The sequence below is a fragment of the Pseudomonas shirazensis genome (assembly GCF_050496565.1).
GTDB lineage: Bacteria > Pseudomonadota > Gammaproteobacteria > Pseudomonadales > Pseudomonadaceae > Aquipseudomonas > Aquipseudomonas shirazensis_A.
On the sequence record NZ_JBNWAE010000018.1, the window covers coordinates 1 to 56,300 of the forward strand.

Here is a 56,300-nt window from a genome sequence, read left to right on the forward strand (position 1 = left end):
TAGGGCGTGTGGTCGTCGGTGGGGTGAATAATCTCGGGGGGGGGCGGGGCCCCCCCCCCCCCCCCCAGCACCTCGGCCTGGTCGATGGCCGGCAGCCGGCCATCGACGCGTTCATCGTAGAGAATGTTCATCACGCTCACTCACAACCGCAGGGTTTACTGCGCCAGCTGCCTGATCATCGCCACCGTCAGGTACAGGCGCGGCGCGACGCTGGCCAGCTCGATGTATTCATCATCGCCATGCAGACCGGCACCGACCACGCCCATGGTTTCCAGCACTGCAGGCTTCGCGCTGCCCGGCACGTAGGCATACCCGGCGTCGGTGCCAAAGCGCATGGCAATCGGCTCAAGCGTGCGGTCGATCTGGCGATACAGCTCGCCGGCGGTTTTGGCCAGGGCGCTGGAGCCTTCGTTGCGCGCCAGGGGTGGGCGGCCTTTTTCGAGGGTGACGCTGGTCTGGGTGTCGGCGATCAGCTGCTTCTGCGCGATGCGTTTGGCATCGGCCGCGACGCGATCGCTTTCGCTCAAGTCCGAATAGCGCATGTCGGCTTCGGCGGTCGCCAGGGCAGGAATGATGTTGGCCTTTTCGCCGGCTTTGGCCAGGGTCCAGTTGACCGTGGTGCCTTTGCTGGCATCGCCCAGATCCTTCAGCTGAAGGATCTGATGGGACAGTTCGGTCAGTGCGTTGCGGCCTTCTTCAGGTGCAGAACCGGCATGCGAGGAGCGGCCTTTGACTTCCAGCTTGAGGCGGTTGATGCCGTTGGTGGCGATCGTTACTGCGTCCTTGTCTGGCGGCTCGTAGGAGAATACGTAATCATGCTCGCGGGCCAGCTCGGCGATGATCGTCTTAGAGCCGGCCGAGCCCATTTCTTCGTCTGGATTGAACAGTACGGTGAGGGTCCGGTAGCCTTTGAATTGCTGGTCCTGCAGCAGCTTCAGCGCATGCAGGATCATCGCCACGCCGCCTTTGGCATCGGCAACGCCTGGGCCAAAGGCGCGTTCGCCCTCGACGCGGAACGGCCGCTTGGCCACGGTGCCTGGGCCGAACACGGTGTCGTAGTGGACCATCAGCATGAAGTCCTTGCTGCCGCTGCCCTTGAAGGTGCCGACGATGTTGTCGCCAACCGAAGGTGTGGCAGGATGGGTTTTAACATCGGCACCGAGCGCCTTGAGGCGCTTGACCAGTTCGGCGCTGACCTGGCTCAGGCCGGCTTCGGTGCCGGTACCGGTATCGACCGAGACCAGGCTTTTGAGGGTGTCGAGGTAGTGCGCTTGCTCGGCTTGGGCTTGCTTGAGCAGGTCCTGTGGGGTGGGTTCGGCGGCAATGGCCTGAGAGCAGGCCAGACACAGGGCGAGGGCGGCGGCAAAGGGTGGGCGGGGCATCGGCATTGGTGGTCTCTTTTTATTGGCTTGAACTGTCAGCCTAGACCCTCAGCGCTCTACGGCAAGGCTTTGGCTTGAATCAGTGAGGATTGGCGGTTGATCAAGAAACTGGTGCGCATGGACGATCTGCAGGTATTCGTCACCACCGTCGAGGCCGGCAGCTTCTCGGCGGCGGCGCGGCAACTGGACATTTCCCCGGCCTTGGCCAGTGGTGCGGTGCAGCGTTTGGAGCGCAGTTTGGGTATCCGTTTGTTCGTGCGCTCGACGCGCAAACTGCGCCTGTCCGACGATGGGCAGCGCTACCTGCCACATGCCCGTCAGGTGCTGGAAGCACTTAGCGAAGGTGAGCTGGCACTGGCTGATGGCCGCGAGGAAATCGCCGGGCCGTTGCGCCTGTCGATGCCTTCCGATCTGGGGCGCAACCTGCTGTTGCCGTGGCTGGATGAGTTTCAGGCGGCGCACCCACGGATTGAATTGCAGCTGAGGCTGAGCGACCAGGTCGCGGATTTTTTCAGTGACCGGCTGGATGCGGGGATTCGTTATGGGCAGTTAGCCGACTCCAGCCTGGTGGCGCTGCCGTTGGCGGCGGACAACCGGCGCATCCTCTGCGCAGCCCCTGCCTACATCGCCCGGTATGGTGCGCCGCGCACGCCGGAGGAACTCACCCAGCACAACTGTCTGCGCTACATGATGGGCGACCTGACCCATGAACGCTGGAGCTTTCATACCGAGCATGGCGTCAAGGCAGTGATGGTCGCCGGCGATCGCACCAGTGATGATGCCGATGTGGTGCGGCGCTGGGCGGTGGCGGGATTGGGTGTGGTGTTCAAGTCGCAGCTGGATGTGCGCGCCGACCTCGAGGCAGGGCGCCTGGTCGAGCTGTTCCCGCGGGCCTGGGGGCAGCCGACGCCGTTACATCTGGTGTGTGCCCACCGGCAGTCATTGACGCCGATGATGCAGCAATTGCGCTCATTCCTGGTACAGCGGCTGCAGGCCTTGGGCGATTGACCGAGGCGCAGCCGCTGGCTGAGCAAGCCTAGGCGTCGAATCCTTCCAGGACGATCTTGCCCTTGGCCTTGCCGCTCTCGATCAGGGCGTGGGCCCGACGCAGGTTCTGTGCATTGATCGCACCGAAGTGCTCACCCAACGTGGTGCGCAACACCCCTTCGTCAACCAGTGCCGCAACCCGATCCAGCAACTGGTGCTGCTTGATCATGTCGGCGGTCTGGTACAGCGAGCGGGTGAACATCAGCTCCCAGTGCAGCGACAACGATTTGCGCTTGAGCGGCACTACGTCAAGGGTAGCCGGGTCGTCGATCAACGCCAGCCGGCCTTGTGGACGCAGCACTTCGATCAACTGGGCGAAGTGGCGGTCGGTATGCGTCAGGCTGATGACCATGTCGACCTGACCATCGCCGATCTGGGCAATCTGTGCGGGCAGCGGCTGGCTGTGATCGACCACATGATGCGCGCCCAGGTCCTTGACCCATTGCTGGGTTTCAGCGCGTGAGGCCGTGCCGATCACGGTCAGGTCGGTCAGTTTGCGCGCCAGCTGGGTGAGGATCGAGCCCACACCACCGCCAGCGCCGACGATCAGCAGGGTCTGCCCCTGACCGCCACCTTCGGCAACGCCCAGGCGGTCGAACAACAACTCCCAGGCGGTAATTGACGTCAGCGGGAGCGCTGCGGCACTGGCGGCGTCGAGGCTGCGCGGCTTGTGCCCGACAATGCGCTCATCCACCAGGTGAAACTGGCTGTAGCTGCCGGGGCGGTCGATGGCGCCGGCGTAGAAGACCTCATCGCCTGGCTGGAACAGGCTCACGTCGCTGCCGACCTTGCGGACGATACCCACGGCGTCCCAACCGAGTACTTTCGGCTGCGCGGTGCTGCCGCTGCCGGCGCGGACCTTGGTATCGACCGGGTTGACCGAGATGGCCTGCACTTCGACCAGCAGATCGCGGGGCCCAGGGCTGGGCTGCTCAAGCTCGGTGTCGAACAATGCCGCAGGATCGCTGATCGGCAGGCCGTGCTGGGTAAAGACAATGGCTTTCATGGAGGCTGTTCCGCTGGGTTGTGAAGACGTGCAGCAACCATAGCGGCTGGCGGTGAGCGCACCAAGGCGTGGCGCGCCGAGACTGTTTCGTCGGTTTATTGAAAATGACCGCAGATTATCAAGTCTGCACAGCAAAAGACCACGCTACGCGGGGCGTAGACGTGGTCCAGTGTTCGTCGCGTACAGCAGCGATCAGTTGTCTTGCGACAGGATCGCCTGAGCCAGCTCTTCGTCACTGACCTGCAGGCCAGGATTGCTCTGACGCGCCTGTTCCAGCGCCGATTCAACGTAAGCACCACGGATGGCACCGCCGCTAGCCACGAACGCCGAAAGCTCGTCACGGGCCGGGATGATCCGTTTGTCATCCTTGAAGGTGGAGTACAGGGAAGCGGATACACCCGCCGAAGTAGCAATATCACGGCCATCGACACGGGCCATCGCCGAGCCAACAGGCAGCAGAACCAACAGCGAAGAAACAACAATCAAACGACGCATGGCGAAACCTCCAGAAGGGTGAAGCCTAGGGGAATGTCTGCATGATCATAAGAGCGCTATTCACTAAAACTAGTTCAATTGGCTGCGTACGTGCAGTGGCCGGCATGCGGCGAGCATGCTCTACTGCTGGGCGGTCTCCATCATTCAACACACGCTAAAGGTCGACCATGTCTGAATACACGCTGCACTGCTTTGGTGAATCCGGCAACGCCTACAAGGTTGCGCTCATGCTTGAGCTGACCGGTTGCGACTGGCAGGCGGTGCCGGTCGACTTCTTCAATGGCCAGACCCGGGATGAAGACTGGCGCAATCAGGTCAATCAGCAGGGCGAGGTCCCGGTGCTTGAACACGACGGCAAGACCCTCACCCAGTCGGCGCTAATTCTTGAGTACCTGGTCGAGCAGACGGGCAAGTTTGGTTGGCAGAGTGAAGACGAGCGTCGCGAAATCTGGCGCTGGATGTTGTTTGATAATCACAAATTCACCAGCTATTACGCGACCTTGCGCTTTCTCTACGGTTTGAAAAAGACCGGTGAAACCGAAGTCACGACGTTTTTCCGTGACCGAGCGAAGGCGGCCTATCGCGTGGTCGAACAGCACCTGAGTACCACGCCCTATATGGTCGGCGGGCGCTTGACCATCGCTGACCTGTCGCTGGCCGGCTACGTGTACATGCCGGAAGAGACCGGCATGCAGCTCAGTGATTTCCCCCATATCGAAGCCTGGAAACAGCGAATCAAGGCCATGCCCGGCTTCAAGTTGCCCTATGAACTGATGCCGCGCGCCTCAAATCTTTGAGCCGTCGGCGTTGCTCCGCTGGCGCGGGGCAACGCCGGTTTGCTGTCAGTAGCGCAGCTCGAGCCCAACGTAGGCGCCGATGCCGTCGCCCGGCCAGAACGCCGCCGAATCCTGACCGCGCGCGTTGTAGACCGGGGTGATGGCCGACACATAGGCTTTGTTGGCCAGGTTTTTCACGTCCAGCGAGACTTTCCAGTTGCCCTTCGGCGCCTCGTAACCCACTTTCGCGCCCCAGATCGTGTACGAAGGCGCATACAGCGTGTTGGCGTAGTCCACTGCCGTGCGCGACGCGGACTGCACGTTGACGCCGCTGTACCAGCCGCTGTGGTGCCGGTATTGCAGCTCACCTTGATAGACATGCTTGGGGATTCCAGGCAGCTGGTTGTCGCCGAAGGTGTCGTCGTTGCGATAGTAGAAATCGTTCAGGGTGTAAACCTGGCGCAGGCGCACCTGGTCGCCTTGCGTGTTTTCCCACAGGCGGGTGTTCAGGCCGGCTTCGATGCCCTGGTGAATGGTCGGCGTGGCATTGAACGCGCCGGTGACCGCCGCCGCGCCATTGCTGGCCGGAATGATCTGCACGTTGAGCAGTTCGTTGTGAATCCACGAGCGGTACAGCGCCAGGCTGCCGTCGAAGATCCCGTGCGAGCCTTTGATGCCGACCTCGAAGGTGTTGCCTTTCTGTTCCACCAGCGGGCGAATGTACGGCAGGGTCGGGCCGGAGCCTGAGTATTCCCAGGATGCCGGTGGGTCGATGCTGCGGCTGAGGTTGGTGAAGACTTGCAGGTTAGGGCTGAACTCGTAACGCAAGCCGACCCGCGGGGCAACGCTCCAGTTGTCGTAGTCGACGTGCTGCGGGAAGTCGGTGCGGTTGGGGTTCACCGCGTAGTCGATGTCGGCCTTGCGTCGCACGTTGACGAACGACACGCCGCTGGTCAGCCACAGGCCATCGACCAGATTGAGGTCATTGCCCAGGGCAATCACCCGGTCGAACGAATCCTGATAATCAACTTTCTTCAAGCTGACCTTGTCATCATTGGCCGAATTGACCCCGCCGCGCAGGTGCTGGGTCGAGGTGAAAGCAACGCTGCTGCGGCTTTCATGGCCGAACAAGGTGTCGATGCGGTCATAGCCGAGCAGCAGGCCAAGGTCGTGCCAGTCCCAGTAGCTGGGGTTGGTCGGGCTGCGTGGGTTATTGGTGTGGCGGTAGTCGTGGTAGGACAAACCCACGGTCAGCCGGGCGTCGTCGTCGAAAGTGTAGGTGGTCTTGCTGCCCAGCCAGATGCTGCCGGGGCGGCGCGCACCGGCACCGCTGCTTTCGGCGGTGGCACTGGCCCGGCGTGGGTTGTGCTTGGCCGCAGCCAGCGTGGTCGCGCTCGGGTCGTTGTGGAATTCGTCGCGGTAACGCAGCAATACCCGCGTTTCAAGTTTGGGGCTGAAGCGATAGCCGGCATTGGCAACGATGCCCGAACTGCGCGACAGGCTGTAGTCGCGGTAGCCGTCGTTGCGGTAATTGTCGGCTTGCAGGTAGTAATCAAGGTCGCCCTCGACGCCGCCATAACTGATGCTTTGCTTCTGATAGCCGTAGCTGCCGGCCTCACCCCGCAGGCGCAGGCCGGGCGCGGTATAGCCGCTATGGTTGACGAAATTGACCGCGCCGCCGAGGGTCAAGGCGCCGTACTGGAAGGCGTTGGCGCCGCGCAGGATCTCGGTGTAGTTAACCCCAGCGGCGTTTAGGAACTCATATGGCGTACCGCCCGGACCGGTCAACGGGAGGCCATCGAAGAGAAACTTGATGCCTTCGCGGAAATACCCAGGCGAGGTGTTGGCGCCCGAGCCACGGATGGAGATCTTTGCCGCATCGTTGCCGCCGGTGGACTGCACAAAGACCCCCGGCTGATAGCCCAGGGTGTCCTGCAGGTTGCCGGTGCGACCTTTGGCGACTTCTTCGCTGTCGACCACGCTGGTCCCGCCAGGGACTTCTGCCAGTTGGCTGCTGGCCGCTTGCGCAGCAGTCTGCTTAGCCCCTTGGACGGTGATGGTACCCAGCGTTCGTTCGGTCTCTGCGGCATACAGTGGGCTGGCCAGGGTGGCGCTAAGGGCTGTGGCCAGGGTGGCGTGGCGGACGGCCACACGCAGTTGATTGGGTTGCAGCACGGGCATTGGGGTAATCCTTGAAGTTCATGTTTTAGTTGCCTCGGCGTTCTATGGGCATAGTCAGGCCTGTCACAAGTTATAGAGCAGGTTTTATGCCAGCCTGGAAAAGACGCTGCGGGGCGGGGCGCGCCGTCATGCCGTTTATGATGCGTGAGTAAAAAGCAGCTTAATTGTTGCTCTGCTGTCGGCATTCAAACACTCAAGGTTATATGTTAATTACTCGAATCAAGGACTGGTGTGGTTTTGAAAACTGCTCTGATGGCCGTGCTTGAGCGCTTATTGGAAAGATGCCTGCAACTGTTTGCTGAGCAACAGAGGTGCAACAGTTTGTGCTGGAGCACAACTAGGGAAATCGCTTGAAGGCCAATAAACAGGTACTTTGATAGCTGGCACGACACCTGCAGTACTCACTTTACAAGCATTCAACGGTGGCCCTCGAAACAGCGAGGTGCGGCGGTGATACATATATAGGGAGTATCAGCAGTGCGTGCGAAAGTTCGACTTACCGGTCACCCACTGGGCAATGCCGCCAGTGTGGCAGTGCTGATGGCGCTGCTCACCCCCTCGGTATTTGCTGCCGAGGAATCCACCCTCGGCACAGTCACCGTTACCGGCGCCGCAGCCAGTGGCGCTCAGAAGGATCAGAAGCGCCTGCAGAAGGTTGCCGGCAATACCGCAGTGATCGACAACCGTCAGGTCGAGCAGGGCCGTGCTGCCAACGCCGAAGACGTCCTTGCCCTGCAGCCGGGAGTGTTCGCCCAAGGCACCAGCGGCACCGCCGCGAACAAGATCTCGATCCGCGGTTCCGGGCTCAATACCTTCTATCAAGGCTACGTGCTGGGCACCAAGTTCCTCTTCGACGGCCTGCCGATCACCGGCCCCGGCGGCACCCAGGAAGACTTCCTCGACATGCAGGGCATCGACCACACCGAGGTCCTGTACGGCGCCAACGCCTCTGAGTACGCAGCGCTGTCACTGGGCGGCGCGATCAATTTCGTCAGCAAGACCGGGCGCACCGACCCGGGCAATTACGCCCGCTTCGAGGTCGGTAGCTACGGCTACCGCAAGCAACAGCTGAGCACCGGTGGCGTAGTCGGCGACAGCGACTATTACATCAACGTGCTGCACAACGAGCGCGACGGCTATCAGGACCAGGCCAACAACGAAGGCCGCGGCCTGGCGGCCAACTTCGGTCATGTGTTCAGCCCCAAGCTGGAAACCCGGTTGTTCGTCAAATATCGCGAGGAACAACTCACCAACGGCAACACGCTGACCCGCCAACAGCTCAAGCACGACCCGCGCAGCAACACTGCCCCGACCGGGCGGCGCAAGGACGGCACCACCTTCATCGGCAACAAGACCACCTACACCTTCGACGATGGCAACAAACTCGAAGTCGGCGCTTCCTACAACAACTACCCCTTGCTCAACGGCTGGCGCTACTCACCCACGCCGCAGGACTGGCGCTCCAAGGACATCAACCTGACCCTGCGCTATTTCCGCACCGGCGACCGCCTGTTCGGTCTGCCCAGCAACAGCAGCATCATCTTCAGCAACACCCGGGCGTCGTTGGCTGACGTCAAGTCGCACAATCGCAGCACCGGCGCGAAAATCCAGGAGACCAACTACACCGGTTCGCGGGACACGGTGCTGACGTTCGGCAACGAGCTGCAATTGACCGATGCGCTGTGGCTGTCCTCCGGCTTGTCGTTCGTCAATATTCGCCGCAAGGCCGAGATCGAAGGCACCACGCTGACCACGGCCAACCCCAGCAACCTGCCGACCCGCGTTGAATATGTTGAAAATGACCTGGCGCCGCGGCTCGGCCTGCGCTATCAGATCAACCCCGAATTCCAGCTGTTCGGCAATGTCAGTCGCAGCATCGATCCGCCGGTGACCTGGCAGTTGGGCAGTACTGGCAACCCGTTTCTCTATGATGTACGGCCACAGAAAGCCACCACCTTCGAAGTCGGTGTGCGCGGCAGTCATGGCATCTTCGATGGCAGCCTGACCCTGTACCGTTCGTGGGTACAGGATGAGCTGCTGACCGTGGTGGTGCGTCAGGCCAGCGCAACCCAGGACCAGCTGACGGCGACCTCGAACGCCAGCCCGACGATTCACCAAGGCATCGAAGCCGGTCTCAATGCGCTGCTCTGGACCGGTGCCAGCGGCGACACCCTCGACCTGCGCCAGGCCTACACCCTCAACGACTTCAAGTACCGCGACGACGACACCTTCGGCGGCAACGAACTGCCAAGCCTGCCGCGCCAGGTGTACCAGGCTGAACTGGCCTACCGCCAGGCCAGTGGTTTCTACGCCTCGCTCAACCTGCGCGCAGCCTCCAGCTATTACATCGATTACGCCAACACCTGGCAGGCGCCTTCGTACCTGCTGTGGGGGGCCAAGGTCGGCTTCCAGGCGCCGAGCCGCAAGTGGGAAGTGTTTGCTGACCTGCGCAACCTCACCGACCAGCGCTACGCCAGTGCGGCCAACACCGCCTATAACGCGAACGGCCGCGACTCTGCCAATTTCTATCCGGGTGATGCGTTCTCAGTCACCACCGGCGTAGCGGTGCGCTTCTGATGGCGGCTGCGCAAAGGCACGTGCTGACGCCGATGCTGCTGGCCAGTGCGCTGCTGTTCGGCGGCTGCTCGCCACCTGCGCCGCCGCACACGGCCAGCAGCCTCAAAGGCGAGGCGGTGACGGCCGTCAACGGCATCATGCGCTACCCAGCGAGTGATTTTGTCGAGCAGCGTGAGGGCCTGCGCGGTGGCACCTTGCGCGTGTCTGCCGCCACCGATTCGGGCAGCTTCGACATCCACGGTTTGTCCCACGGCAACATGCAGTGGCTGGGGCGGATCCTGTTCGATTGCCTGGTCTATCAGGCCGAAGACGGCACGCTGACGCCCTGGCTGGCGAGAAGCTGGGAAATCAGCGCCGATGGCCTGACCTATACCTTTCACCTGCGCGATGACGTCACTTTCAGCGACGGCGCCCGCTTCAATGCCGAGACGGTGCGGCTGAATCTTGAGCACATGCGTGACCCGGCGACCAAATCGCCGCTGGCGGCCGCTTACATCGCGCCCTACCTCAAAGGCCGGGTGATCGACGAGTTCACCTTCGAGGCGACCCTGCGCGAGCCTTACGCGCCGTTCCTCGACGTGCTCTCGCAGGCATGGCTGGGCATGATTTCGCCGAAGCAGATCCTCGAGGCGCCTCGTAGCATCGCGACCCGGCCGATCGGCAGCGGGCCGTTCGTGCTCGACAGCTACGTGCGCGACCAAGGCGCGGTATTCAGCCGTCGCCCTGGCTATGACTGGTCGCCGGCGGCCATCAACCATCAGGGCGAGGCTTATCTGGATCGACTCGAACTGAGCTACGTACCCGAGGCGATGATCCGCTACACCGCACTGGAAGCCGGCGACATCGACATGGCCCTCGACGCACCGCCGCAGAACGCCGCTGCTATCCGCGCCAACCCCGAATTGACCCTGCGCAGCCGGATCCGCAAAGGCAACCCTGCGCGCAGCATCACCTTCAATGTCGAGCGGGTGCCGTTTGACGATGTGCGGGTGCGCCAGGCCATGGCCAAAGCCATCGACCGCGACGGCCTGGCGTGGATATCGGGCTTTGGTGAGTTTCTCGCCAAGGGCGACTATCTCGCCGTGAATACCCCAAGCTACGACCCGATAGCGCAAGACGCGCTGGCATTCGACCCGGCCGCAGCCAACCGCCTGCTCGATGCTGCCGGCTGGACCGAGCGCGCTGCCGATGGCGTGCGCATGCGCAATGGTCAGCGCCTGCAAGCGACCCTGCTCACCTATGACAACCCGGCGTTTCCGGCCAACGTTTCGGTGGCGGTACAGGCCGATTTGCGCAAGATCGGCTTTGCCATGGCAATCGACGTGCTGCCGCTGACGCGGGTGATGCAACTGCGCTATGCCGGCGAATTCGATGCCGTCGGTGGCGGCTACTGGCACACCAATACGGCTGACGGGCTGTACATCCTCTATCACAGCAATGCCATTCCCAGCGCGCGTTTGATCGGCCAGAACGTTGGCCATTTCCGTGATGCGCAGCTGGACCAGTACCTCGGTGGGGCGCGCCGCAGCACCGACCCGCAGCGGCGTCGCGAGCTTTATCGGCTGGCCCAGCAACGGCTGGGTGAGACCGTGCCGGCAGTGCCGTCGGTAGAAAGCCAGATGCTGCTGGCGTACCGCAAGGCCGTCGCCGGCGTGCTGTTCGACGGCTCGCACAATGTCCCTTTGTTCACCAGCGTGTGGCTGGCCAAGGAGCAACCATGAAGTTAGTGGCGACCGTGCTGCGCCGCCTGCGCGATGGCGTGATTGTGCTGTGGGCGGCGGCCAGCCTGACTTTTCTGGGCATGCAACACAGTGGCGGGGATACCGCGCTGGCGATTGTCGGCGGCCCGGATGCAATGCCCAGCGCCGAACTGCTGGCCCAGGTGCGTGCCGAGTACGGCCTTGATCAGCCGCTGTGGCGGCAATACCTGAGTTACCTGGCGCGCCTTGCCCAGGGTGATCTTGGCGAGTCGTACCGTTTGCGTATCCCGGTGGTGCAGGCGATTGGCGAGCAGCTCGGGGCGACCCTGGCCCTGGCCAGTACCGCGGCGATGCTGGCGGTGCTGCTGGCCCTCGCCTCGGCGCTGCTCACCGCCAACCGCGGGCGGCGCTTGCGGGCGCTGGTGTCGGGCGTCGAGCTGGTGCTGTCGGCGGTACCCAATTTCGTCATCGGGACGGTGCTGCTGCTCGCCTTCAGTTTCTATTTCCACTTGCTGCCGCCGTCCGGCTCGGCCGGCTGGCAGTCGCTGCTGCTGCCCAGCCTGGCGCTGGGTCTGCCCATCGCTGCGCTGCTGGCGCAGGTGCTGCGCCAGTCACTGGAGCAGGTGCTCGAGCAACCCTTCATCACTCAGGCGCGTGCCCGCGGCATGTCCGATACCGGCGTGCGCCTGCGCCATGCCTTGCGCCACGCGCTGGTGCCGTTGGTGACGCTGGCCGGATATGTATTCGCCAGCCTGCTCGGCGGGGCGGTGGTGCTCGAGCTGCTGTTCGGCCGCCAGGGGATCGGCCGCTTGATGCTCGACGCGACTGCCAACAAGGACGTGCCGCTGGTGCTCGGTGTGACCTTGCTGGCCGCTGCCATCTACGTGCTGGTCAATCTGCTGGTGGACCTGCTGACCCAGGCCATCGACCCGCGCACTGCCCACCATTGAATCCGCGAAAGGAACCGTCATGAGTCACCCATCGAACACTGCAATCACCGATGCCGAACTGGATGCGCGGTTCGGCCCGATCTACACCCGCATCTCCGCCGGCGCTGTTGAGCGCGAGCAGCAACGGACCCTGGCCCATGAGCCGGTGGCCTGGTTGCGGGCAGCGGGGTTCGGCGCGCTCAGGGTCCCGCAAGTCCACGGCGGGCTGGGCGCCTCGCTGCCGCAGTTGCTGCGCCAGCTGATGCGCCTGGGGCAGGCTGATTCGAATCTGCCGCAGATCTTTCGCGCGCACTTTGGCTTCGTCGAAGGTCGCCTGTCGGCAGCCGATGCTGATTCGCAACAGTACTGGTTTACCCGCGTTGCCGCCGGTGAGCTGTGGGGTGCGGCCATGGCCGAGCGCACTGACAGCACCAGCAACACGGTGCAACTGAGCGACAGCGGGGAGGGCGGCTATCGCCTCGATGGCGAAAAGTATTACTGCACCGGCACGCTTTACGCGGACTGGGTTGCAGCCGTGGCCAACCATGGCGACGACTTCGTCAGCCTGGCGGTGCCGACCAGTGCAGCCGGGGTTGAAGTGGTCGATGACTGGGACGGCTTTGGCCAGCGCCTGACCGGCAGCGGCACCACCCGCTTCAACCACGTTGCCGTCCCCGAACGGCACATCCTGCGCCGTTTCGCCAAGCGCGAATTGCGCGCCGAATCATACCTGACGGCGTTCTACCAGGCCGTTCACCTGGCCACCCTGGCAGGCATTGCCCGCGCTGTCCTGGCGGATGCCGTGGGCTTTGTACAGGGCCGCACCCGCGCGTTCGGCTTGCCCGGCCAGTCGCGACCGGCTGACGACCCGCTGGTGCAGCAAGTGGTCGGGCGTCTGTCGAGCCTGGCCTTCAGTGCCGAGGCGCAGGTCGGCGCGGTTGCCCAGAGCCTGCAGGCTGCATCTGCAGCCGGCCAGCTCGGCGCAGTGCCCGAGCAGCTCTACACCGATGCCGAAGTACATGCCTTCCAGGCGCAGCAGATCGTTTTGCCGCAAGTACTCGAGGCGACCAGCTTGCTGTTCGAAGTCGGCGGCGCTTCGGCCACCAGCAACCAGCGCCGGCTCGACCGCCACTGGCGCAACGCGCGCACCCTGGCATCGCACAATCCGGCGATTTATCGCGAGCAGGCGCTGGGCAATTACTACCTCAACGGCATCAGCCCGGCTGCCGCCTGGCGGGCCAAACAGGCGGCAGCCAGTGACGTGCAGCCTACCTTCGATGAAGCCAGCGCTGTCTGAACAGGAGCAACCCCATGACGCAAGCAAAACAGATGAGCCTGGGCATGAACATCCTCGGCTTTGGCTCACATTCCGGCGCCTGGCGTCAGGGCGAGGCTGCGCTGAATGCCTACATCGACGTCGACTATTACCGCAACATCGCGCGCATCTCCGAGCGCGGCTGCCTTGACGCGATCTTTCTCGCCGACGGCCCGGCATTGCCGCCGGATGTCGCCAGCCAGCCGGGCGGGCGCCTGGAGCCGACCCTGCTGCTTACCGCCGTGGCAGCGGCCACCGAACATATTGGCGTAATCGCCACCTGTTCCAGTACCTACAACGAGCCGTTCAACCTGGCCCGGCGGATCGCTTCGCTGGATCACATCAGCGGCGGCCGTGCCGCCTGGAACGTAGTCACCAACGCCGGCGATGCCGCCGCGCAAAACTTCGGCCTCAGCGGCGCGCCGCTGCATGTCGACCGCTATGGCCGTGCCGAGGAATTCGTCGATGTAACCCTCAAACTGTGGGACAGCTGGGAGGACGACGCGATCATCGGCGACCGCGCCACAGGCCGCTTTGCCGCCCCGAGCAAAGTGCACACGGTGGACTTCAAGGGCGAGCACTTTCAGGTCAAGGGTCCGCTCAACCTGCCACGCTCGCCACAAGGCCGACCGGTGCTGGTGCAAGCTGGTTCTTCCGAAGGCGGCAAAGCGCTTGGCTCGCGCTATGCCGATGCGATCTTCACCACCCAGACCACCTTGCCCGACGGCCTGGCCTTTTATCGCGAGATGAAACAGCGCGCCAAAGCCTGGGGCCGTGACCCCCAGCACTTGAAGATCATGCCTGGACTGTCGACGGTCATCGGCAGCACCGAGGCCGAGGCCCACGCGCGCTTCGACCAGCTCAATGCCTGGCACGGTGAGCACGGCTTGCTGCAGCAGGTGGCCGGGCGCATTGGCATCGACGCCCGCGAACTGGACGCGGACGCGCCGCTGCCCTGGGCGCAGATCGGCGCCGTGGCGGACTTCGAGCGCGGCTCGCATGGGTTTCTCGAGGCGCAATTGAACCTGGCCCGGCGCGAAAACCTGACCATCCGCCAGCTGTCGCGGCGGATTCTGGTGGGCCACCGCTTGGCGGTGGGCACGCCCGAGCAGGTTGCCGACACCCTGGCCGAATGGTTCCTCGCGGGCGCCGGCGACGGCTTCAACATCATGCCGGACATGTTCCCGTCAGGCGCGCAGGTGTTCGTCGAAGAGGTGGTGCCGCTGCTGCAGAAGCGCGGTTTGTTCCGCCGCGAATACCAGGGCCGCACCTTGCGCGATCACCTCGGCTTGCCCAAGGCCGTCAATCAGTACACCCAGGCCAGCAGCGCAGAGCTTTCGCAACTGGCCTGAGCCCTTCGCCTTCCGTCATTTATCGAAAAGGAGCACACCATGCAGTACCGCCGCCTGGGCCACACCGACCTCAACGTGAGCCTGCTCAGCCTTGGCTCGATGACCTGGGGCCACCAGAACACCGAGCAGGACGCCCACCAGCAACTGGACGCCGCCGTCGCCGCCGGGATCAACCTGATCGATACCGCCGAGATGTACCCAACGCCGACCCGGGCCGAGACCTGGACCACCACGGAGCGCTTCATCGGCAGTTGGCTTGCTGCACGCGGTAACCGCGACAAACTGGTGCTGGCAAGCAAGATTGCCGGGCCGTCGCGTGATCCTGCCGGGCAGACGCACATTCGTGACGGCCTTTCGCACCATGATCGGCGCAACATCGTTGCCGCTCTGGATGGCAGCCTCAAGCGCCTGCGCACCGACTACCTGGACCTGTATCAGCTGCACTGGCCAGACCGCACCACCAACTTCTTTGGCGCGCGTGAATACCCCTACGTGGATGACCACCCGGACAGCGCTGCAATCGCTGAAACCCTGGCGGTGCTCGACGAACAGGTCAAAGCTGGCAAGGTCCGCCATATCGGCGTTTCCAACGAAACACCGTGGGGCGTGGCGCAGTTCCTGCGGCACAGCGAACAACGCGATTTGCCGCGTATTGCCAGCATCCAGAACCCTTACAGCTTGCTCAACCGCCTGTATGAGAACGGCTTGTCGGAGTTCAGCCACCGTGACGGCGTGAGCTTGCTGGCGTATTCACCGCTGGCGTTCGGTACGCTGACCGGCAAGTACCTCAATGGCGCCCGCCCCGAGGGTGCGCGTCTGTCCTCGGTGTACCGCACCTTCAACCGCTACGACAGCACTGAAGCCGACAGCGCCATCGCCAGCTATGTGCAGATCGCCGCCAAACGAGGCTTGAGCCCGGCGCAGCTGGCGCTGGCCTTCGTCATCCATCAGCCGTTCGTGGCCAGTGCCATTACCGGCCAGACCAGCCTGGCGCAGTTGCACGACAACCTCGGTGCGCTGGAGCTGCAACTGGATGACGAGCTGCTGGCGGAGATTCAGGCTGTGCATCGGCGTACGCCAAATCCGGCACCTTGAGCCAGGAGGTTGCATGAACGCGATCATTCCCGTTGCCCAGGTGCCGACGCTGGCAACCAGTGCGCGACTGTCGCGCTGGCGCCCTGGGCGGCCAGGGTTGCGCCTGGCCTGGGCAATCATCGGCCTGCTGTTGCTGGCGGTGGCAGTGCCCGGCTGGCTAGCGCCGGCCGACCCCTTGCTGGCTGATGCACGCATGGCCTATCAACCGCCCAGCAGCCAGTTCTGGCTGGGCACCGATGAGAACGGACGGGATGTGCTCAGCAGGGTCATTCACGGTGCGCGTGCATCCCTGCTGATCGGTTTGACGGCAACCCTGCTCGGGCTGGGCCTGGGCACGTTGCTCGGCTTGCTTGCCGGCCTGGCACCGCGCTGGCTGGACAATCTGCTGATGCGCGCGGTGGATGTGCTGCTGGCATTTCCCGACCTGCTGCTGGCGCTGGTGGTGATCACGCTGTTTGGCCAGGGTACGACCAACTTGATCATTGCCGTCGGCATCGCCGCAGTGCCGCGCTACGCCCGGCTGGTGCGCGCGCAGACCCTGAGCATCCGCCATGCCAGTTTCGTCGAGGCGGCGCTGACCCTGGGCCGACGGCCGCTGGCGGTGGTGTTTGCCCATGTCCTGCCCAATGCGGTGCAACCGGTACTGATCCTCGCCTGCATCGGCCTCGGCGGGGCTATCACCGCCGCTGCCGCGCTGAGTTTTCTCGGTTTCGGCGCACCGCCACCGGCCCCCGAGTGGGGCGCAAGCATGGCAGTGGCACGCAACTTCATGGCCAACGCGCCCTGGCTGATGGCCTGGCCAGCGCTGGCGATTACCTTGACTGTGATTTCCATCAGCGCCATCGGCCGAGACTGGCTACGGCGTAGCGAGGGCAAAGGCTTATGAGTGAATTGGATACGGCTTCGGCACTGGTCGACATCCGCGACCTGCGGGTGAGCTTCAACGGTGTAGCGGTGGTACACGGAGTCGATCTGCAGGTGCGCGCCGGGCAGTGCGTGGCGCTGGTCGGTGAGTCGGGCTCGGGCAAGAGCGTCACTGCCCGCAGTCTCGTCGGCCTGGCGGGCCACGGCGCGCAGGTGCAGGCGCAACGGCTGGAGTTTGCCGGGCGCGACCTGCGTGTATTCGACCAGGCTGACTACCTGCGCCTGCGCGGCGCACAGATCGGTTTCATCATGCAGGACGCACTGGGTTCGCTCGACCCGTTGCGGCGGGTGGGTGGCGAAATCGAAGAGGCACTGCTGCTGCACACTGACCTTGGCGCGGAGGCACGTCGTCTGCGGGTGCTGCAGTTGCTCGCCGAGGTCGGCGTGCCTGAGCCGCAGGTGCGCGCTCAGCAGTATTCGTGGCAGTTGTCAGGTGGCCTGCGTCAGCGCGCGTTGATCGCCTCGGCGATGGCCTGCCGGCCGCGCCTGCTGATCGCCGATGAGCCGACCACGGCGCTCGACGCGACCGTGCAGGCACAGATTTTGCGCCTGCTCGAGCAACTGCGCGATGAGCAGAACAGCTTGCTGATGGTCAGCCATGATCTGGCGGTGGTGGCACGGCTGGCTGATTGGGTGGTGGTGATGCGCGGCGGTCGGGTAGTGGAGCAGGGCAGTGCCGAACAGATTCTGCAGGACCCGCAAGACCCTTACACCCAGCGCCTGCTCAGCGCCGCGCGTGCCGTCCATTTGCAGCGGCCGACGCAGCCTGCGCTGGCGTTGGTCGAACCCAGCGTGAGCGCCGTTGAGCAGCCGGTATTGCTTGCTGCAAGCGGGCTGGGCAAAGCCTTTGCCGGCCCCGACGGCAGCGTCCGCCAGGTGTTGAGCGAGGTGTCGTTGCAGCTGCGCGCCGGGCAAACCCTGGGCGTTGTCGGAGAATCTGGCTCTGGCAAAAGCACCCTGGGGCGCATCTTGCTCGGCCTGGAGCAACCTGACCAGGGCCGGGTCGAGTTCGCCGGCAGCGACTGGCTGGCGCTTGGCGCCGAGCAGAAGCGGCAGGCCCGGCAGGGCATCCAGGTGGTGTTCCAGGATCCGCTGGCTTCGTTCGACCCTCGCTACAGCGTGCTGCGCGTACTCAGCGAAGCGCTGGCGCTGGCCGGGGTGCCGCGGACCTTGCAGCGGGCCGAGGCGGTGGCGTTGCTGGAGCGCGTGCAGTTGCCTGCCAGCGTGCTGGAACGGCGCCCGCTGGAGTTGTCCGGGGGCCAGCGTCAGCGCATCGCCATTGCCCGTGCACTGGCGATGAAACCGCGGCTGTTGATCTGCGACGAACCCGTGTCGGCGCTGGACGTGTCGGTACAGGCACGCATCCTCGCCTTGCTGGCTGAACTCAAGACCGAGCTGAACCTGGCCTGCCTGTTCATTTCCCATGATCTGGGTGTGGTCGAGCAGGTCAGCGATCATGTGCTGGTGATGCAAGCGGGCAGGGTGGTGGAGCAGGGTAGCGCCGCTCAGGTATTGGGCCAGCCGCGCCATGCCTATACCCGGGCGCTGCTGGATGCGGTGCCGACATTGCCGCCCGCGCAGCCGCTGTGGGTGCGCCGTCTTGCGGTGTAAGGCTCAGCGCGCCAGGGATGGGTTGGGCTTGTAAAAAAGAAACAACCGGGTCTCGGCAGTCTTGCGGTAAGCCTTGGCCCAGACTGGCCGCGTCGAGCGGTCGTGGAAATACAGGGCGCCGTTGGTAGGGTCCTTGAGCTGCTGGTTGAGCGCCTTGCGGGCTATTTCCTTGGCAATGTCGTAACGGTCCTTTTCCTCGACCTGGTCAGGGCGCCCGTCGCACCACCAGGAGAACTGGCAGCGTTTGTTTTCGACGCCCTGTTTGACTACGCCACAGATAGTGTCAGGGAAACCGTCCTGGCCGAGGCGATTGAGCACCACGCTGGCGACCGCGCTCATGTCCTTGGCATCGGCCTGTTTGGCCTCCCAGTAGATGGTGCGGGCCAGGCAGGTGATGCTGTCGTCCATCGGCGCCTGGCCATTGGGATCGACCGCCTTGACCTCGCCTGAAGTCAGCACCTCGCTTTTTTTCGGCGGCGGTGCGTCGTTGACGACCTTCTTCTCGAGCGCTTCGGCCTTGTCTTCGGCGACCGCGGCGGTGGCTGCCTCGGCGGCAAGGGTGGGGCCTGCGAGCTGGGCCATGAACAAAGCAAAAATGATCGCTGACACGCGCATGACGAGCCTCGCAGGTGGGTGCTGGAGGTCAGTCTAGCTGGCGCTGTGTGTGGCTGCTGCGATCGCAACGGGCGGACTGCGGGGGAACTCCTTCGGGCTGCGATGTGACGGGATACGGCTCAATCATGCTGGCCCGGCCGCTCGCGATGGAGGCGGCTGCATTGACAGGAAGCCGCCCTATGAACCTTGATATCGAATTCCTCTATTACCGCAACTTCAGTTTTGACGGCAAGTTTCACCTGCGCTGCATCGGCCCCGATCTGCACAAGATCAAACGTATTCGCTACGTGCTCAGAGCCCTCGGCGAGCGAGGCCCGAAGCGGCTTGATTCGGCCAGCGCAAGCTCGCAGGTCGACAGCGGCAAGCTCCCCGATCATGGCTGCCCGGCCATCCTCGCTACCCAGTTGAGCCACGGGCGCTTCGAGATCAGCGCCAGCATCACCCTCACTGATGAGCAGATCATCAAACTAGACCTGCCTGGCGACGCTGACGCTACTATTACCTGGCCAGCAATGGTCGTCGAAATCCATCCGGATGAAGCCGACCGGCGGATTCTGGATCAGGTCCCGCTGACTGGAGCGCCGCTACGGGCCAGGCGTGCCGTGGCGCTCCCTGACACTGAGCCTGGCCTTGTCCATGATGCATTGCTGCCGGCATTCAGCGGGCTACCCAACAGCGCTGCTGGGCAAACCCTGCCGCCGCTGCTGGTAAAGTTTGGCAAGGACGGTTTTGCCTGTTTCGTTGCAGATCTCGAGCCTGAGAGCCGCTCCAGCCTGGCCCGTCTATGGCCGAACTTGAAACAGGTCATCGAGCTGCAGCCGGTGCTGGCCGGTGCAGATCGCGACGACGAAGCGCTGGCGGTGCTGCGCGATTACTACCTGATGATGCAGCCCGCAAGCATGTTCAACGACACCTTCGTCGAGCTACTGCGAACCCTTGCGGCACTGGATTACGTCGAATCGCTGTCCTTTCTACCCGCTGAACAGGAACCCGCAAACCTGATCGCCGCCGGGCTCGCTGCGCTGGTGGCTACGCTGATCACAGGTGTTGCGGTGGCAGCGGGCAATGACGCCTACGACGAGGCGCAGCCGACCCCTGACTACGAAGCGCTGCAAACCTACCTGGACGCACCGACGACCAAGAGCAAGGGCATGAACATCCGCAGCGTGTGGAGCAAGCAGGTAACCGGCAAAGGTACGCGGGTGCATTTTGCCGATGGCGGCCTGTTCGCCGGGCATGAAGACCTGCGGGGTACTGATCGGCTGCGCGTGATCAGCGACCAACCCAACTCGGATCCCGCCCACGGCACCGCCTCGGTTGGGCTGCTGTTCGCTCAGCCCAACGGGTTCGGCATGAAGGGTATCTGCCATGACTGCGAGCTGTACCTCTACGACAACCGGGCCATCGACCGTCGCAAACACAACCGCACACCGGCAGACATGCTGCGCCACGTGCGTGCAGGCGACATCGTCGCGATCAACCGGCAAAGCGCCAACATCAATGTGCTCAGCACCTTTCTGCCGTCGCTGCACGAGCGTGACTGGTGGGATATGTGCAAGGCGCTGACCGCACGCGGCGCGGTAGTGGTGAATGCCGCCAGCAACGGCAGCACGCAGTCGCTGGCGGACAAGGGTACGAGTCGCGGGCACGGTGTCGATCTGAGCCAATGGCCGTACTTCGAAGACCATGGCGATGCTTCGACCATTTTGGTGGGGGCCTGTCAGTCCTGGGACGGCAAGCCGCACCAATATTCCAACTACGGCTACCGCTACCGAATGCTCAACGCCTGGGGGGACAGTGTGGCGACGCTTGGCTACGGCAAGCTACAGGACAAGCAGGGTGACGACCGTGACTACACTGACAGCTATGGCGGCACCTCCAGCGCGACACCCTTGGTGACAGGCGCATTAAGCCTGATCCAGTCTTACGCGATGCGCCAGCATCATATCTATCTGAATGCCGATCAAATGCACTTGTTGGTGATGGCGACAGGTTACCCAGATGCAACCTTGCCGCTGACCGACGTGCTGCCGATGGGGCGCAGACCGAACGTTGAAGGCGCGTTGGCACTGCTTGACCGAATCCTCGGCGGCGGCACGTTCACTGCTCACGACGAGCTGTAGCGCGCAACCCGGATCAGCCGTGATCCGGGTTGCGTGAGTACACACCAGAACCGTCAGACCCTGAACTGGTCCATCAGTGCCTGCTGCTGGTTGGCCAGTTGGTTGAGCGATTGACTGACCCGTGCAGACTCGTTGGCCTGGCTCGACAGCGACTCGGTCACGTCGCGAATGGTCGCGACGTTGCTGTTGATCTCTTCCGCCACTGCGCTCTGCTCTTCGGCAGCCGATGCAATCTGCAGGTTCATGTCGGTGATCACCGTGACCGCCTGGCCGATCCGTTGCAGCGCAGTCACCGCCTGTCCGACTTGCTCGACACCGCCCTGGGCCTGGCGGTGGCTGCTGTCCATGGCGTCGACCACTTCCCGGGTGCCAGCTTGCAGCGCCTCGATTACCTGGCGGGTTTCTTCCACCGATTCCTGGGTACGCCGGGCCAGGTTGCGCACTTCATCAGCGACGACGGCAAAGCCGCGGCCGGCTTCACCGGCGCGAGCAGCTTCGATCGCGGCGTTGAGGGCGAGCAAGTTGGTCTGTTCGGCGATCGAGCGAATCACTTCGAGCACCGAGCCGATTTTTTCGCTGTTGCCTGCCAGGCCTTCAACCTGGGCCATGGCGCTGCTCATGTTGGCTGCCAGGCTGTCGATGCTGTCAGTGGTCTGGCCAATCACGGCCAGGCCTTCACGGGTGGCCAGGTCAGCTTCGCGGGCGGCCTGGGCAGCTTGTGCCGCGCTGCGGGCAACGTCCTGCGCGGTGGCGCTCATCTCATGCGAGGCGGTAGCGGCCTGGTCAACCTGGCGATACTGCTGCTCCATGCCGGCGCTGGTCTGGCTGGCGATCGCAGCCGACTGATCGGCCGTGCCGCGGGCAGCCTGCACCGAGCGTTTGACGTCGGCAATGGTCGGCTGCAGTTTGTCGAGGAAGCGGTTGAACCAGCCCGCCAGCTCACCGAGTTCGTCGCGCTTGTCGTACTGCAGGCGGCGGGTCAGGTCGCCTTCACCGCTGGCAATGTCCTTGAGCATCGCCGCCACACCCAGAATCGGCCGGGTGACGCCACGCGCCATCAGCCAGACCAGGAGCAAGCCGGCCAGCGCAGCGCCCAGGCCCAGGCCCAGTTCTAGCAAGGTGCCGCTGGTATTGAGTGCATCCAGCTCGTTCTTCAGCGTTTCGGCAGGACCGGCCAGGGCGCTTTGCGGCACGTCGAGCAGCACGCCCCACGGCTTGCTGCCGGGAATCGGCGCAAACGCTGCCAGAACCTTCAAGCGCTGATCGGCGTGAACGATCTGCAGCTTGCCGTCAGCCAGCTTGCGCACCAACTCAGCGCCTTGCGCGGTATCGACCTGATCGAAGCGCTGGGCCAGCTTGCTGGCGTCGGCGCTGTAGCCAGCGAGCAGACCGACCGGGCTGAGGATGCCAACAGTGGTCTGGCCTTGATAAAGGCCGCGGCTGGCTTCTTCGCTCATGGCCTGCAGGCTGCTCAGGTTGATGTCGACCGACAGCGTGGCAATCACCTTGCCCTTGGCCGACAGCGGGAAAACGATGCTCGTCATCAACACCTGCTGGCCATCGATGGCGTAGAAATACGGCTCGACCACGCAGACCTTGCCGGTGCTGCGCGGGCAGACCCACCAGGTATTGGCCGGTTGCCCGCTGGGGCCGGTTTCGATATTGGCCATGTCCAGTTCAGGCAAGGCCATCGAGGTCAGTTTGCCAGCCTGCGGTTGCGACCAGTACAAGGCAAACCGGCCAGTCTCGTTGCTGCCCAACTCGTGCTGATTGGTGAACAGGCTGTCCTTGCCGTCCAGCGCGTCAGGCTCGAACACCAGCGACAGGCCGAGCAGATCAGGATTGGCCAGCAGGGCGGTGCGCACCTGTGCGGTCATGTCTTCGCGCAGGTCGAAGGCGTCCAGGTAGCGTTTTTCGGCCTGTTCGCGCAGGAACAGCACCTGCCGGGCAAAGCCTGCGCCGTACTGGTAAGCGTCCATGAACTGGCGGCGAATGTTCAGCGCCTGTACTTCACCCTGCGATTCGATGCGGGCTTGAGCTGAATCGGAGAGCATCTTCATGCTGCTGGCCTTGACCAGGTCGGAGCTGTGGTCCATGCGGTACAGGGACAGACCGACCAGTAGCGTGACGATGGCGGCGAGGCACAAACCGGCAAGCAGGGTGATCTTCCACTGAATGGACAGTTGTCGCAGAGGCATTTTGGGAAAGTCCCTTGTAATAGGTCTGCACTCTGTGTCGGCGGCCACAGGATTTTCTTTATTCAAACGTTCAATTGAATTCGGCTTTGGCCGATTTGACATCTGTCGACTCGCCCTTCAGAGTGTCCGCCCTTCGCATTGCACCCCTCTGGACCGGCCGCTGCCTGTGTGCAGCCTGACGCCGGTGCCAATGCTTTCCGTCTGTCGTAACGAGGTAGTCCACACCATGAATGCAGTCATTGCCGCGGTCGGCATCATGCTGATATTGAGCCTGTCCCGCGTGCATGTAGTGATCGCGTTGATCATCGGCGCGATCACCGGCGGCCTGGTCGGCGGTCTGGGTATCGAGGGCACGTTGAAGGCCTTCAATGGTGGCCTGGGTGGGGGCGCCACGGTGGCGTTGTCCTATGCGCTGCTTGGCGCATTTGCCGTGGCCATCGCCAAGTCGGGGCTGGCCCATGCGCTGGCAGATCGGGCCTTGAACATGATCGAGCGCCAAGGCCATAGCGAGGGTGGCAAGGTTAAATGGCTGCTGATCGGCCTGATGCTGGTGGTAGCCGTGTCGTCGCAGAACATTCTGCCCATTCACATTGCCTTTATCCCGCTGCTGGTGCCGCCGCTGCTGTATGTGCTGACCCGGCTGCGCATCGACCGGCGGCTGATTGCCTGCGTAATCACCTTTGGCCTGATCACGCCGTACATGTTCCTGCCGGTAGGTTTTGGCAACATCTTCCTCAATCAAATTCTGCTGGCCAATGTCAGCCGCGCCGGGGTCGACGTCAGCGCGGTCAACGTTACCCAGGCGATGGCCATTCCTGCGGCCGGCATGCTCGCCGGGCTGCTCCTGGCAGTGTTCGTCAGCTACCGCAAGAAACGCGACTATGACCTGGCGAAAATCGAACAGGTCGAGCAGGTCAGTGTCAGCTACAACCCCTTGACGCTGATGGTCGCTGGCCTGGCGATCGCAGCAGCGTTCATCATTCAGCTGTGGCTGGATTCGATGATCATCGGCGCCATGGTCGGTTTTCTGATTTTTTCGCTGTCGGGCATCGTGCGCTGGAAAGACACTGATGATCTGTTTACCGAAGGCATGAAGATGATGGCCATGATCGGCTTCATCATGATTGCCGCCTCGGGCTTTGCCGACGTGATGAAGGCAACCGGCGAGGTCAACAGCCTGGTCCAGGCCTCAGCGCAATGGATCAACCACAGCAAGGGTATCGGGGCCTTGCTGATGTTGCTGGTGGGCTTGCTGGTGACCATGGGTATCGGCTCGTCGTTCTCTACCGTGCCCATTCTTGCTGCGATTTTCGTGCCGCTGTGTGTTCAGCTAGGCTTCGATCCGGTGGCTACGGTGTGCATCGTTGGCACCGCGGGTGCGTTGGGCGACGCCGGTTCGCCGGCTTCGGATTCGACCCTGGGGCCGACTTCAGGCTTGAATGTCGACGGCCAGCATCACCACATCTGGGACACCGTGGTGCCGACCTTCCTCCATTACAACCTGCCGCTGCTGGCCTTTGGCTGGCTGGCGGCAATGGTGCTCTGAGGGCCGGCGTCAGCCCTTGTTGGTCAGCGGTGTGATGCGGTTGAGCACGGTGCTGCCGTCCTTGCTGCGGGTCAGGTAGATCGGCAGCACCTTGGGCAGGTTGTCGACCATGCGCTTGACCTCGCGAGTGTTGTAGACGCCGCTGACACGGATTGCGCCGGTGCTGTCATCGGCCAACAGCAGCGGGCGTTCCAGGTAGCGGTTGATCACGGGCAGGGCCTGGGCCAGGCTGAGGTTGTCCAACACCAGCTTGCCGGTGCGCCAGGCCAGGCTGTTGTCGGCCTCATCATTCTGCGCCAGAGTCGGTTCGAAATCGCCGATGTGGTAGCTGGCCTGCATGCCTGGGCCTAGTCGATAGCCTCCCTCGTCGCCGTGACTGCTGACCAGTACCGAGCCTTCAACCAGGGTCACCTTGACCTCGTCGTTGTATTTCCAGACGTTGAACTGGGTGCCGGTCACCCGCGTCTGGCCGTTGCCGGCGCGCACGATGAACGGGTGGGCGGCGTCGTGGCTGACCTTGAAAAACGCCTCGCCGCGGATAAGCGTGACCTGGCGCTGGTCCTTGTAGTTGAAGTAGCGCAGCTCGCTGTGCAGGTTGAGTTCGATCTGGCTGCCATCGCTCAATAGCACCTGGCGCACCTGGTCGGTGGCTTCGACATGTTGGTAGTGATTGGGTAGCCAGCCTTGCTGCCAACCCATCCAGCCTGCCAACGGCAAGGCCAGCAAGGCAATGGCTGCAGCTGAAGCCATTGGCCGCCAGCGGCGTGGCTGCGTCCTGCGCAGGGGGCGGCCGGCTTTCTCGACCACGCTCGGGCGACGCGGCAACAGCTCGGCGGTTTGCCAGATGTCCTGCATCGCGCTGTATTCATCGACGTGCCGTGAATCAGCCGCCAGCCAGAGATCGAACGCCTCGCGCTCGGCCGCCGTGCAGTCATCGGCATGCAGGCGCATGCACCAATGCGCCGCAGCGTCGGTGATGGCGTCGTCCTGGGTGGAGGTCAAGCGGTCCTGATTCATTACGGCTCCCGGTTTTGCGCATTCTACCCCCGCCAGCAGGCTCCCGAGAACCGAGTTGATGGCGAATGACTATCAGATGCCCGGGATGTCCTCGACTGTGCCTGTATGCGGACGCTGATCAGCGCCCGCAGCGCGACCTTTCAGGCAAGCTCCAGCCAGATCGGCGCGTGGTCGGAGGGCTTTTCCATGCCACGCAGGTCGTAGTCGACGCCGGCATCCTTGAGCCGCGGCAGCAGGCCGCTCGAGGCCATGATCAAATCGATGCGCAGGCCGCGCTTGGGCTGGTCTTCGAAGCCGCGGCTGCGGTAGTCGAACCAGCTGAAACGGTCGCTGACCTGCGGGTGCAGGTGACGGAAGCTGTCGACCAGGCCCCAGTCCTTGAGGCGCTGCATCCATTCACGCTCCTCCGGCAGGAAGCTGCATTTGCCGGTCTTCAGCCAGCGCTTGGCGTTGTCGGCACCGATGCCGATGTCGCAGTCTTCGGGCGAGATGTTGACGTCGCCCATGACGATCAGCGGCTGCTGATTGTCGAACTGGCCTTCGAGCAGGACCTGCAAGTCACTGTAGAAGCGCTGCTTGGCGGGGAATTTGGTAGGGTGATCGCGGCTTTCGCCCTGTGGGAAGTAGCCGTTCATGATGGTGATCGGGGTGCCGTTGGCGTCGGCGAAGGTGCCCCAGATGAAGCGCCGTTGGGCGTCTTCCTCGTCACTGGCGAAGCCTTTGTGCAGCGCCAGCGGTGCCTGGCGTGAGAGCAGGGCGACGCCGTAGTGGCCTTTCTGGCCATGATAATGCACGTGGTAGCCCAAGGCTTGCACGTCAGCCAATGGGAACTGCTCGTCGCTGACTTTGGTTTCCTGCAAGCCGATAACGTCTGGCTGATGCTTCTCGATCAGCGCCGCCAGCTGATGCGGACGGGCGCGCAGGCCGTTGATATTGAACGAGACGATCTTCATGGCGAGGCAACCCCGGTAAAACTGCGGATGCTATCGAACATCGGCGCTCGTCGCCAGCATGCTGGCGCTGCCTCGGCCTGGCGACGTGCGCTCAGCGGTGAACCAACGCACGTAGCCGCGCCTCCAAGGTGAACGTTCACTCCATGAAGGTTTACCCGCAAATGCCCGACGATATCCGCGCAACCGCTCGCACCTGTTTGCTCGACAAGGGCTACCGCCGCGAGGTCCGCGCTGTGCTGTACGAAGTCTATCGGCAAGAGCCGACCGTGGCCTATCTGTTCGAGGCGCAGCGCCCTGGCTATGAACGGCGCCTGCGCGCCATGATTCGGGCGTGGGTCCGCCAGCACTTCTACCTGCAGCTACCGGCAGTTGGCCTGATGGTCGAAGACCGTCTGGCCGGGGTCGCGCTGATCGTGCCGCCGCTGCGGCGCCTTGGCGTGGCTGACAGTTGGATGTGGCGCTTGCGCATGATCATCGGCACCGGCCTGTGCTGTACCCGCCGCTACCTGGATTATCAGGCAGCGTTGGTGGGGAGCTTGCCGTCAGATCAGGTACATATGCTGCCGCTGCTGGGCGTGCACCCTGAATTCAGGACTCAGGAGCATGCTGAGCAATTGTTACAGGCTGTTCATGACTGGTGCGCCGAGGAGCCAGGCAGCCATGGCGTTGTGCTGGATACCGGCAATGCGCGCTATCTGGAGTTCTACAAGCGTCAGGGGTATCAGGAAATTGGCGAAATGGCTGTAGGTCCAGTTACAGAGCGGGTGTTTTTTCATCCCAATCCATTGTCCTCCAGGTCAGTAACAGGGTGACCTGCGCAGTAGACGGCTCCCTTGCGCAACAAGCTCTGGTAGCATGCGCAGCATGACGTATTCAGGAAGATTGACCTGGGGCCTGATCATTCTGGCCGCCAGCAGCTCAGTATGGGCCCAGAGCGAACTGCTGGTGCGGGTCAAACCCGCCAACAAGGCGCTCAAGGCGAATGTCGAAGGCTATATTGGCAGCCTGGGAGACCGTGACGAGGACGCATTGCTGCGTTTCAGTCGCGGCGCTGAAGAGCAGGCGCGCAAAGCTGCGCAGGCACTTGGCTACTATCAGGCCCAGATCGACACCGAGGTCAAGGCGCCGACCGGGCCTGACCAGCATCCGCAATTGATCATTCGCATCGATCCCGGAGAGCCGGTGCGCTTGCGCAACGTCACCGTGCGCATCGAGGGCCCGGCCACCGAGCTGAAGAGTTTTCGTGTGCCTGATAGCGCCGCGCTGCGCCCCGGCGAACGCCTCAATCATGGTCTGTATGAAGACGCCAAGCGTCTGATCCAGAATCAGGCTTCGCGTTACGGCTTTTTCAAAGGGCGCTTTACCAGCCAGCGCCTGGCCGTAGATCCGCAGGCCGGCGTTGCCGACATCGAACTGGTGTATCAAAGCGGGCCACGCTTCCAGCTTGGCGCCGTGCGCTTTGCCGGCGACACCCCGCTGGACCAGGACCTGCTGCAGCGCATGGTGCCGTTCAAGGCCGGTACGCCCTATGATTCCGAGCTGATCGCCGAACTCAACAACGACCTGCAATCGAGCGGCTATTTCGAAGGCGTAAGGGTCGACGCGGCGCCCACCGCTGCGGTGGGCGAACAGATTCCCGTCGACGTCAGCCTGGAAACCCGCAAACCACGCACCATGGGCCTGGGCCTGGGCTTCTCGACCGACGTTGGCCCGCGCGGCAAGGCCAACTGGACGCGCCACTGGGTCAACCCGCAGGGTCACAGCTATGGTTGGGAAACCGAACTGTCGGCGCCGCGGCAGAACGTCGGCCTGTGGTATGACATACCGCTGGACCCGCCACTGACCGACAAGCTGCGTTTCGCCGGTGGCTATCAGAACGAGGAAATTGCCGGCACCGATACCGTCAGCAAGCTGCTCACCGTTGGCCCTGAATGGCACAGCAAGCTGCCCAGCGGCTGGCAGCGGGTGGTGTCGCTCAAGTATCAGCGCGAAGAGTACAAGCTGGGGGATGACTCCGGCTTGAGCAAGCTGCTGATGCCTGGGGTAAGTTACTCATTCCTGCGCAGTGACAACCGCATCGACCCGCACAATGGCTACCGTCTGCAGTTCGATGTGCAGGTGGCCAAGGAAGGGCTGATGTCCGATACCAATCTGCTACACGGCAACGTCCTGCTCAAGGGGCTGACGACTCTGGGCCAGAATCACCGACTGCTCGGCCGGCTGCAATTCGGTGGCAGCGCCACCAACAGCTATCAAAGCAAGATTCCGCCCTCGTTGCGTTTCTTCGCCGGTGGCGACCAAAGCGTGCGTGGTTACGACTACCAGACCCTGTCTCCGAAAAACAGCGACGGCGACCGTATTGGTGGCCGCTACATGGTGGCCGGTAGCGCCGAATACCAGTATTCGGTGGCCGAGAAGTGGCGCATCGCGACCTTTGTCGATCAAGGCAACTCGTTCAACTCGCTGGATCTGCCCAGCCTGAAAACCGGCGTCGGTATCGGCGTACGTTGGGTGTCGCCGGTCGGGCCCTTGCGCCTCGACCTGGCCAAGGCACTGGACGACGACGGCGGCATTCGCCTGCACTTCTCGATGGGGCCTGAGCTGTGACGCGTGCTTTGAAGTACATTCTTGTCAGTCTGCTCGGCCTGTTGCTGCTGATCACGCTGAGTCTGAGCCTGTTGCTGGGGACGCAAGCCGGTAGTCGCTGGGCGCTGGGCCTGGTGCCGGGGCTTACGGTCGACGACTTCCAGGGCCACCTCGGCGGTAACTGGCAGGCCACCCGTCTGAGCTGGGACGACGGCGCCAGCCGGGTCGAGGTGCAGGCACCGCAGTTGAGCTGGTCGCCGCTGTGCCTGCTGCGGGCCACCCTGTGTATCGAGCGTCTGCAGGCTGAGCGCATCGACATGGCATTTGCCGCCAGTGAAACCGTAGCCGACAGCAATCCGCTGCAGTTACCAACGTTGCGCCTGCCAGTGGCGATCGAGCTGGGCGAGGTGAAACTTGGCCAACTGCGCCTGGATGGCAGCGACCTGCTGGGCGACCTGCAGCTTGCGGCGCACTGGAGCAACAATGGTCTGCGCATCGATACCTTGCAGTTGCAGCGTGATGACCTGCATGTAAGTGTGCAGGGCGACGTGCAGCCCGAGGGCGACTGGCCAGTGCAACTCACCGGCAGCGTGCAGCTGCCGCCAGTGGAAGGGCAGGCCTGGCAACTGGCACTGAATGCCACTGGCGAGCTGCAGAAGACACTCAATCTGGATGCAACCAGCAGCGGCTATCTGAACGCCCGCCTGACTGGTGAACTGCAGGCTTTGGCGGAGCACCTGCCAGCCAGACTGCGGCTTGAATCGGCCGCCTTCAAACCGGTTGCAACCCTGCCGGATACCTTGCAGCTCGAGCAACTCAAGCTGGATGCCGTGGGCGATCTGGACGAGGGCTACCAGCTCTCCGGCTCGGCCAATCTGCCGGCCGAGCAAGGGCCGATAGGCCTGCTGTTGGCGGGCAAGGTCGACGCCAAAGGCGCCCGACTGGATGCTTTGGACCTGAATGCCAGCGACAGCCAGCGGCTCAGGCTGCAGGCCAATGCCGACTGGCAGCAGGGGCTGAAAGCCGATGCCAGGATCGATTGGCAGGACTTCCCCTGGCTGCGTCTGTATCCGCTTGAAGAAGCCCCGCAAGTGCAGCTCAAACGTTTGATTGCCGACGTTCAGTACCGCGACGGCAACTATCAGGGCTCATTCAAGGGTGATCTGGACGGGCCGGCCGGCGCGTTCAATCTAAGCAGCCCGTTCGAGGGCGACCTGAGCCAGGTGCGCCTGCCGCAATTACTGCTCAGCGCAGGGCAGGGCAAGGCTGCCGGCAGCGTCATCGTCGGCTTTGCCGACAAGATCAGTTGGGACGTCGACCTGCTGCTTTCAGCGCTCGATCCAGCCTACTGGCTTGCCGAATTGCCGGGCACGCTCGCGGGGCCACTGCGCAGCAAGGGCGAACTGCACAACGAGCGCCTGCAACTGAGCGCCTTGCTCGACCTCAAAGGCCGTTTGCGCGGTCAGCCGGCAGTGCTCAAGGCTGAGGCCGAGGGCGCCGGAGACAGCTGGACACTTGGCGCCCTGGCCATCCAGTTGGGCGACAACCGCATCAACGGCAGCGGTAGCCTGCAGCAGGGCCTGGCCGGCCGGATCGATCTGGATATGCCGCGCCTTGGCCAGCTGTGGCCTCGCTTGCAGGGTCAGGTCAAGGGTCGTCTTGATCTGGCGGGTACCTTGCAAGCGCCGCAAGGCACCCTGAATGTGCAAGGGCAGCAACTGGCTCAGGCCGACAATCGTGTGCAACGGCTTGACCTCGATGCCCGTCTGGACAGCGCCCAGCGCGGCCAACTCACCCTGAAAGCCGGCAACATTCGCCTGGGCGAGACGTCGCTTGGCGATATGAACATTGCCGGCAAAGGCGATGTTCGCCAGCAGGCCGTGACGCTGGCGCTGGCCGGCCCGCAGCTCAAGCTCGACCTGGCTGCCGACGGCCAACTGGCCAAGGGTGACTGGCGTGGTCGTCTTGCCAGTGGCCGCATTCAAGCTGGCGGGCAGGACTGGCAGTTGCAGGGGCCGGCCCGTTTGCAGCGCCTGGCCAACGGTCAGCTGGATTTCGGTGCCCATTGCTGGCGCTCGGGCCAGGCCAGTCTGTGTGGAGAAGACCAGCGCCTGGCGCCGGAGCCGCGGCTGCGTTACCACCTCAAGCAGTTCCCGATCGAGAGCCTGGCACAGTGGATGCCCAAGGACTTCGCCTGGCAGGGGCAGCTCAATGCCGACATCAATCTGGATATTCCTGCCGCTGGCCCCAAGGGTACGGTGCGTGTCGATGCCAGTGGCGGCACCTTGCGCGTGCGCGATGGCCAGCGTTGGCTGGATTTCCCCTACCAGGTCCTGCGCCTGGACAGCACGCTCAATCCACGCCGTATCGACACCGTGCTGAACTTCCGTGGCGAGCGCCTTGGCGAGCTCGCCCTGACGACCCGGCTCGATCCGTTGGGCAAGGACAAGCCGTTGTCTGGCGACTTCCGTCTGAGCGGGCTGGATGTGGCGATCGCGCGACCGTTCGTGCCGATGGTCGAGCGCCTTGCCGGGCAGCTCAACGGCAGCGGCCGCTTGTCTGGCTCTTTGCTTGCACCGCAAGTGAATGGCACCCTGGCCCTCACCGGCGGCGAAGTCAGCGGTGCAGAGCTGCCGGTCAGCCTGCAGGATTTGTCAGTGCAGGCGCTGATCGCAGGTGAACAGATTCAGTTGCAGGGCGGCTGGCGCAGCGGTACGTCCGGTCGCGCACAACTCAGCGGCAACCTGACCTGGGGGCAGGCGCTGGCGATGCAACTGCGCTTGCAGGGGCAACAGTTGCCGGTCACGGTCGAGCCTTACGCCACCTTGGAAGTGGCCCCCGACCTGACCATCAGCCTCGAAGGCGAGCAATTGGCAGTCAAGGGCAAGGTGCTGGTGCCCAAGGGCGCAATCACCGTACGTGAACTGCCACCCTCCACGGTCAAAGTCTCGGATGACACCGTAATCATCGGCAATCAGACCGAGCAGGGTACGACACCGATGGCCATCGCCATGGACGTCAATGTCGAGGTCGGCCAGGACAAATTGTCGTTCACAGGCTTTGGTCTGACTGCCAATCTGCGCGGGCACGTGCACATTGGTGACAACATGGATACCCGTGGCGAGCTGAGCCTGGCCGATGGCCGGTATCGCGCCTACGGCCAGCGCCTGACCATCCGCCGCGCACGGCTGCTGTTCGCAGGTCCCATTGATCAGCCCTACCTGGATATTGAAGCGATTCGCCAGGTTGACGATGTGATTGCCGGGATTCGCTTGAGTGGCAGCGCCGAGCAGCCGACCACGCAGGTGTTCGCCGAGCCGGCGATGAGCCAGGAGCAGGCGTTGTCTTATCTGGTACTGGGGAGGCCGCTGGGTGGCTCGGGCGAAGACAACAACATGCTCGCAGAAGCAGCCCTGGGTCTGGGCCTTGCCGGCAGCGCCGGGCTCACTGGCAGCCTGGCGTCCAACCTGGGCATCGAGGATTTCCAGCTCGATACCGAAGGCTCGGGCAACACCACCAGCGTGGTCGCCAGTGGCAATCTCACCGAGCGCTTGAGCCTGCGTTATGGGGTGGGTGTGTTCGAGCCGGCCAATACCATTGCTCTGCGGTACAAGCTGAGCAAGAAGGTGTATCTGGAGGCGGCCAGTGGCTTGGCCAGCTCGTTGGATATCTTCTACAAACGCGACTTCTGATCGAGCCGGTCAGCGCACGCTGGCCGCTTCGACATACTCGTTGCTATCTGCTGCAGGTGGCCGCGGGTTGCTGCGCAGTGTGGGCACCATGAGGTTGGTGTACTGCTCGATCAGGCGGTTGAGCGCCTCTGGTGGCTCGCACGCCTGGAACTGCATGCGGATCTGCACCTCGTCCGGGTCGCGGCCATCACCGTGGCGTGCTTGCGCACCAATGCTGACCTTGAAGCGGGCGCAGGCCTGGGCTTCGGCTGCTTCAGTCAGCGCGTTGTTGATTTCAGTGCTCCTGACCCGAACCGAGAGGTCCACCTGCATGCGCTCCAGGGCCAGGCCCTTGGGCGCCACCAAGGTGATCAGTGGCACCCTGATCATGTGCTGGTCATCCATGGCCACTTCGACCATCTTGGCTTGCATTGGCGCGCCGAGTGCGTCGGGGTCATGATCGAAAAACTGATCGAAGAGGGTGATGTACTGCTGCGCGATCAAGCTGTTGGTGGCGGCAGCGGCTTCCTGCAGACCGCGGGTGATGTCGCGCAGGTCACTGCAGAGCATGGGTGCAGGTGGGGTAGGGGTGTCATCCACGTTCAGCGCTCCTCTAGGCGGCAAGCCCGCCATCGAGGCCGGGCTCTGGATTCACCGCCGGGTCTTGCGGTTATGCCTGCTCGAAAGGCGGCAAGGTGTCGTCCTGGGAGATGTCACCAGGGTTGCGTGCGTTAGCTGAAGGCAGCCGACTCGGCTTGGTCGCTGCTTCGGTCAACAAGTCGATCACCCGCATCATCGCTTCTGGCGGATCCTGGCGGCGAACGGTTGTGTTGAACGCGTAGCGGGCGCGGGTATCGGTCTTGCGTACCTGAGCCGACTTCTGGCTGACGCTGCCCTTGATTTCAAGCTTGAACGGGCCCCAGCCCAGGCTGCCAGTGAGGCTGCTGTCACGCTCGACGGAAGTACTGTGTTCGGCCATCTGGCTAATGGTGATCTCGAACTCGACCCGGCCCTCTTCGATAACGATGTTGGGATGGGTGACAGCGGCCAGCAACGGTACTTTCAGGCTCTTTTGCACGACGCCCTGGTATTCACCGTCTGCGCCGATCAGCGTTTCGTCATAGTCGATCTGGATCGCGACCGCCTTGCCATTCTGGATGCATACACCCATCAGGAAGTCTGCGTAGGCTTTGCTGGCGCTGATCTGTGCCTGAATCATTGCCTGCAACGGAGCGGAAATCATGCGGTCCATGGGCAGGGCATTGATGACCGAACCAACCAGTGTGGGATCAATGGACATTATCTAACTCCTGGGCTGGCGCAGAGCGGCTCAGCGGGCGTGGTTTTCCTGGCGGCGAATGTTGCCGATCTGGCGCAGGCTCAACCCGTACTTGTCGGCCAGCAGGCTGCGCGAGAGGCCATCGGCGCTCTCTTGCTGAATCTGCAGGTTGCGTAGTTGGCGCAGGAAGTGGTCGGCCTTGGGAATCTCCAGGGCAACCCCGGCAAAACGTTTGATCAGGGCGTCCAGGGCTTCAGCTGGAAGCACTTCGGCAAGCTTGGTGCGGTCGCGATGCTTGGGAATGTACTTCGGGCGCCCGCCATAGGCGCAGGTCAGGTTGTAGGCATTTTCGATGCCGATACACTCAATAAGCGACTGCAGCGAGTGCGGCAGCAATGCGATGTCGATACGGGTGAAGTCTGGCATTTGCATAGGGGGAACCCTCGTGGGTAATGGAGTGCGCAGTACGTGACCATGACTGGGTAGACCGCGCCAGGGCGATGGCTCGTGGCGTGAGTCGATTGTCGGTGAGCCGTGCAGGCAGTCCTAGGCGTCAAGCGAACCGAGGCATGTAGTTCCTGTGTGCGCTTGACGCAGGGATCGAGAGCTTGGGGTGTAGGACTATGCGACAGGCCAGGCCTCCAGACCTTGGCGATTCATGAACTGTTGCAGGAGAAGTCGGCAAGGGTGGCTTGCCTTCAGTTACAGGGATAGCTGCTCAGCAGGCTGGCGCCAGCCAAATAGGCCTGCGGCGCGTCGATCATGGTGGCGGGTACTGCCCGGTAATCAACCAGCAAACACAGGGCGGTCATCCGGTGATCGTTCATGCGTCCCATCACGCTCGGGGCAAAATCCTTTCGGTATAGCGCTTGGCTGTCATCGAGCAGGTGGACCTGCTCGGCGTTGGCCAGCGTTTCAAGCGCGAGGCCGGGCAGCTCGCGTTGCTCCACCAGAAAGTGCAGCTGGGCTGGCTGCGGGTTCAGGTAACCCGCACTGCGCACACGCTGCCACAGCTGTTGCCACTGGCTCGAACCGGCACTCTGGGCGAGTTGGCTGCCCAATAGACGCAGGCGATCATCGGACAGCGCCGGCCGCTCCACGGCCAGCGCCGATGCTGCGGCCATCCAGAGCGTGATGATGCGTAGACAAGTATTCAGCATGGGGCACCTATGGGCTGGGTAGAATCCCTATGCTTTCAGGAGACGCTGGTGTGGCTCAGCAGGAAATGCACGCCTGCGGTCGATGCCGTTGTATCATTGCCACGGCTTGATGCGAGCCCAATGTCTTTGATGTCGCAAGGAACTCCCGATGACACACGTGCAGCGCCTGAAATACTCGATCCTGATCATCCTGGTGGTACTGGGGATGATGCTGGGACTTTCCTATCTGCAAAAGCAGGGGACGATCACCGAGCAGACGTTCCAGTACTGCGCGATCGCCATTGCAGTGATCGTGGTGGTGATCAACGGCTTGTTGCGGCGCAAGGTCAAACCCTGAATCCAGCGGGCAGGCCATCCTGGCCGGCCGGCGGCTCAGCGTGCTTGAGGTGACTCGAGTACAGCGCGCGCCTCGGGGTTGAGGGTGTAGCACTTGTCGCCGCCGAGGCTGATCACACCTTCGGCACAGAGCCGCTTGAGCACTTCGCGCACGCTCAGAAATGACAATGGAATGTCGAGCTGTTCAAGCTGCGCATGGATGCCGCGCACACCCACACTGCGACCGTTGCGGTCAGCCGCATGCAGCGCATCGATCACTTTCAGGCGGATCAGGCTGGTGCGCAGGCCGTAAGCGCGCAGCAGTTCGCGAATCAGCTCGTTACCGACCCGTTCGTCACTCTCGGTAAGCTGCCCGGCGCCGGCATTGACTGGGCTGCCAGGCTTGGCCGGCGTCTGTTGTGGCTGGTACATGCGAATGCTCCTTTTCGTGGGCTGTCCTGAAATCGTGTTTCCTCATAGATAAAGACGAACGAGATTGAAAAAACTGCAGTTTCGCCGGAAAAATAAACGGATCATTCTGTACAAGACGTGTCGGCTCGCCGGCAAACGTAACGCTTGTTCGCCGCATCCAGGCCCGAAATAGACAAGGCCGCTGTCGCAGATCCCTGCAACAGCGGCCTTGGTGAGCACAGCAGCCGACCTCGACGACTCAGGTAAAGTCGAACGGCGCCAACTGGAAACCCTGATCATCTACCTGCAAAGCCCAGCCGCGACGGTCCCAGTCGCCCAGAACAATCCTGCGCGCCGGGCTGCCATCGACCAGCAACTTGTGAATCGCCGGCCGGTGGGTATGCCCGTGGACCAGCGTGCGCACGCCGTGCGCCGCCATCACCCGCGGTACTTCATCGGGTGTGACATCGACAATCTCGGTGTTTTTCATGCGGGTCTGGGTCTTGCTTTCGCTGCGCAGTTTGCGTGCCAGCTTGAGCCGCATGGACAGCGGCAGGTGGCGCAGCACCCACAGCGTCAGCGGGCTACGCAGGTAGCGGCGCAGCTTCATGTAGCCGACATCGCGAGTGCACAGCGTGTCGCCGTGCATCAGCAGCACTGGCTCGCCGCCCAGATCGACCACACTGGGATCGGCAAGCAGCGTACAGCCAGCAGCAGCGCAGAAATCCTCACCCAGGAGAAAATCGCGGTTGCCGTGCATCAGGTAAATAGCGGTACCGCTGTCGCTCAATTTACGCAACGCCTGGCAGATCGACTGCTGATACGGCGTCATCGCGTCATCGCCTATCCATGCCTCGAAGAAGTCCCCGAGGATGTACAGCGCTTTGGCGTGACGCGCGCGACCTTCGAGCAGATCAACAAACGCCCGGGTAATCTCCGGGCGTTCTTCTTGCAGGTGCAGATCAGAGATCAGCAGAATCACCCAATGATCTCGGCTTTCTCGATGATCACGTCTTCTTTCGGCACGTCCTGGTGGCCGGCTTTGGAGCCGGTGGCAACGCCTTCGATCTTGTCGACGACCTCGGTACCTTTGACCACCTTGCCGAATACGGCGTAGCCCCAGCCCTGGGTGTTCTTGCCGCTGTGGTTAAGGAAACCATTGTCGGAGGCGTTGATGAAGAACTGCGCCGAGGCCGAGTGCGGTTCCATGGTGCGGGCCATGGCGATGGTGTACTTGTCGTTCTTCAGGCCGTTGTCGGCTTCGTTCTGAATGCTTGGGCGCTTGTCTTTCTTTTCGCTCATGCCGGGTTCAAAACCGCCGCCCTGGATCATGAAGCCTTTGATCACGCGGTGGAAAACGGTGTTGCTGTAGTGGCCGGCTTCGACGTAGGCGAGGAAGTTTGCAACGGTCAGTGGCGCCTTCTCGGCGTCCAGTTCCAGGACGATGTCGCCGTGGTTGGTGGTCAGTTTGACTTGGGACATGCTCAAATTCACTCTTCAAGGCATACAGAAATTGGCTGCGTGCAGCTCGCGTACATCAGCTGACGCAGGATTGGCTTGCCGCGACACAGCGCGCGCAGGGCCATTTTGCCCGGGTTGCGATAAATCGCGCCACTTTGTCGGCGCCCGGCTGTCAGCAGCTTGACTGCTTCGGCTATGATAGGCCCTTTGATTCAATCGGCCTACCCGGGCTGAACACCAGCATTCAAGGATCCTATGAGCAAGCCCACTGCCGACAACGCGCCCAACGCCGCTGCCAAAGGCGCTCCCGCCGTCCCTGCAAACTTCCTGCGGCCGATCGTTCAGGCTGACCTGGACTCGGGCAAGCACACGCAGATAGTTACCCGCTTCCCGCCGGAGCCCAACGGTTACCTGCACATTGGCCACGCCAAGTCGATCTGCGTCAATTTCGGCCTGGCCGAAGAGTTCGGCGGTGCCTGTCACCTGCGCTTCGACGACACCAACCCGGCCAAGGAAGACCAGGAGTACATCGACGCGATCCAGAGCGACGTCAAGTGGCTGGGCTTCAACTGGACCGGTCCGGTGCGCTATGCCTCGCAGTACTTCGACCAGTTGCACGACTGGGCGGTCGAGCTGATCAAGTCGGGTAACGCCTATGTCTGCGACCTGACCCCGGAGCAGGCCAAGGAATACCGCGGCAACCTCACCGAGCCTGGCAAGAACAGCCCGTTCCGTGAGCGCAGCGTCGAAGAAAACCTCGACCTGTTCGCGCGCATGAAAGCCGGCGAGTTCGCTGATGGCGAGCGCGTGCTGCGGGCCAAGATCGACATGGCCTCGCCGAACATGAACCTGCGTGACCCGATCCTCTACCGGATCCGCCATGCCCACCATCACCAGACCGGTGACAAGTGGTGCATCTACCCCAACTACGACTTCACCCACGGCCAGTCGGACGCGATCGAGGGCATCACCCACTCGATCTGCACCCTGGAGTTCGAAGGCCATCGCCCGTTGTACGAGTGGTTCCTCGACAATCTGCCAGTGCCGGCGCACCCGCGTCAGTACGAGTTCAGCCGGCTCAACCTGAACTACACCATCACCTCCAAGCGCAAGCTCAAGCAGCTGGTCGACGAGAAACACGTGCAGGGTTGGGATGACCCCCGCATGTCGACCCTGTCGGGCTTCCGTCGTCGTGGTTACACCCCGGCCTCGATCCGCAACTTCTGCGACATGATCGGCACCAACCGCTCGGACGGTGTGGTCGACATGAACATGCTCGAGTTCAGCATCCGCGATGACCTCGACCGCACCGCGCCGCGCGCCATGTGCGTGCTGCGGCCATTGAAGGTAGTGATCACCAACTACCCGGAAGGTCAGGTCGAGAACCTCGAACTGCCACGCCACCCGAAAGAAGACATGGGCGTGCGTGCGCTGCCCTTCGCCCGTGAGCTGTACATCGACCGTGACGACTTCATGGAAGAGCCACCAAAAGGCTACAAGCGCCTGGAGCCGAACGGCGAAGTGCGTCTGCGCGGCAGCTACGTGATCCGCGCCGACGAAGCGATCAAGGACGCCGATGGCAACATCGTCGAACTGCGCTGCTCGTACGACCCGGACACCCTTGGCAAGAACCCTGAGGGGCGCAAGGTCAAGGGCGTTATTCACTGGGTGCCGGCAGCAGCCAGCGTCGAATGCGAAGTGCGCCTGTACGACCGTCTGTTCCGTTCGCCGAACCCGGAGAAAACCGAAGAGGGCGGCAGCTTCCTGGACAACATTAACCCCGATTCGCTGCAGGTGCTGAGCGGCTGTCGCGCGGAACCTTCGCTGGCCAACGCCCAGCCTGAAGACCGTTTCCAGTTCGAGCGCGAGGGTTACTTCTGCGCCGATCTGAAAGACACCCAGCCGGGCCGCCCGGTGTTCAACCGCACTGTCACCCTGCGTGACTCCTGGGGCAGCTAAGGAACCGCCGTGCTTAACATCTACAACACGCTGAGCAAGACCAAGGAAGCCTTCAAGCCGCTGGATGGCAACAAGGTGCGCATGTATGTCTGCGGCATGACCGTGTACGACTACTGCCACCTCGGCCACGGCCGCAGCATGGTTGCCTTCGACCTGGTCACCCGCTGGCTGCGCAAGAGCGGCTACGAGCTAACCTACGTGCGCAACATTACCGACATCGATGACAAGATCATCAATCGGGCCAATGAAAACGGCGAGACCTTCGATGCGCTGACTGCACGCATGATCGACGCGATGCACGAAGACGAGCGACGCCTCAACATCCTGCCGCCGGATCAGGAACCGCGTGCCACCGAGCATATCGCTGGCATGCACGCGATGATCCAGACCCTGATCGACAAGGGCTATGCCTACGCGCCGGGTAACGGCGACGTTTACTACCGGGTGGGCAAATTCGTCGGTTACGGCAAGCTGTCGCGCAAAAAGATCGAAGACCTGCGCATCGGCGCGCGTATCGAAGTCGATGAGGCCAAGCAGGATCCACTCGACTTCGTCCTGTGGAAGGGCGTCAAGCCGGGCGAACCAAGCTGGGATTCGCCATGGGGCCCGGGTCGTCCGGGCTGGCACATCGAGTGCTCGGTGATGTCCACCTGCTGCCTGGGCGAGAGCTTCGACATTCACGGCGGCGGCAGCGACCTCGAGTTCCCGCACCACGAGAACGAGATCGCGCAGAGCGAAGCGGCCACCGGCAAGCAGTACGCCAACGCCTGGATGCACTGCGGCATGATCCGCATCAATGGCGAGAAGATGTCGAAGTCGTTGAACAACTTCTTCACCATCCGTGACGTGCTGGAAAAGTATCACCCGGAAGTGGTCCGCTACCTGTTGGTGGCCAGCCACTACCGCAGCGCGATCAACTACTCGGAAGACAGCCTGCGCGACGCCAAAGGTGCGCTCGAGCGCTTCTACCACGCACTGCGCGGCCTGCCACGGGTTGTGCCTGCTGGCGGTGAAGCATTTGTCGAGCGTTTCAGTGTGGCGATGAACGATGACTTCGGCACCCCCGAAGCCTGCGCCGTGCTGTTCGACTTGGTGCGCGAGATCAACCGTCTGCGCGACACCGACGTCGAGGCTGCCGCTGGCCTGGCTGCGCGCCTGCGCGAATTGGGTGAGGTGCTCGGTGTGCTGCAACTGGAGGCGGATGACTTCCTGCGGGCCGGCGCCGAGGGAAAGGTCGACGCAGCTGAAGTGGAGGCGCTGATTCAGGCGCGTCTGCAGGCTCGGACCGACAAGAACTGGGCCGAGTCCGACCGTATCCGTGATCAGCTCACGGCAATGGGTGTGGTGCTTGAGGACAGCAAAGGCGCCACCACCTGGCGCCTGGCTGACTGACCGCAGTACCGGGGCCGCGCAAGGCGGCCCCGGTGTTCAGCTGGCGAGCGGGCAGTGCAGGACCAGCCTGGCGCCGCCCCATTGGCTTTCACCTATTTCCAGGGTGAAGCCGTGCAAGTCAACGATCGCTGCAACGATCGACAGCCCGAGGCCGAAGCCCGGGTGGCGATGGCCTTCCTCACTCCGATAGAAGCGCTTGAGCACGGCGGTGCGTTCCTGTTCCGGGATGCCTGGGCCGCTGTCTTCAATGGCTACATGCACGCCGCTGGCATCCTGGCTGGCGGCGATGCGCACTTGGCCGCCTTCAGGGGTGAACTTGATCGCGTTGCCGACCAGATTGGCCAGCGCCTCGAACAGCAGCTCGCGATCGCCGTGCAGCGCCGACAACTGCGCTGGCTGCTGCAGTTGCAGTTCGATACTGCGGTCTTCGGCCAGCGGCAGGTAGAAGTCATACAGCTCGACCAGCAGCGCCTGTGGATCAAGCTGGACGAAGCCGGCGCGGCGCTGGCGGTCCTCCAGTTCGCTGATCCGCAACAATCCGCGAAACCGCGCCATCAACGTGTCAGTCTCGCCAATGGCCTGATCCAGCGCCTCGGCCTGGGCAGAATCCTCGCCGCTCTGTTGGCGAATCCGGTACAGCTGCGCACGCAGGCGCGTCAGCGGCGTGCGCAGGTCATGGGCAATGTTGTCGCAGACGCCTTTGACTTCATGCATCAGCCGTTCGATGCGGTCGAGCATGGCGTTGACGATGGCCGCCAGCATGTCCAGCTCATCACGGCGGGCCGACAGTGGCAGGCGGTGAGTCAAGTCGCCGGCAACGATCAGTTCGGCGCTGGCCTGTACCGCACGTATACGCTTGAGCGGCCGCCGGCGCAGCAGGTACCAACCGGCAAAACCTGGAATGAGGGTCAGGGATATGCCCCACAGCAACGCATCGAGGATGATCCGCGTGACCACGAACAGCGAGCCATTATCGCGGAACAGCACCAGCCAGCGGCCGTCCTGCACCTTGATCGCCACCGCGTCGCAGGTTTCGTGGATCATGCCCGGGTCGGCGCTATCCAGACAGTGCTTGAGCTCATGCACCTTGCCGTCCAGGCGCAGTTCCTTGGGAATGGCGCGAATACGCCCGCCCAGCGGATTGAGCTGGGCGTCGAACAGGCCATAGGCGTCGAAGCTGCGCTCTTCAAAGGCCTGGCTGGCGATAAGAGCGTCGTCCAGTTGTTTGCCGCTCATGTGCGCAAACAGATGCTGACGTTGCAGCATGGAATGGCGGGTGAGCTTGTTCAGGTAGTTCGAGACCTCGAAATACAACACCCCCATGAGGATGCTGCTCCAGGCCACGAAGAGAAAGCTGTACAGCGCCAGCAGGCGACTGGTGGACGAGCTCCAGCCCTTAGACGGGTTCAGCAATGGCATAGCCCGAGCCCCGAACGGTTCGAATCAGTGCGCACTGGCCGGGAGCGTCGATCTTCTTGCGCAAGCGGCCGATGTGCACGTCGATCAGGTTGGTGCCTGGGTCGAAGTGATAGCCCCACACTTCCTCGAAAATCATCATCCGGGTGATCACTTGGCCGGCATGGCGCATCAGGTATTCGAGCAGCTTGTATTCGGTGGGCAGCAGGTTCAGGGTCTGCTCGCCGCGACGGGCTTCGTGGCTGATCAGGTCCAGCTCAAGGTCGGCCACTTGCAGGCGGGTCTGGGTCATCGGCACGCTGTTGCGGCGCAGCAGCACTTCGACCCGGGCAGCCATTTCATCGGAGGCAAACGGCTTGGTCAGGTAATCGTCGCCGCCGGCGCGCAAACCGCGCACGCGTTCGTCGACGTCGGAGAGGGCGCTGATCATCAGGATCGGCGTGGCAATCTTCAGGCTGCGCAGGGTGGTGACGATGGTCAGGCCATCGACTTCGGGCAACATGCGGTCCACGGTGATCAGGTCGTAGCCACCGGCAATGGCCTTGGCCAGGCCTTCGCGGCCATTGTCGGCCCACTCTACATCCAGGCCGTGGCTGGTCAGTTCAGCGACGATTTCCTGGCCGGTGACGGCGTCGTCTTCGATGGTCAGTACGCGGGGCATGCTGGTTCCTGGGCGGCGAATTAAGGTTCGATTGTGCCAAAGAATAGCCAAACGGCGATTTAAGAAAAATTCATCTGGCTAAAAAGCATTACGGGGCAAGCCCGCTCTCACTCAACCGCACGCGGTCAATGAGAGCCGACTTGCCCCGCAAGGGCATGGCGTTATCGCTTACGCGACCTTGACGATCCAGCCAGCCGGCGCTTCGACGTCGCCGCTCTGGATGCCGGTCAGCTCGTTGTACAGCTTGGTGGTGACCGGGCCTACTTCGGTTTCGCTGTGGAACACATGCAGCTTGCCGTTGTACTGGATGCCGCCGATTGGCGTGATCACTGCTGCGGTGCCACAGGCACCGGCCTCGACGAAGCGCTCGAGGTTGTTGATCTGTACGTCGCCTTCGATGACCTTCAGGCCCAGACGCGATTCGGCCAGCTCCATCAGCGACAGGCGGGTGATGCCCGGCAGTACCGAAGCCGACTTCGGCGTGACGAACTCGTTGTTGGCAGTGATGCCAAAGAAGTTGGCCGAACCGACTTCTTCGATCTTCGAGTGGGTCAGCGGGTCGAGGTAGATGCAGTCGGCGAAGCCGGCTTTCTTCGCCTCATAGCCCGGCTGCAGGCTTGCCGCATAGTTGCCACCGACTTTGGCGGCACCGGTGCCCTGGGGCGCGGCGCGGTCGAAATCGGAGATCAGGAACTTGTGCGGAGTCATGCCGCCCTTGAAGTACGAACCAACCGGGATCGCGAATACCGAGAAAATGAACTCAGGTGCGGTACGCACGCCGATGTTGTCACCGGTACCGATCACGAACGGACGCAGGTATAGGGCACCCTTGCCGTGTGGCGGCACGAACCGCTCGTTGGCCTTGACGACCTGTTTGCAGGCTTCGATGAACTGTTCGGTCGGCACCCGTGGCATCAGCAGGCGGTCGCAGCTGCGCTGCATGCGCAGGGCGTTCTGATCCGGGCGGAACAGGTTGACGGTGCCGTCCTTGCAGCGATAGGCCTTGAGGCCTTCAAAACACTGCTGGCCGTAGTGCAGGGCGGTCGAGCCTTCGCTGATGTGCAGCACGTTGTCATCGGTCAGGGTGCCCTTGTCCCACTCGCCATCGCGGAACACGGACAGGAAGCGCTTGTCAGTCTTGATGTAGTCGAAGCCCAGCTTGTCCCAGTTAATGCTCTCGTTACTCATGACACCCTCGATTGTCTTGCAGATGCCCGATCTCTCGGGCTGCTGTTATTTGCGCACCACGCCACGATAATACATCCGCCGCAGATCGGAAACGTCCAGTCTCAGATTCATCCAAGCCATAGCGAATCGTGCAGTTGCAGACGTTGTAAAAAGGCTTGGTCATGGGAGACCAACACCAGGCCACCGCTGAACTGGTCGAGCATTCGTTCAAGCGCCATCCCTTTCAAGGTCTTTGCGAGTGATATCGTTGGTCCAGCTTGGGATAGCTGGGGCTGCTTTGCAGCCCTTTCGCGACACAAGGCCGCTCCTACAGGGACCGCGTCCATTGGGCAGTCACGGCCCCGGCACCTCGTCCCGTCGCCATGCGCGGTCTCTGTAGGAGCGGCCTTGTGTCGCGAAAGGGCCGCAAAGCGGCCCCTGCACACTCAAGTCGAGAATTAATTCCGAAGACCTTGAAAGAGATGGCTCAAGCGCCTGCAGCGAGGGCAGGGTGGCCAAGGCCAATCGCTAGTCTTCGCTCTGCTGGCAGAAGCGCAGGCGGTTGCCGAACGGATCCCAGACCTGCATCTGCAAGCCCCAATCGACGATTTCGGCCTCGGGGCGGGCGTAGCCGTACTGTTTGTCCTGCAGTTCGCGCTCCAGCACGCGCAGGTCGTCGACGCGGGCAAAGATGGTCGAGCCGGGTGAGGCGTCACCGTGGTGCTCGGACAGATGCAGGATCAGCCCATCGCGACGGATTTGTGCGTACAGCGGCAGATCCGGGCTGAACCGGTGCTCCCAATCGAGCGTAAAACCGAGAAAATCGAGATAGAACTCTTTGGCTTTGTCGACCGAGAAGATCCGCAGGATCGGGATGGCAGGTGCAAATTGCATGGTGACTTCCTTGGTCAGCTGAAGGCGCTACTGTAACCCGCTTCGCATCCTCCAGCACCCACGTGGCGGCACTGAAACGGGGCCAGGCGACGCCCTGCGATTGTGCGGTCAGCAACCCTATGCCCCTTGCCAGAGCGGTTTGTGCCTCACTGCAGGGCCGAGTTGGCCCGCAATCTGCAATACATCTCCCAAGCAAAATTGATCGACTGGTCAGACGCTGCGCGCACAGGCGCCGCGCTGATCGGCTCAGGGCCGCAGGGTCGGGATTTTCAGGGGGCCAGGATGTCTTTGGCGCAACAGATCGAGCAGCAAGATAACGACAGCGGCTGGAGCGCCTACCTGCAGCTGCGCTTTGTGCAGCGCGATGGCGTGACCCGCCTTGGTGCGCGCAATCATTTCGGACCTCTTTTGGTGCAGCGACCGTTCTATCCCGAAGGCGCACCGTGCCACGTGTACATCCTGCACCCGCCAGGCGGCATCGTCGCCGGTGACCGGCTTGAGCTGGACATCCAGCTGGAAGCCGGCAGCCACGCGCTGCTGACCATGCCCGGTGCGAGCAAGTTCTACCGCAGCATTGGCCCGACCGCGCGCTTGCATCAGCACTTTCACCTACAGGCCGGCAGCACCCTGGAATGGCTGCCCCAGGACAGCATCTTTTTTTCCGGCGCCAGGGCGAGCCTGGCCAGCCGCTTCACCCTCGAGCCCGGCGCGCGTTTACTTGCCTGGGAAACGCTATGCCTGGGTCGCCCGGTAATGAATGAACGCTTCGAGCAAGGCGCGCTGGACAGCCGCCTGCGCGTCGAACTGCCGGGTGATCCGGGTCTGCACGAGCGCCTGCGCATCGAGGGCGGGCGCCTGGCCAAGGTCGGCGGGTATCCACTGCTGGCGACCTTTTGCGCCGCGCCCGCTGACCAGGCGTTGCTCGAGCAGGTCCGAGAACTGCTCGACACCCTCGGCAGTCCGGCTGGGGCGACCTTGATGGGCGAGCTGCTGGTGATCCGCCTGCTTGATCACGACAACCAACATCTGCAACACACCCTGCAGCGCCTGTGGCATGTGCTGCGCCCGGCCGTTCTCGGCCTGGCGCCATGCCCGCCGCGCATCTGGGCTACCTGAGAGAGACGCCGTGGAACTGACCCCCAGAGAGAAAGACAAACTGCTGCTGTTCACTGCCGCATTGCTGGCCGAGCGCCGCCTGGGCCGTGGCCTGAAGCTCAACTACCCGGAGGCCCTGGCGTTGATCAGCGCTGCGGTGATGGAGGGCGCCCGCGATGGCCGCACCGTCGCCGAGCTGATGAGCCTGGGCCGTGAAGTGCTGAGCCGCGATCAGGTCATGCCCGGTGTACCGGAAATGATCCATGACGTGCAGGTCGAGGCAACCTTTCCTGACGGCACCAAATTGGTGACCGTTCATGATCCCATCGTCTGAGGAGGCCGGCATGATTCCGGGTGAAGTCCAGGTCGCCGCTGGCGACATAGAGCTCAACGTCGGCCGGGCAACGGTCACCGTCAAGGTTGCCAATCACGGTGACCGACCGGTACAGGTCGGCTCGCATTATCACTTCTATGAAGTCAACGATGCGCTGGTGTTCGAGCGTGAGCCGACCCTGGGCTTTCGCCTGGATATCCCGGCAGGCACCGCGGTGCGCTTCGAGCCAGGGCAGGCACGCACCGTGCAACTGGTGGCCTACGCAGGCAAACGCGAGGTGTACGGTTTTCAGGGCAAGGTGATGGGCCCACTGGAGGGCAGGTCATGAGCCGTTTGTCGCGTCGCGCCTATGCCGACATGTTCGGCCCGACCGTAGGTGACCGAGTGCGCCTGGCGGACACGGCGTTGTGGGTCGAGGTCGAGAAAGACTTCACGGTGTATGGCGAGGAGGTCAAATTCGGCGGCGGCAAGGTCATCCGTGACGGTATGGGGCAGGGCCAGATGCTGGCGGCCGAGGCGATGGACCTGGTCCTGACCAACGCGCTGATCATTGATCACTGGGGCATCGTCAAGGCAGACATCGGCATCAAGCACGGGCGGATTGCCGTGATCGGCAAGGCCGGCAACCCGGATGTTCAGCCTGGTGTCACCGTGCCGGTCGGGCCTGGCACCGAGGTCATTGCTGCCGAGGGCAAGATCGTCACTGCTGGCGGGATCGACTCGCACATCCACTTCATATGTCCGCAGCAAGTCGAAGAGGCCCTCACCAGTGGCGTTACCACGTTTATCGGCGGCGGCACCGGGCCGGCCACCGGCACCAACGCCACTACCTGTACGCCTGGCCCGTGGTACATGGCGCGCATGCTGCAAGCGGCCGACAGCCTGCCGATCAATATCGGCCTGCTCGGCAAGGGCAACGCCTCGCGCCCTGAAGCGTTGCGCGAGCAGATCGCTGCCGGCGCAGTCGGGCTCAAGCTGCATGAAGACTGGGGGTCGACTCCGGCTGCGATCGACTGCTGCCTGAGCGTGGCCGAAGAGATGGATATCCAGGTCGCGATCCACACCGACACACTCAACGAGTCGGGCTGTATCGAAGACACCCTGGCCGCCATCGGCGACCGCACCATTCATACCTTCCACACCGAAGGCGCTGGCGGTGGCCATGCCCCGGACATCATCCGCGCGGCAGGGCAGGCCAACGTGCTGCCGTCGTCGACCAATCCGACCCTGCCTTACACCGTCAATACCGTCGATGAACACCTCGACATGCTGATGGTTTGCCATCACCTCGATCCAAGCATTGCCGAAGACGTGGCCTTTGCCGAGTCGCGCATCCGTCGCGAGACGATTGCCGCTGAAGATATCCTCCACGACATGGGCGCATTCGCCATGACCTCGTCCGATTCGCAGGCCATGGGCCGGGTTGGCGAAGTGGTGATTCGCACCTGGCAGGTCGCTCATCAGATGAAGCTGCGCCGCGGCCCGCTGGCGCCTGACAGCGACTACAGCGACAACTTCCGGGTCAAGCGCTACATCGCCAAGTACACCATCAACCCGGCAGTCACCCACGGCATCGCACATGAAGTCGGCTCGCTGGAAGTTGGCAAGCTGGCTGACCTGGTGCTCTGGAAACCGGCGTTCTTCGCGGTCAAACCGGCCTTGGTGATCAAGGGCGGAATGATCGTCACCGCGCCGATGGGCGATATCAATGGCTCGATTCCAACGCCGCAGCCGGTGCACTACCGGCCGATGTTCGGCGCACTGGGCGCCGCTCGCCATGCCACACGCATGACCTTCGTGTCGCAGGCAGCCCTCGATCAGGGCGTGGTCGAGCAGCTCAACCTGCAGAGCCTGATCGGCGTGGCCAAGGGCTGCCGGCAGGTGCGCAAACGCGACATGGTCCTGAACACGCTGCAACCGCAGATCGAAGTCGATGCACAAACCTATCAGGTGCGTGCCGACGGCGAGCTGCTGGTGTGCGAGCCAGCCAGCGAACTGCCGTTGGCGCAACGCTATTTTCTGTTTTGAAGGAGCTCCCCTCATGATTGTTCTCAACCGGCGCATCAGCGCCGCCGACAGCGCCGAGCAGACGGTCACCGGCACCGTGACTCTGAGCGTCGACAGCCGGATCAAGAGCCGCCTGCGGGTGACGCTGGACGATGGCCGCGATGCCGGCCTGATGCTTGAGCGTGGCCACCTGCTGCGTGGCGGCGAGCTGCTCGGCGACGGCGGCGGCGTGCACCTGGTGCGCGTGCTGGCCGCTGCCGAGTCGGTGTCGACCGTGCGCTGCAGCGACCCGTTGTTGCTGGCTCGGGCTGCCTACCACCTGGGCAACCGCCACGTGCCGTTGCAGATCGATACCGGCCTGCTGCGCTATCAGCATGACTATGTGCTGGACGACATGGTCCGTGGCCTTGGCCTGCAGGTCACGGTCGAGCAGGCACCGTTCGAGCCGGAAGCCGGCGCTTATCAGAGCGCGCCACACAGCCATACCCACGGCAACGATCACCCCTTCGTGCGTATGCCCGCTGCCCACTAATAAGGAACCCAAATGAAAAAGACACTCGCCCTTGCCCTGTTGTTGGTAGCCGTACCGGCCTTCGCGCACCCTGGCCATGACAGCAGCCCGCTGCACGATGGCCTGCTGCATCCGTTGACCGGCCTTGATCACTTGCTGATGTTGCTCGGTACTGGCGTGCTCGCCGCCCTGACCCGACGCAACCTGCTGTTGCCGCTGGCCACCCTGGCAGCAATGTTTGCCGGTGCCGTGTCCGGCCACCTGTTCGGCGGTGTGCTGGGCATGGAAAGCATGATCGTCGGTTCTTTGCTGGTAGCCGCGGCGGCGCTGCTGGTGCCTGGCCGCCAACTGCTGCTGGCCCTGGCAATGCCGCTGTTTGCCCTGTTCCACGGCTGGGCACACGGCGTTGAAGCAACACCAAGTGCGTTCTGGCTGTTCAGTGCCGGCTTCGTCACCGTTAGCGGGCTGCTGCTTGCGGCGGGCTTCGCCGTTGGTTGCCTGCTGCGCCGCCATGCCAAATTGCAGAAAGCCTGCGGTGGCGGCCTGCTGGCGTCGGCCGCTGTCATGCTGGTCGGCTGATGAGCAGCGACCTGGCGTTGCTGCGTGTGCTGCAGCTGGCCAGCCCAGGCTTGCCGGTGGGCGGCTTTACCTACTCGCAAGGGCTGGAGTGGGCGGTCGAAGCCGGCTGGGTAAGTACTACCGAAGGTTTCTGCAACTGGCAGCGTGAGCAGTTGCACGACACCCTCGGCTATCTCGACTGGCCGCTGCTGGCCCGCCTGTACTGCGCGTGCGAACGCGCCGACGTCGAGGCCTTCGGGCGCTGGAGCCAGTTTCTCCTGGCCAATCGCGAGACCGCCGAGCTGCGCCTTGAAGAGCGCCAGCGTGGCTACGCGCTGGCGCGCATTCTCGATGGCTGGCAGCTCGGCCAAGACCCTGCCTGGCGGCCGCAGCTTGAACTCACTCAGCTAGGCGCCATGGCCTGGCTCGCCGTGCACTGGGCGATTCCTTTACGCCAGCTAGCGCTGGGGCTCGGCTTCGCCTGGCTGGAAGGCGCGGTCATGGCCGGGGTCAAGCTGGTGCCGTTCGGCCAGCAGGCCGCGCAGACCGTCCTGCGTGATCTGGCTGGCGAGCTGCCGGCGGTGCTGAACATGGCGCTGGAGCTGGACGACGAGCAGTTGGGCGGCGGCCTGCCGCTGCTGGCCATCGCCTCGTCGCGTCACGAAACCCAATACACCCGTTTGTTCCGTTCTTGAGGACTGCCAACATGCAAAACTATCAGCAACCCCTGCGCATCGGTGTCGGTGGCCCGGTCGGCTCCGGCAAGACCGCGCTGCTCGAGGCACTGTGCAAGGCCATGCGCGATCATTACCAGATCGCCGTGGTCACCAACGATATCTACACCAAGGAAGACCAGCGCATTCTCACCGAAGCCGGCGCCCTGGAGCCCGAACGCATTGTGGGTGTAGAGACCGGCGGTTGCCCGCATACGGCGATCCGTGAAGACGCCTCGATGAATCTGGCGGCGGTCGAAGCCCTGGCGCGCAAGTTCGGTAACCTGGAGGTGATCTTCGTCGAGAGCGGTGGTGACAACCTCAGCGCTACCTTCAGCCCTGAGCTTGCCGACCTGACCATTTACGTCATCGACGTTGCCGAAGGCGAGAAAATTCCGCGCAAAGGCGGCCCTGGTATTACCAAGTCGGATTTGCTGGTGATCAACAAGACTGACCTGGCGCCCTATGTCGGCGCATCGCTTGAGGTCATGGAACGTGATACCAATCGCATGCGGCCAGCGCGGCCCTGGACCTTCAGCAATCTGAAAAAGGGTGAAGGGCTACAAGCGGTGATCGACTTTATCGTCGAGCGCGGCATGCTGGGTGTGAGGGGGTGAGGTGAAGGCACAGCCGGCTTTGGCCGCAGCCCATGGTCGGCTCTCGGGAACCGGCCACGGGCTGGACAGGCCAGGGGGTAGGGGCCCCTGTGCGGCTGCTCAGAGCGGTCTGATCAAGCGCTCAATTCGTCGCGGTAGGCGGCCAGATAAACCAGACGTTGGTGACTGGCGTTTTTACGGTCTTCGATGATCATTTTCAACGTGAAGGATGCCTGGTCCATATACGCTGGCAATTCATCGCCTGTGATGTACGTGCCTGAAAGCTTGTTCAACTTGCTCCAGCCATCCTTGAAGGTCTGAGCAAATCGGTCCGACACCACGCCAACCGCCAGCCACTGTCCGGCCTGACTGACAAAGAACTCATCGGTGGAGCGGACCAACTGGGCCAGGCGATTGGCACGCAGCCTTGCGCTGTTGCCAGCGCTCTCATAGCTGGAAACCTGATCCCTCGCCTGGTCGAGAATGACCTGCATGAAGTCGGAGAACGATTTGAAGAAAAAGGCCATTTCCTCGACGATTTCCTTGGTCCGTTTAAGCGCGCTAACGCTCAGGTTCAATGACCGAACCGCAAGTTCGATGTTCTGTTTCTCATTGCGCTGGCCGGCGAGCAGGGCGGTGAGGTTGACCAGTTCGGAAGCTTGTTCGCGCCGGGTGTTTTCGTACTCCTCGGCTTTGCCAAGCATTTGCATTTGCAGGTCGCGCAGATTGCCTGCTTGTTTGCGTTGCTCGGCACTCAGCGATGCCGCATGCTCGCCTATTGCCTTGAGCGCTGCCTCCAGCTGCGACAGCTCCTGGTTGAGTTCGGCTTGCCGTGCGGCAGCTTTATCCAGGTCAGCCTGAACCTCTTTGATACGGTCATGCAGAGTGCCTTTCGCTGGATCAGCAGCGTCGGTATTGCGCTTGGTCAGGTCATCCAGGTTGGATTTCAACTTGTCACTCTGCTCCTTGAGCAGGGTCTGCTCGGCACGTAGCTCAGAGCGGGCTTTTTTCATCTGGATGTCTTTGTTCAAGCCATCAGCTTGTGGTTGCTGGCCGAGTCCGGATGCCGCTGCCATTGACGCACCGCCAACGACTGCCGACGCGCCTCCGGTCGCGCCCAGCGCCACCATGGGCAGAACAGCCCCGAGCATTTGCGCGCCGGTTTTCAGAAGCGAGGCCCAGAACGATTTCTGCTCGGCGCTTTTTGCCTGCTTGCCATACTCTTGAGCCAGCCTTTCGTAGCGGGCGACCTGTTGTTGCAGGTCGGCAACCAGGCTGTCCAGCATCTGGCGACGGGCATTGGCGATGACCAGTTCTTTCTCCAGCTTGGTATCGGCCTGGATGGTATCGCTCAGCGCAATTTCGCTCCTGGCTGTAGCGTCAGCGGTGTTGCGAATGATGACATCGTATCTGTCTGCGATGGTGGTGAGGCTGTCGCGCACGGTGATTGCCGATTGGGTGATCTCGTTGGCCATAGCCAGCAAATCAGTCGTGACGAATTCCTTGATTTCCTCAGGATCGCCACCCTCCTTGACATCGAGCCAGTCAGGCAGGCAGTTGCGCAAGGTTGTGCCAATCCTGTTGGCGACGCGGATGGCATTCTTGATGCGTCGCTCACTTTCCTGTTGGGCAGTGATCAATTCATTCATGATCGAGCCGATCTTGATGCGAATGTCTCCCTGCTCCTGAGGTGTGGTGTTGTAGGCAATATAGAGCAGATCAATGGCATGGTCGGTATCGTGCTTGGCCCGACTGGTGTCATAGGTGCCTTCGATCTTCTCGACATAGTTGGCGACCAGCGCGGTCTGCTCGGCAGGCAAACGCAGCGGTGTGGCGGTGCTCAGTGCTTCGATATGCTTACTGATGGCGCTGTCGATACGAGCGTTGCGGCTGATGAACGGGATGACTTCATTCATGGAAAGGGCCTTTTGGGTGGGTTATCAGGGCTGCAATCCACTTCCCAGGAGGTCGGGAAGCGCACGCCTTGGTCGCGTAACGGCGACCAGGCTTTTTCCAGTAATCTCCGGCCAGCGATGAGGTTGGCTTGCGCTGGCGGTTTGAGCAGGGCAAGGGCATCGGCCTGACATTTGCGCAGCCGGGCCGGGTTAGCAGCGCAGTCGTCGCCGGCGAACAGAAATTCGTCCAGGTCGTGGGTAATGCTCTGCCTGGTTTCGCGTGATGACGCCAATAGCGACTTGACTGCTGCGATCTGGCGCTCGGCCGAGCGGCCAATGGCGATGCTGTATTGGATGGCCGCTATCTCGTTGCTGATGCCGCGCAGGGCCTGATCGTGTTCAGGTCGCCATGGCAGGGATTGGTAACGCTGGCGCTCCTGTTGCAACTGACGCTCAAGACGCCCGCGCGCGGCCTCCAGCTCAGGCAGGCGGCGGATCTCACTGCCGACACTGTTTTCTATGTGCTGAATACGGCCGACCATCTGCTGTTCCACGCTCTGCAGGTGTCCCGTGCAAACGGTCATGCGCTCCTCCAGCACCGGCTCGAGGCTGGCGTGGGCAGTATTGCCGTAGAGCACCGCAGCCAGTGCCAGGAGGAGGCGTGGCTGGGCTAGTGGTGAGTGCAACCTGTTGCGCTTTTGGAGAGTGATTTTCATGGGGGCGCCTCGTTACGAAGTCCCTTGAACACCCGTCACGGCTTGATGCAAAGAAGGCGGCGGGTTCGTCAAGTGGTGCCGGCATTAAGCCTCTGGCGCCATTTGCGAATAAGCAGGAAACGCTCTACCCGTAGAGCTGAATGCTTTGCCAGGCAAGAGGAGTGATGGGTAGAAGCAGGCGGGGTGTACGGAGAGGACGACAGGATGGTTATTCTGAACACATCCTGACCGGCATACGCTGAGCGCGGATTGCGCACAGCGTGGCCGGGCCATATTCATCACCCGCGTGGGCGATAGAGGTCAGTGCAGGTCAGTACTTGGCTCAAACTCGGCAATAGTCAAGCGCCATTCAGGGTTGCGGATTGCTGCTGCCAGCGCCCTGACCGGTACCCACAGGTGCGTCTTCTTGAGTGCCCATGCCCGGCAGCTTGTGCTCATTACTCTGGCTGGCAGGCGGGCTATCTGGATCATTTCCATTCAAGCGCGGGTCGTTATTGCGCGGCATGGGCGTTTCGATAGGATTCAGCGTGCTGTCCGCGCCAGGCTTGGGCGCGCTGTTGTGCGGGTCGTCCGGGTAGGTTGGGCCAGTACCGGCGGCCATGGCCAAAGGCGTTGCGAGCACGGCGGCAAGCAGCAGGAAGCGTTTCATGGGCAAGCTCCTTTGCGTGGATAAAGTGCCAGCCTTGCCGCTGAACAGACGCTGATCATGCGGCAAGGCCCTTATCTCACTTGAGCATGACACCCCAAGCTAGGTGCCAGTATCCCGACCAACGGTCAGACGAACTGCGCAAGCAACATGATGAAGATGATGCCGACTACCGACAGGATGGTCTCCATCATGCTCCAGGTCTTGAAGGTTTCTGCCACGGTCATGTTGAAGTACTGCTTGACCAGCCAGAAACCGGCGTCGTTGACGTGTGACAAAATCAGCGAGCCGGCGCCGGTGGCCAGCACCAGCAGTTCACGGTTGACCCCGGGTACCAAAGCGATCACCGGTGCCACGATACCAGCGCCGGTGATAGTGGCTACCGTTGCCGAGCCTGTGGCAATTCGAATGACCGCCGCCACCAACCAGGCCAGCATGATTGGCGATATCTGCGCCTGCACCGCCATCTGGCCGATGACGTTGCCCACGCCGGTGTCTACCAGCATCTGCTTGAAGCCGCCGCCAGCGCCGACAATCAACACGATGGCGGCGGTGGGGGCCAGGCTCTGGTCAAGCATCTTCATGATCTGCTGACGGTTGAAGCCGCGCGCCGAGCCGAAGGTGTAGAACGCCAGCAGCAGCGCCGCGAGCAGGGCGGTGATCGGGTGCCCGATCAGGTCCATCCACTGGCGCACGATGTGTTCAGCGGGCAGCACTACATCAGCAAACGTCTTCAACAGCATCAGCACCACCGGCAGCAGCACGGTAATCAGGGTAACGCTGAAGCTTGGCAGGTCGCGCTGGTCGGACTCGCGTGCAATCTGGTCCATCAGCTCTTGTGACGGATTGCCCGGGATATACCGCGCGATGAAACTGCCGTACAGCGGACCGGCGATGATTGCCGTCGGCAGCGCTACCAGCAAACCGTAGAAGATGGTCTTGCCAATGTCGGCATTGAAAATGCCGATCGCCAGCAGTGGCCCTGGATGCGGCGGCACCAGGCCATGCACGACGGAGAGGCCTGCCAACAGCGGAATACCGATCTTGACCAAGGACACCCCGGTGCGCCGGGCCACGATGAACACCAGCGGGATCAGCAGTACAAAGCCGATTTCGAAGAACAGCGGGATGCCCACCAGAAATGCGGCGAACATCATTGCCCAGTGCACCTTCTGTTTGCCGAAGGCGCGGATCAGGGTCTGCGCGATCTGGTCAGCGCCGCCGGAGTCGGCCATCAGCTTGCCGAGCATGGTGCCCAGAGCAAGCACGATGCCGACAAAGCCCAGCACGCCGCCAAAGCCGTCCTGAAACGACTTCATGACCTTGGCCACGGGCATGCCCGAGGTCAGGCCGAGAAAGCCCGCAGCCAGGGTCAGCGCAACAAAAGGATGCACCTTGAAATGGGTGATCAGCAGGATGAGCCCGATGATGGTCACCAGGGCATCGAGTAGCAGGAAGGTATCGGTAGCCAGTCCGAACATGATTAATGAGCCTCGGTTTTATCTTTGTTGTTAGGCGTAGCGTTATTGAACTTCTAGCGGGTTTTAACGTCGAGACAGCGCTGTCTTTGGTGAGCCGGTAAACCGCCGCTCAGGCGATCCGCGCTAACGTCCGCTCACCGCAGGGCTTTAGCCAGTCGTGCACGCTTTCGGCCAGCGCGGCCACCGGACGGGTAGCATCCAGCGCCAGGGTCAGCGGCTCACCACGTGGGGATTCAAGGGCGGCGAACTGGCTTTCGATAAGGCTGGCCGGCATGAAGTGACCAGGACGGGCCAGCACGCGCTTCTCGGCCTCGGCAGGGGTCAGTTCGAGGAACACGAAGCCCAGTTCAGGCACGGCTTCACGCAACGCATCGCGATAGCGGCGCTTCAGCGCAGAGCAGGTCAGGATGGGGCGTTCGCCGGCCTTGAGCGTGGCCTGTAGTTCCTGGCCGAGCAGCACCAGCCAGCCGGCACGGTCGGCATCATCGAGCGGCACGCCAGCGCTCATTTTTTCGATATTGGCAGCGGGGTGAA

50 protein-coding genes and 1 pseudogene (1 of these 51 running past the window's edge) are annotated in these 56,300 nt (G+C 62.6%); 26 read left to right on the plus strand and 25 right to left on the minus strand.

Annotated elements, in window-relative coordinates:
* Positions 1-155 precede the first annotated feature (155 nt).
* Positions 156-1,388: a M20/M25/M40 family metallo-hydrolase gene (locus tag ACQZ2L_RS21395; protein ID WP_430327750.1), complete on the minus strand. Its 1,233-nt coding sequence runs from the start codon at positions 1,386-1,388 to the stop codon at positions 156-158.
* 102 nt (positions 1,389-1,490) lie between these two features.
* Here ACQZ2L_RS21395 and ACQZ2L_RS21400 point away from each other — a divergent pair, with 102 nt between their 5' ends.
* Positions 1,491-2,390, plus strand: coding sequence for a LysR substrate-binding domain-containing protein (locus tag ACQZ2L_RS21400; protein WP_430327826.1), 900 nt, complete (start codon positions 1,491-1,493; stop codon positions 2,388-2,390).
* 28 nt (positions 2,391-2,418) lie between these two features.
* On the opposite strand, the gene ACQZ2L_RS21405 is transcribed toward ACQZ2L_RS21400, so the two are convergent.
* Together ACQZ2L_RS21405 and ACQZ2L_RS21410 are read right to left on the minus strand one after the other, a co-directional pair.
* On the minus strand, positions 2,419-3,435 hold the full coding sequence (locus tag ACQZ2L_RS21405; RefSeq protein WP_430327751.1) for a zinc-binding alcohol dehydrogenase family protein: 1,017 nt from the start codon (positions 3,433-3,435) through the stop codon (positions 2,419-2,421).
* Positions 3,436-3,627: 192 nt separating this feature from the next.
* The gene (locus ACQZ2L_RS21410; RefSeq protein ID WP_101318955.1) at positions 3,628-3,930 is read right to left on the minus strand and encodes a DUF2388 domain-containing protein; all 303 of its coding nucleotides are present in this window, start codon (positions 3,928-3,930) and stop codon (positions 3,628-3,630) included.
* A gap of 167 nt (positions 3,931-4,097) precedes the next feature.
* Here ACQZ2L_RS21410 and ACQZ2L_RS21415 point away from each other — a divergent pair, with 167 nt between their 5' ends.
* On the plus strand, positions 4,098-4,727 hold the full coding sequence (locus tag ACQZ2L_RS21415) for a glutathione S-transferase family protein (RefSeq protein WP_430327752.1): 630 nt from the start codon (positions 4,098-4,100) through the stop codon (positions 4,725-4,727).
* Positions 4,728-4,772: 45 nt separating this feature from the next.
* On the opposite strand, the gene ACQZ2L_RS21420 is transcribed toward ACQZ2L_RS21415, so the two are convergent.
* Positions 4,773-6,887: a TonB-dependent receptor family protein gene (locus ACQZ2L_RS21420; RefSeq protein WP_430327753.1), complete on the minus strand. Its 2,115-nt coding sequence runs from the start codon at positions 6,885-6,887 to the stop codon at positions 4,773-4,775.
* Positions 6,888-7,364: 477 nt separating this feature from the next.
* Between ACQZ2L_RS21420 and ACQZ2L_RS21425 the strand changes: the two genes are divergently transcribed.
* Genes ACQZ2L_RS21425 through ACQZ2L_RS21460 form a run of 8 tightly spaced genes read left to right on the plus strand, consistent with a single transcriptional unit; the run spans position 7,365 to position 18,390 of the window.
* Entirely contained in the window at positions 7,365-9,464 is a 2,100-nt protein-coding gene (locus ACQZ2L_RS21425; protein WP_430327754.1) for a TonB-dependent receptor family protein, read from the plus strand.
* On the plus strand, positions 9,464-11,185 hold the full coding sequence (locus ACQZ2L_RS21430) for an ABC transporter substrate-binding protein (RefSeq protein ID WP_430327755.1): 1,722 nt from the start codon (positions 9,464-9,466) through the stop codon (positions 11,183-11,185). Before ACQZ2L_RS21425 ends, ACQZ2L_RS21430 begins: the two co-directional genes overlap by 1 nt.
* Complete coding sequence (locus tag ACQZ2L_RS21435) at positions 11,182-12,114, plus strand: ABC transporter permease (protein ID WP_430327756.1); 933 nt, start codon at positions 11,182-11,184, stop codon at positions 12,112-12,114. The genes ACQZ2L_RS21430 and ACQZ2L_RS21435 overlap by 4 nt, the downstream gene beginning before the upstream one ends.
* Before the next feature lie 19 nt (positions 12,115-12,133).
* On the plus strand, positions 12,134-13,390 hold the full coding sequence (locus ACQZ2L_RS21440) for an acyl-CoA dehydrogenase family protein (RefSeq protein WP_430327757.1): 1,257 nt from the start codon (positions 12,134-12,136) through the stop codon (positions 13,388-13,390).
* 14 nt (positions 13,391-13,404) lie between these two features.
* Complete coding sequence (locus ACQZ2L_RS21445) at positions 13,405-14,760, plus strand: LLM class flavin-dependent oxidoreductase (protein ID WP_430327758.1); 1,356 nt, start codon at positions 13,405-13,407, stop codon at positions 14,758-14,760.
* A gap of 39 nt (positions 14,761-14,799) precedes the next feature.
* Positions 14,800-15,855 (plus strand): NADP(H)-dependent aldo-keto reductase, encoded by a 1,056-nt coding sequence (locus tag ACQZ2L_RS21450; protein ID WP_430327759.1) that lies wholly within the window; start codon positions 14,800-14,802, stop codon positions 15,853-15,855.
* Between the two features lie 13 nt (positions 15,856-15,868).
* Positions 15,869-16,741 (plus strand): ABC transporter permease, encoded by an 873-nt coding sequence (locus tag ACQZ2L_RS21455; protein ID WP_430327760.1) that lies wholly within the window; start codon positions 15,869-15,871, stop codon positions 16,739-16,741.
* The gene (locus ACQZ2L_RS21460) at positions 16,738-18,390 is read left to right on the plus strand and encodes a dipeptide ABC transporter ATP-binding protein (protein WP_430327761.1); all 1,653 of its coding nucleotides are present in this window, start codon (positions 16,738-16,740) and stop codon (positions 18,388-18,390) included. Before ACQZ2L_RS21455 ends, ACQZ2L_RS21460 begins: the two co-directional genes overlap by 4 nt.
* 3 nt (positions 18,391-18,393) lie before the next feature.
* Here the strand turns inward: ACQZ2L_RS21460 and ACQZ2L_RS21465 are convergent, their stop codons facing one another.
* Positions 18,394-19,005, minus strand: a complete 612-nt coding sequence (locus ACQZ2L_RS21465) for a cell wall hydrolase (RefSeq protein ID WP_430327762.1) — start codon at positions 19,003-19,005, stop codon at positions 18,394-18,396.
* Between the two features lie 179 nt (positions 19,006-19,184).
* Here ACQZ2L_RS21465 and ACQZ2L_RS21470 point away from each other — a divergent pair, with 179 nt between their 5' ends.
* A complete protein-coding gene (locus ACQZ2L_RS21470) occupies positions 19,185-21,128 on the plus strand; it encodes a S8 family serine peptidase (protein ID WP_430327763.1) in 1,944 nt (647 codons plus the stop codon).
* A gap of 53 nt (positions 21,129-21,181) precedes the next feature.
* Here ACQZ2L_RS21470 and ACQZ2L_RS21475 read toward each other — a convergent pair whose 3' ends face one another.
* Together ACQZ2L_RS21475 and ACQZ2L_RS21480 are read right to left on the minus strand one after the other, a co-directional pair.
* A complete protein-coding gene (locus ACQZ2L_RS21475; protein ID WP_371411609.1) occupies positions 21,182-21,937 on the minus strand; it encodes a methyl-accepting chemotaxis protein in 756 nt (251 codons plus the stop codon).
* A 102-nt stretch (positions 21,938-22,039) separates the two neighbouring features.
* Positions 22,040-23,428: pseudogene (locus ACQZ2L_RS21480) on the minus strand (HAMP domain-containing protein); the annotation flags it as partial.
* A 124-nt stretch (positions 23,429-23,552) separates the two neighbouring features.
* Here ACQZ2L_RS21480 and ACQZ2L_RS21485 point away from each other — a divergent pair.
* Positions 23,553-24,872, plus strand: coding sequence for a Na+/H+ antiporter family protein (locus ACQZ2L_RS21485; RefSeq protein WP_430327764.1), 1,320 nt, complete (start codon positions 23,553-23,555; stop codon positions 24,870-24,872).
* Between the two features lie 9 nt (positions 24,873-24,881).
* On the opposite strand, the gene ACQZ2L_RS21490 is transcribed toward ACQZ2L_RS21485, so the two are convergent.
* Together ACQZ2L_RS21490 and xthA are read right to left on the minus strand one after the other, a co-directional pair.
* Entirely contained in the window at positions 24,882-25,889 is a 1,008-nt protein-coding gene (locus ACQZ2L_RS21490) for a FecR family protein (protein WP_430327765.1), read from the minus strand.
* 140 nt (positions 25,890-26,029) lie between these two features.
* Positions 26,030-26,842, minus strand: coding sequence for an exodeoxyribonuclease III (xthA, locus tag ACQZ2L_RS21495; protein ID WP_430327766.1), 813 nt, complete (start codon positions 26,840-26,842; stop codon positions 26,030-26,032).
* A gap of 161 nt (positions 26,843-27,003) precedes the next feature.
* Here xthA and ACQZ2L_RS21500 point away from each other — a divergent pair, with 161 nt between their 5' ends.
* The 3 genes from ACQZ2L_RS21500 to ACQZ2L_RS21510 are packed head-to-tail and all read left to right on the plus strand — an operon-like array spanning position 27,004 to position 33,120.
* Complete coding sequence (locus tag ACQZ2L_RS21500) at positions 27,004-27,654, plus strand: GNAT family N-acetyltransferase (protein WP_430327767.1); 651 nt, start codon at positions 27,004-27,006, stop codon at positions 27,652-27,654.
* Between the two features lie 52 nt (positions 27,655-27,706).
* A complete protein-coding gene (locus ACQZ2L_RS21505) occupies positions 27,707-29,449 on the plus strand; it encodes an autotransporter assembly complex protein TamA (protein WP_430327827.1) in 1,743 nt (580 codons plus the stop codon).
* Positions 29,446-33,120 (plus strand): translocation/assembly module TamB domain-containing protein, encoded by a 3,675-nt coding sequence (locus ACQZ2L_RS21510; RefSeq protein ID WP_430327768.1) that lies wholly within the window; start codon positions 29,446-29,448, stop codon positions 33,118-33,120. Before ACQZ2L_RS21505 ends, ACQZ2L_RS21510 begins: the two co-directional genes overlap by 4 nt.
* 9 nt (positions 33,121-33,129) lie before the next feature.
* Here ACQZ2L_RS21510 and ACQZ2L_RS21515 read toward each other — a convergent pair whose 3' ends face one another.
* The 4 genes from ACQZ2L_RS21515 to ACQZ2L_RS21530 all read right to left on the minus strand — a co-directional run bounded on the left by ACQZ2L_RS21515 (position 33,130) and on the right by ACQZ2L_RS21530 (position 35,538).
* The gene (locus tag ACQZ2L_RS21515; protein ID WP_430327828.1) at positions 33,130-33,669 is read right to left on the minus strand and encodes a DUF2589 domain-containing protein; all 540 of its coding nucleotides are present in this window, start codon (positions 33,667-33,669) and stop codon (positions 33,130-33,132) included.
* 100 nt (positions 33,670-33,769) lie between these two features.
* Positions 33,770-34,399 (minus strand): DUF2589 domain-containing protein, encoded by a 630-nt coding sequence (locus ACQZ2L_RS21520; protein ID WP_430327769.1) that lies wholly within the window; start codon positions 34,397-34,399, stop codon positions 33,770-33,772.
* Between the two features lie 30 nt (positions 34,400-34,429).
* A complete protein-coding gene (locus ACQZ2L_RS21525) occupies positions 34,430-34,810 on the minus strand; it encodes a Mor transcription activator family protein (RefSeq protein WP_430327770.1) in 381 nt (126 codons plus the stop codon).
* 266 nt (positions 34,811-35,076) lie between these two features.
* On the minus strand, positions 35,077-35,538 hold the full coding sequence (locus tag ACQZ2L_RS21530; RefSeq protein ID WP_430327771.1) for a hypothetical protein: 462 nt from the start codon (positions 35,536-35,538) through the stop codon (positions 35,077-35,079).
* A gap of 148 nt (positions 35,539-35,686) precedes the next feature.
* Here ACQZ2L_RS21530 and ACQZ2L_RS21535 point away from each other — a divergent pair, with 148 nt between their 5' ends.
* The gene (locus ACQZ2L_RS21535; protein ID WP_101318997.1) at positions 35,687-35,875 is read left to right on the plus strand and encodes a hypothetical protein; all 189 of its coding nucleotides are present in this window, start codon (positions 35,687-35,689) and stop codon (positions 35,873-35,875) included.
* Positions 35,876-35,910: 35 nt separating this feature from the next.
* Here ACQZ2L_RS21535 and ACQZ2L_RS21540 read toward each other — a convergent pair whose 3' ends face one another.
* From ACQZ2L_RS21540 to ACQZ2L_RS21550, 3 genes are all read right to left on the minus strand, one after another.
* Complete coding sequence (locus tag ACQZ2L_RS21540; protein WP_430327772.1) at positions 35,911-36,285, minus strand: fe2+ zn2+ uptake regulation protein; 375 nt, start codon at positions 36,283-36,285, stop codon at positions 35,911-35,913.
* A gap of 238 nt (positions 36,286-36,523) precedes the next feature.
* The gene (locus ACQZ2L_RS21545; RefSeq protein ID WP_430327773.1) at positions 36,524-37,246 is read right to left on the minus strand and encodes a UDP-2,3-diacylglucosamine diphosphatase; all 723 of its coding nucleotides are present in this window, start codon (positions 37,244-37,246) and stop codon (positions 36,524-36,526) included.
* On the minus strand, positions 37,243-37,746 hold the full coding sequence (locus ACQZ2L_RS21550; protein WP_430327774.1) for a peptidylprolyl isomerase: 504 nt from the start codon (positions 37,744-37,746) through the stop codon (positions 37,243-37,245). The genes ACQZ2L_RS21545 and ACQZ2L_RS21550 overlap by 4 nt, the downstream gene beginning before the upstream one ends.
* Before the next feature lie 234 nt (positions 37,747-37,980).
* Between ACQZ2L_RS21550 and ACQZ2L_RS21555 the strand changes: the two genes are divergently transcribed.
* Both ACQZ2L_RS21555 and cysS read left to right on the plus strand, forming a co-directional pair.
* A complete protein-coding gene (locus tag ACQZ2L_RS21555; protein ID WP_101319007.1) occupies positions 37,981-39,684 on the plus strand; it encodes a glutamine--tRNA ligase/YqeY domain fusion protein in 1,704 nt (567 codons plus the stop codon).
* A gap of 9 nt (positions 39,685-39,693) precedes the next feature.
* Positions 39,694-41,076, plus strand: coding sequence for a cysteine--tRNA ligase (gene cysS, locus ACQZ2L_RS21560; RefSeq protein WP_430327775.1), 1,383 nt, complete (start codon positions 39,694-39,696; stop codon positions 41,074-41,076).
* 36 nt (positions 41,077-41,112) lie between these two features.
* Here cysS and ACQZ2L_RS21565 read toward each other — a convergent pair whose 3' ends face one another.
* From ACQZ2L_RS21565 to ACQZ2L_RS21580, 4 genes are all read right to left on the minus strand, one after another.
* On the minus strand, positions 41,113-42,495 hold the full coding sequence (locus ACQZ2L_RS21565) for a sensor histidine kinase (protein WP_430327776.1): 1,383 nt from the start codon (positions 42,493-42,495) through the stop codon (positions 41,113-41,115).
* Positions 42,473-43,153: a response regulator transcription factor gene (locus ACQZ2L_RS21570; RefSeq protein ID WP_101319013.1), complete on the minus strand. Its 681-nt coding sequence runs from the start codon at positions 43,151-43,153 to the stop codon at positions 42,473-42,475. The genes ACQZ2L_RS21565 and ACQZ2L_RS21570 overlap by 23 nt, the downstream gene beginning before the upstream one ends.
* Positions 43,154-43,321: 168 nt before the next feature.
* Entirely contained in the window at positions 43,322-44,341 is a 1,020-nt protein-coding gene (locus tag ACQZ2L_RS21575) for a branched-chain amino acid aminotransferase (protein WP_150569387.1), read from the minus strand.
* 507 nt (positions 44,342-44,848) lie between these two features.
* Complete coding sequence (locus tag ACQZ2L_RS21580) at positions 44,849-45,214, minus strand: glyoxalase superfamily protein (protein WP_430327777.1); 366 nt, start codon at positions 45,212-45,214, stop codon at positions 44,849-44,851.
* A 282-nt stretch (positions 45,215-45,496) separates the two neighbouring features.
* Between ACQZ2L_RS21580 and ACQZ2L_RS21585 the strand changes: the two genes are divergently transcribed.
* The 8 genes from ACQZ2L_RS21585 to ureG are packed head-to-tail and all read left to right on the plus strand — an operon-like array spanning position 45,497 to position 51,049.
* On the plus strand, positions 45,497-46,330 hold the full coding sequence (locus ACQZ2L_RS21585; protein ID WP_430327778.1) for an urease accessory protein UreD: 834 nt from the start codon (positions 45,497-45,499) through the stop codon (positions 46,328-46,330).
* Between the two features lie 10 nt (positions 46,331-46,340).
* A complete protein-coding gene (locus ACQZ2L_RS21590) occupies positions 46,341-46,643 on the plus strand; it encodes an urease subunit gamma (protein WP_314873480.1) in 303 nt (100 codons plus the stop codon).
* A 10-nt stretch (positions 46,644-46,653) separates the two neighbouring features.
* A complete protein-coding gene (locus ACQZ2L_RS21595) occupies positions 46,654-46,971 on the plus strand; it encodes an urease subunit beta (RefSeq protein ID WP_430327829.1) in 318 nt (105 codons plus the stop codon).
* Positions 46,968-48,671, plus strand: coding sequence for an urease subunit alpha (gene ureC / locus ACQZ2L_RS21600; RefSeq protein WP_430327779.1), 1,704 nt, complete (start codon positions 46,968-46,970; stop codon positions 48,669-48,671). Before ACQZ2L_RS21595 ends, ureC begins: the two co-directional genes overlap by 4 nt.
* Positions 48,672-48,684: 13 nt before the next feature.
* Entirely contained in the window at positions 48,685-49,182 is a 498-nt protein-coding gene (gene ureE, locus ACQZ2L_RS21605; protein WP_430327780.1) for an urease accessory protein UreE, read from the plus strand.
* A 12-nt stretch (positions 49,183-49,194) separates the two neighbouring features.
* Positions 49,195-49,740, plus strand: a complete 546-nt coding sequence (locus ACQZ2L_RS21610) for a HupE/UreJ family protein (RefSeq protein ID WP_430327781.1) — start codon at positions 49,195-49,197, stop codon at positions 49,738-49,740.
* Entirely contained in the window at positions 49,740-50,414 is a 675-nt protein-coding gene (locus tag ACQZ2L_RS21615; protein ID WP_430327782.1) for an urease accessory protein UreF, read from the plus strand. Before ACQZ2L_RS21610 ends, ACQZ2L_RS21615 begins: the two co-directional genes overlap by 1 nt.
* Positions 50,415-50,425: 11 nt before the next feature.
* Positions 50,426-51,049 carry an urease accessory protein UreG gene (gene ureG / locus ACQZ2L_RS21620; protein ID WP_430327783.1) on the plus strand — a complete coding sequence of 208 codons (624 nt, stop codon included), beginning with the start codon at positions 50,426-50,428 and terminating at the stop codon, positions 51,047-51,049.
* A 113-nt stretch (positions 51,050-51,162) separates the two neighbouring features.
* On the opposite strand, the gene ACQZ2L_RS21625 is transcribed toward ureG, so the two are convergent.
* The 5 genes from ACQZ2L_RS21625 to ACQZ2L_RS21645 form a co-directional block, all read right to left on the minus strand.
* Positions 51,163-52,944 (minus strand): hypothetical protein, encoded by a 1,782-nt coding sequence (locus ACQZ2L_RS21625; RefSeq protein WP_430327784.1) that lies wholly within the window; start codon positions 52,942-52,944, stop codon positions 51,163-51,165.
* Entirely contained in the window at positions 52,941-53,639 is a 699-nt protein-coding gene (locus tag ACQZ2L_RS21630; protein WP_430327785.1) for a hypothetical protein, read from the minus strand. The genes ACQZ2L_RS21625 and ACQZ2L_RS21630 overlap by 4 nt, the downstream gene beginning before the upstream one ends.
* A 349-nt stretch (positions 53,640-53,988) precedes the next feature.
* Positions 53,989-54,288: a hypothetical protein gene (locus ACQZ2L_RS21635; RefSeq protein WP_430327786.1), complete on the minus strand. Its 300-nt coding sequence runs from the start codon at positions 54,286-54,288 to the stop codon at positions 53,989-53,991.
* 125 nt (positions 54,289-54,413) lie between these two features.
* Positions 54,414-55,766 carry a GntP family permease gene (locus ACQZ2L_RS21640; protein WP_430327787.1) on the minus strand — a complete coding sequence of 451 codons (1,353 nt, stop codon included), beginning with the start codon at positions 55,764-55,766 and terminating at the stop codon, positions 54,414-54,416.
* Positions 55,767-55,875: 109 nt separating this feature from the next.
* A protein-coding gene (locus ACQZ2L_RS21645) for a gluconokinase (protein WP_430327788.1) crosses the window boundary here: on the minus strand, positions 55,876-56,300 show its 3' portion. The gene runs 115 nt beyond the window's last position; only the last 425 of its 540 coding nucleotides appear in the window; the start codon falls outside the window, past its right edge; its stop codon occupies positions 55,876-55,878.

Excerpts from the sequence above, each read along its gene's own strand:
- ACQZ2L_RS21395 (WP_430327750.1), bottom strand. The coding sequence starts at position 1,388 with ATGCCGATGCCCCGCCCACCCTTTGCCGCCGCCCTCGCCCTGTGTCTG.
- ACQZ2L_RS21405 (WP_430327751.1), bottom strand. The coding sequence starts at position 3,435 with ATGAAAGCCATTGTCTTTACCCAGCACGGCCTGCCGATCAGCGATCCT.
- ACQZ2L_RS21410 (WP_101318955.1), bottom strand. The coding sequence starts at position 3,930 with ATGCGTCGTTTGATTGTTGTTTCTTCGCTGTTGGTTCTGCTGCCTGTT.
- ACQZ2L_RS21415 (WP_430327752.1), top strand. The coding sequence starts at position 4,098 with ATGTCTGAATACACGCTGCACTGCTTTGGTGAATCCGGCAACGCCTAC.
- ACQZ2L_RS21420 (WP_430327753.1), bottom strand. The coding sequence starts at position 6,887 with ATGCCCGTGCTGCAACCCAATCAACTGCGTGTGGCCGTCCGCCACGCC.
- ACQZ2L_RS21430 (WP_430327755.1), top strand. The coding sequence starts at position 9,464 with ATGGCGGCTGCGCAAAGGCACGTGCTGACGCCGATGCTGCTGGCCAGT.
- ACQZ2L_RS21435 (WP_430327756.1), top strand. The coding sequence starts at position 11,182 with ATGAAGTTAGTGGCGACCGTGCTGCGCCGCCTGCGCGATGGCGTGATT.
- ACQZ2L_RS21440 (WP_430327757.1), top strand. The coding sequence starts at position 12,134 with ATGAGTCACCCATCGAACACTGCAATCACCGATGCCGAACTGGATGCG.
- ACQZ2L_RS21445 (WP_430327758.1), top strand. The coding sequence starts at position 13,405 with ATGACGCAAGCAAAACAGATGAGCCTGGGCATGAACATCCTCGGCTTT.
- ACQZ2L_RS21450 (WP_430327759.1), top strand. The coding sequence starts at position 14,800 with ATGCAGTACCGCCGCCTGGGCCACACCGACCTCAACGTGAGCCTGCTC.
- ACQZ2L_RS21455 (WP_430327760.1), top strand. The coding sequence starts at position 15,869 with ATGAACGCGATCATTCCCGTTGCCCAGGTGCCGACGCTGGCAACCAGT.
- ACQZ2L_RS21460 (WP_430327761.1), top strand. The coding sequence starts at position 16,738 with ATGAGTGAATTGGATACGGCTTCGGCACTGGTCGACATCCGCGACCTG.
- ACQZ2L_RS21465 (WP_430327762.1), bottom strand. The coding sequence starts at position 19,005 with ATGCGCGTGTCAGCGATCATTTTTGCTTTGTTCATGGCCCAGCTCGCA.
- ACQZ2L_RS21470 (WP_430327763.1), top strand. The coding sequence starts at position 19,185 with ATGAACCTTGATATCGAATTCCTCTATTACCGCAACTTCAGTTTTGAC.
- ACQZ2L_RS21475 (WP_371411609.1), bottom strand. The coding sequence starts at position 21,937 with ATGGAGCAGCAGTATCGCCAGGTTGACCAGGCCGCTACCGCCTCGCAT.
- ACQZ2L_RS21485 (WP_430327764.1), top strand. The coding sequence starts at position 23,553 with ATGAATGCAGTCATTGCCGCGGTCGGCATCATGCTGATATTGAGCCTG.
- ACQZ2L_RS21490 (WP_430327765.1), bottom strand. The coding sequence starts at position 25,889 with ATGAATCAGGACCGCTTGACCTCCACCCAGGACGACGCCATCACCGAC.
- xthA (WP_430327766.1), bottom strand. The coding sequence starts at position 26,842 with ATGAAGATCGTCTCGTTCAATATCAACGGCCTGCGCGCCCGTCCGCAT.
- ACQZ2L_RS21500 (WP_430327767.1), top strand. The coding sequence starts at position 27,004 with ATGCCCGACGATATCCGCGCAACCGCTCGCACCTGTTTGCTCGACAAG.
- ACQZ2L_RS21505 (WP_430327827.1), top strand. The coding sequence starts at position 27,707 with ATGACGTATTCAGGAAGATTGACCTGGGGCCTGATCATTCTGGCCGCC.
- ACQZ2L_RS21515 (WP_430327828.1), bottom strand. The coding sequence starts at position 33,669 with ATGCTCTGCAGTGACCTGCGCGACATCACCCGCGGTCTGCAGGAAGCC.
- ACQZ2L_RS21520 (WP_430327769.1), bottom strand. The coding sequence starts at position 34,399 with ATGTCCATTGATCCCACACTGGTTGGTTCGGTCATCAATGCCCTGCCC.
- ACQZ2L_RS21525 (WP_430327770.1), bottom strand. The coding sequence starts at position 34,810 with ATGCAAATGCCAGACTTCACCCGTATCGACATCGCATTGCTGCCGCAC.
- ACQZ2L_RS21530 (WP_430327771.1), bottom strand. The coding sequence starts at position 35,538 with ATGCTGAATACTTGTCTACGCATCATCACGCTCTGGATGGCCGCAGCA.
- ACQZ2L_RS21535 (WP_101318997.1), top strand. The coding sequence starts at position 35,687 with ATGACACACGTGCAGCGCCTGAAATACTCGATCCTGATCATCCTGGTG.
- ACQZ2L_RS21540 (WP_430327772.1), bottom strand. The coding sequence starts at position 36,285 with ATGTACCAGCCACAACAGACGCCGGCCAAGCCTGGCAGCCCAGTCAAT.
- ACQZ2L_RS21550 (WP_430327774.1), bottom strand. The coding sequence starts at position 37,746 with ATGTCCCAAGTCAAACTGACCACCAACCACGGCGACATCGTCCTGGAA.
- ACQZ2L_RS21555 (WP_101319007.1), top strand. The coding sequence starts at position 37,981 with ATGAGCAAGCCCACTGCCGACAACGCGCCCAACGCCGCTGCCAAAGGC.
- ACQZ2L_RS21565 (WP_430327776.1), bottom strand. The coding sequence starts at position 42,495 with ATGCCATTGCTGAACCCGTCTAAGGGCTGGAGCTCGTCCACCAGTCGC.
- ACQZ2L_RS21570 (WP_101319013.1), bottom strand. The coding sequence starts at position 43,153 with ATGCCCCGCGTACTGACCATCGAAGACGACGCCGTCACCGGCCAGGAA.
- ACQZ2L_RS21575 (WP_150569387.1), bottom strand. The coding sequence starts at position 44,341 with ATGAGTAACGAGAGCATTAACTGGGACAAGCTGGGCTTCGACTACATC.
- ACQZ2L_RS21580 (WP_430327777.1), bottom strand. The coding sequence starts at position 45,214 with ATGCAATTTGCACCTGCCATCCCGATCCTGCGGATCTTCTCGGTCGAC.
- ACQZ2L_RS21585 (WP_430327778.1), top strand. The coding sequence starts at position 45,497 with ATGTCTTTGGCGCAACAGATCGAGCAGCAAGATAACGACAGCGGCTGG.
- ACQZ2L_RS21595 (WP_430327829.1), top strand. The coding sequence starts at position 46,654 with ATGATTCCGGGTGAAGTCCAGGTCGCCGCTGGCGACATAGAGCTCAAC.
- ureC (WP_430327779.1), top strand. The coding sequence starts at position 46,968 with ATGAGCCGTTTGTCGCGTCGCGCCTATGCCGACATGTTCGGCCCGACC.
- ureE (WP_430327780.1), top strand. The coding sequence starts at position 48,685 with ATGATTGTTCTCAACCGGCGCATCAGCGCCGCCGACAGCGCCGAGCAG.
- ACQZ2L_RS21610 (WP_430327781.1), top strand. The coding sequence starts at position 49,195 with ATGAAAAAGACACTCGCCCTTGCCCTGTTGTTGGTAGCCGTACCGGCC.
- ACQZ2L_RS21615 (WP_430327782.1), top strand. The coding sequence starts at position 49,740 with ATGAGCAGCGACCTGGCGTTGCTGCGTGTGCTGCAGCTGGCCAGCCCA.
- ureG (WP_430327783.1), top strand. The coding sequence starts at position 50,426 with ATGCAAAACTATCAGCAACCCCTGCGCATCGGTGTCGGTGGCCCGGTC.
- ACQZ2L_RS21625 (WP_430327784.1), bottom strand. The coding sequence starts at position 52,944 with ATGAATGAAGTCATCCCGTTCATCAGCCGCAACGCTCGTATCGACAGC.
- ACQZ2L_RS21630 (WP_430327785.1), bottom strand. The coding sequence starts at position 53,639 with ATGAAAATCACTCTCCAAAAGCGCAACAGGTTGCACTCACCACTAGCC.
- ACQZ2L_RS21635 (WP_430327786.1), bottom strand. The coding sequence starts at position 54,288 with ATGAAACGCTTCCTGCTGCTTGCCGCCGTGCTCGCAACGCCTTTGGCC.
- ACQZ2L_RS21640 (WP_430327787.1), bottom strand. The coding sequence starts at position 55,766 with ATGTTCGGACTGGCTACCGATACCTTCCTGCTACTCGATGCCCTGGTG.